This window comes from Methylorubrum sp. POS3 (assembly GCF_043352485.1).
Taxonomy (GTDB): Bacteria; Pseudomonadota; Alphaproteobacteria; order Rhizobiales; family Beijerinckiaceae; genus Methylobacterium; species Methylobacterium suomiense.
Genome location: NZ_JAPRBT010000001.1, coordinates 4559066 through 4616736, shown reverse-complemented (window position 1 = coordinate 4616736; position 57671 = coordinate 4559066). Strand labels below are relative to the sequence as shown.

44 protein-coding genes and 2 tRNA genes (2 of these 46 running past the window's edge) are annotated in these 57671 nt (G+C 66.5%); 23 read left to right on the top strand and 23 right to left on the bottom strand.

Features of this window, described 5'->3' with window-relative positions; translation table 11 throughout:
* Positions 1-177, top strand: the 3' portion of a protein-coding gene (locus OWC43_RS21400) for an alpha/beta hydrolase (RefSeq protein ID WP_393958236.1). It extends 1122 nt beyond the left edge of the window; 177 of the gene's 1299 nt are visible here — the last part of the coding sequence; the start codon falls outside the window, past its left edge; the stop codon is at positions 175-177.
* Between the two features lie 60 nt (positions 178-237).
* The gene (locus OWC43_RS21395; protein WP_393958235.1) at positions 238-651 is read left to right on the top strand and encodes a DUF1236 domain-containing protein; all 414 of its coding nucleotides are present in this window, start codon (positions 238-240) and stop codon (positions 649-651) included.
* Between the two features lie 115 nt (positions 652-766).
* Here OWC43_RS21395 and OWC43_RS21390 read toward each other — a convergent pair whose 3' ends face one another.
* From OWC43_RS21390 to OWC43_RS21350, 9 genes are all read right to left on the bottom strand, one after another.
* The gene (locus OWC43_RS21390; protein WP_393958234.1) at positions 767-3487 is read right to left on the bottom strand and encodes a PAS domain-containing protein; all 2721 of its coding nucleotides are present in this window, start codon (positions 3485-3487) and stop codon (positions 767-769) included.
* Between the two features lie 382 nt (positions 3488-3869).
* On the bottom strand, positions 3870-6311 hold the full coding sequence (locus OWC43_RS21385) for a PAS domain S-box protein (protein WP_393958233.1): 2442 nt from the start codon (positions 6309-6311) through the stop codon (positions 3870-3872).
* Positions 6312-6438: 127 nt separating this feature from the next.
* Complete coding sequence (locus tag OWC43_RS21380; RefSeq protein WP_393958232.1) at positions 6439-6822, bottom strand: response regulator; 384 nt, start codon at positions 6820-6822, stop codon at positions 6439-6441.
* Between the two features lie 44 nt (positions 6823-6866).
* Positions 6867-9134 carry a PAS domain S-box protein gene (locus tag OWC43_RS21375; protein ID WP_393958231.1) on the bottom strand — a complete coding sequence of 756 codons (2268 nt, stop codon included), beginning with the start codon at positions 9132-9134 and terminating at the stop codon, positions 6867-6869.
* 12 nt (positions 9135-9146) lie between these two features.
* Positions 9147-10445, bottom strand: a complete 1299-nt coding sequence (locus OWC43_RS21370; RefSeq protein WP_393958229.1) for a GAF domain-containing protein — start codon at positions 10443-10445, stop codon at positions 9147-9149.
* Entirely contained in the window at positions 10442-11251 is an 810-nt protein-coding gene (locus tag OWC43_RS21365; RefSeq protein ID WP_393958227.1) for a Crp/Fnr family transcriptional regulator, read from the bottom strand. Before OWC43_RS21365 ends, OWC43_RS21370 begins: the two co-directional genes overlap by 4 nt.
* Positions 11252-11416: 165 nt before the next feature.
* Positions 11417-12589 carry an ATP-binding protein gene (locus tag OWC43_RS21360; RefSeq protein WP_393958226.1) on the bottom strand — a complete coding sequence of 391 codons (1173 nt, stop codon included), beginning with the start codon at positions 12587-12589 and terminating at the stop codon, positions 11417-11419.
* 8 nt (positions 12590-12597) lie between these two features.
* Complete coding sequence (locus OWC43_RS21355) at positions 12598-13023, bottom strand: response regulator (protein ID WP_043759363.1); 426 nt, start codon at positions 13021-13023, stop codon at positions 12598-12600.
* Entirely contained in the window at positions 13007-14131 is a 1125-nt protein-coding gene (locus OWC43_RS21350) for an ATP-binding protein (protein WP_393958225.1), read from the bottom strand. Before OWC43_RS21350 ends, OWC43_RS21355 begins: the two co-directional genes overlap by 17 nt.
* Before the next feature lie 176 nt (positions 14132-14307).
* Here OWC43_RS21350 and OWC43_RS21345 point away from each other — a divergent pair, with 176 nt between their 5' ends.
* From OWC43_RS21345 to OWC43_RS21335, 3 genes are all read left to right on the top strand, one after another.
* Positions 14308-14517, top strand: coding sequence for a hypothetical protein (locus OWC43_RS21345; RefSeq protein WP_393958224.1), 210 nt, complete (start codon positions 14308-14310; stop codon positions 14515-14517).
* A 40-nt stretch (positions 14518-14557) separates the two neighbouring features.
* Positions 14558-15193: a glutathione S-transferase family protein gene (locus tag OWC43_RS21340; protein WP_393958222.1), complete on the top strand. Its 636-nt coding sequence runs from the start codon at positions 14558-14560 to the stop codon at positions 15191-15193.
* Between the two features lie 438 nt (positions 15194-15631).
* Positions 15632-16144 carry a hypothetical protein gene (locus OWC43_RS21335; protein WP_393958221.1) on the top strand — a complete coding sequence of 171 codons (513 nt, stop codon included), beginning with the start codon at positions 15632-15634 and terminating at the stop codon, positions 16142-16144.
* A gap of 749 nt (positions 16145-16893) precedes the next feature.
* On the opposite strand, the gene OWC43_RS21330 is transcribed toward OWC43_RS21335, so the two are convergent.
* From OWC43_RS21330 to OWC43_RS21320, 3 genes are all read right to left on the bottom strand, one after another.
* Positions 16894-17100 (bottom strand): hypothetical protein, encoded by a 207-nt coding sequence (locus OWC43_RS21330; RefSeq protein WP_393958219.1) that lies wholly within the window; start codon positions 17098-17100, stop codon positions 16894-16896.
* Positions 17101-17123: 23 nt separating this feature from the next.
* The gene (locus OWC43_RS21325) at positions 17124-18578 is read right to left on the bottom strand and encodes an exodeoxyribonuclease VII large subunit (protein ID WP_393958218.1); all 1455 of its coding nucleotides are present in this window, start codon (positions 18576-18578) and stop codon (positions 17124-17126) included.
* Between the two features lie 148 nt (positions 18579-18726).
* Positions 18727-19680 (bottom strand): hypothetical protein, encoded by a 954-nt coding sequence (locus OWC43_RS21320; protein WP_393958216.1) that lies wholly within the window; start codon positions 19678-19680, stop codon positions 18727-18729.
* A 1663-nt stretch (positions 19681-21343) separates the two neighbouring features.
* Here OWC43_RS21320 and OWC43_RS21315 point away from each other — a divergent pair.
* From OWC43_RS21315 to OWC43_RS21290, 6 genes are all read left to right on the top strand, one after another.
* Entirely contained in the window at positions 21344-23056 is a 1713-nt protein-coding gene (locus tag OWC43_RS21315) for a hypothetical protein (protein ID WP_393958215.1), read from the top strand.
* 2 nt (positions 23057-23058) lie between these two features.
* On the top strand, positions 23059-23523 hold the full coding sequence (locus OWC43_RS21310) for a DUF4011 domain-containing protein (RefSeq protein WP_393958214.1): 465 nt from the start codon (positions 23059-23061) through the stop codon (positions 23521-23523).
* Positions 23524-23721: 198 nt separating this feature from the next.
* Positions 23722-25599 carry an AAA family ATPase gene (locus OWC43_RS21305; RefSeq protein ID WP_393958213.1) on the top strand — a complete coding sequence of 626 codons (1878 nt, stop codon included), beginning with the start codon at positions 23722-23724 and terminating at the stop codon, positions 25597-25599.
* The gene (locus tag OWC43_RS21300; RefSeq protein WP_393958212.1) at positions 25599-26240 is read left to right on the top strand and encodes a 4Fe-4S single cluster domain-containing protein; all 642 of its coding nucleotides are present in this window, start codon (positions 25599-25601) and stop codon (positions 26238-26240) included. Before OWC43_RS21305 ends, OWC43_RS21300 begins: the two co-directional genes overlap by 1 nt.
* Positions 26237-32524: an AAA domain-containing protein gene (locus OWC43_RS21295; protein ID WP_393958211.1), complete on the top strand. Its 6288-nt coding sequence runs from the start codon at positions 26237-26239 to the stop codon at positions 32522-32524. Before OWC43_RS21300 ends, OWC43_RS21295 begins: the two co-directional genes overlap by 4 nt.
* Complete coding sequence (locus OWC43_RS21290) at positions 32521-33897, top strand: hypothetical protein (RefSeq protein WP_393958210.1); 1377 nt, start codon at positions 32521-32523, stop codon at positions 33895-33897. The genes OWC43_RS21295 and OWC43_RS21290 overlap by 4 nt, the downstream gene beginning before the upstream one ends.
* 198 nt (positions 33898-34095) lie before the next feature.
* On the opposite strand, the gene OWC43_RS21285 is transcribed toward OWC43_RS21290, so the two are convergent.
* From OWC43_RS21285 to OWC43_RS21275, 3 genes are all read right to left on the bottom strand, one after another.
* Positions 34096-35751, bottom strand: a complete 1656-nt coding sequence (locus OWC43_RS21285; RefSeq protein ID WP_393958209.1) for a DUF6538 domain-containing protein — start codon at positions 35749-35751, stop codon at positions 34096-34098.
* Positions 35752-35840: 89 nt separating this feature from the next.
* Positions 35841-35933, bottom strand: a tRNA-Ser gene (locus tag OWC43_RS21280).
* Between the two features lie 361 nt (positions 35934-36294).
* Positions 36295-37827, bottom strand: a complete 1533-nt coding sequence (locus OWC43_RS21275) for a class I adenylate-forming enzyme family protein (protein ID WP_393958208.1) — start codon at positions 37825-37827, stop codon at positions 36295-36297.
* Positions 37828-37926: 99 nt separating this feature from the next.
* On the opposite strand from OWC43_RS21275, the gene bla reads away from it, so the two are divergent.
* Positions 37927-38790: a class A beta-lactamase gene (gene bla, locus OWC43_RS21270; RefSeq protein ID WP_393958207.1), complete on the top strand. Its 864-nt coding sequence runs from the start codon at positions 37927-37929 to the stop codon at positions 38788-38790.
* Positions 38791-38797: 7 nt separating this feature from the next.
* On the opposite strand, the gene OWC43_RS21265 is transcribed toward bla, so the two are convergent.
* The 5 genes from OWC43_RS21265 to OWC43_RS21245 all read right to left on the bottom strand — a co-directional run bounded on the left by OWC43_RS21265 (position 38798) and on the right by OWC43_RS21245 (position 45556).
* Positions 38798-39343, bottom strand: a complete 546-nt coding sequence (locus tag OWC43_RS21265; RefSeq protein WP_393958206.1) for a GNAT family N-acetyltransferase — start codon at positions 39341-39343, stop codon at positions 38798-38800.
* A 71-nt stretch (positions 39344-39414) separates the two neighbouring features.
* Positions 39415-40509 carry a microcin C ABC transporter permease YejB gene (locus tag OWC43_RS21260; RefSeq protein ID WP_137828157.1) on the bottom strand — a complete coding sequence of 365 codons (1095 nt, stop codon included), beginning with the start codon at positions 40507-40509 and terminating at the stop codon, positions 39415-39417.
* A gap of 12 nt (positions 40510-40521) precedes the next feature.
* On the bottom strand, positions 40522-42396 hold the full coding sequence (locus tag OWC43_RS21255) for an extracellular solute-binding protein (RefSeq protein WP_393958205.1): 1875 nt from the start codon (positions 42394-42396) through the stop codon (positions 40522-40524).
* Positions 42393-44318, bottom strand: coding sequence for an extracellular solute-binding protein (locus tag OWC43_RS21250; protein WP_393958204.1), 1926 nt, complete (start codon positions 44316-44318; stop codon positions 42393-42395). The genes OWC43_RS21255 and OWC43_RS21250 overlap by 4 nt, the downstream gene beginning before the upstream one ends.
* A 362-nt stretch (positions 44319-44680) precedes the next feature.
* Positions 44681-45556 carry a cytochrome c family protein gene (locus OWC43_RS21245; protein ID WP_137828154.1) on the bottom strand — a complete coding sequence of 292 codons (876 nt, stop codon included), beginning with the start codon at positions 45554-45556 and terminating at the stop codon, positions 44681-44683.
* A gap of 302 nt (positions 45557-45858) precedes the next feature.
* Between OWC43_RS21245 and OWC43_RS21240 the strand changes: the two genes are divergently transcribed.
* Both OWC43_RS21240 and OWC43_RS21235 read left to right on the top strand, forming a co-directional pair.
* Complete coding sequence (locus OWC43_RS21240; protein ID WP_137828153.1) at positions 45859-46602, top strand: 3-deoxy-manno-octulosonate cytidylyltransferase; 744 nt, start codon at positions 45859-45861, stop codon at positions 46600-46602.
* Positions 46603-46615: 13 nt separating this feature from the next.
* Complete coding sequence (locus OWC43_RS21235; RefSeq protein WP_393958203.1) at positions 46616-47473, top strand: prephenate dehydratase; 858 nt, start codon at positions 46616-46618, stop codon at positions 47471-47473.
* A gap of 228 nt (positions 47474-47701) precedes the next feature.
* Here OWC43_RS21235 and OWC43_RS21230 read toward each other — a convergent pair whose 3' ends face one another.
* Positions 47702-47893: a hypothetical protein gene (locus tag OWC43_RS21230; protein WP_137828151.1), complete on the bottom strand. Its 192-nt coding sequence runs from the start codon at positions 47891-47893 to the stop codon at positions 47702-47704.
* Positions 47894-48096: 203 nt separating this feature from the next.
* Between OWC43_RS21230 and OWC43_RS21225 the strand changes: the two genes are divergently transcribed.
* Both OWC43_RS21225 and OWC43_RS21220 read left to right on the top strand, forming a co-directional pair.
* On the top strand, positions 48097-48360 hold the full coding sequence (locus OWC43_RS21225; protein WP_393958202.1) for a hypothetical protein: 264 nt from the start codon (positions 48097-48099) through the stop codon (positions 48358-48360).
* Between the two features lie 338 nt (positions 48361-48698).
* Complete coding sequence (locus OWC43_RS21220; RefSeq protein WP_393958201.1) at positions 48699-49073, top strand: hypothetical protein; 375 nt, start codon at positions 48699-48701, stop codon at positions 49071-49073.
* Between the two features lie 317 nt (positions 49074-49390).
* Here OWC43_RS21220 and OWC43_RS21215 read toward each other — a convergent pair.
* Positions 49391-49466 (bottom strand) — tRNA-Lys (locus OWC43_RS21215).
* A 185-nt stretch (positions 49467-49651) separates the two neighbouring features.
* On the opposite strand from OWC43_RS21215, the gene hemC reads away from it, so the two are divergent.
* Complete coding sequence (gene hemC, locus OWC43_RS21210; RefSeq protein WP_393958200.1) at positions 49652-50578, top strand: hydroxymethylbilane synthase; 927 nt, start codon at positions 49652-49654, stop codon at positions 50576-50578.
* Positions 50579-50831: 253 nt separating this feature from the next.
* Here the strand turns inward: hemC and OWC43_RS21205 are convergent, their stop codons facing one another.
* Complete coding sequence (locus OWC43_RS21205; protein WP_393958613.1) at positions 50832-51230, bottom strand: response regulator; 399 nt, start codon at positions 51228-51230, stop codon at positions 50832-50834.
* Positions 51231-51333: 103 nt separating this feature from the next.
* Between OWC43_RS21205 and OWC43_RS21200 the strand changes: the two genes are divergently transcribed.
* From OWC43_RS21200 to glmM, 6 genes are all read left to right on the top strand, one after another.
* Positions 51334-51660, top strand: coding sequence for an Hpt domain-containing protein (locus OWC43_RS21200; RefSeq protein WP_393958199.1), 327 nt, complete (start codon positions 51334-51336; stop codon positions 51658-51660).
* A gap of 230 nt (positions 51661-51890) precedes the next feature.
* Positions 51891-52418, top strand: coding sequence for a peptidoglycan-associated lipoprotein Pal (gene pal, locus OWC43_RS21195; RefSeq protein WP_393958197.1), 528 nt, complete (start codon positions 51891-51893; stop codon positions 52416-52418).
* 96 nt (positions 52419-52514) lie between these two features.
* Complete coding sequence (ybgF, locus tag OWC43_RS21190; RefSeq protein ID WP_137828145.1) at positions 52515-53522, top strand: tol-pal system protein YbgF; 1008 nt, start codon at positions 52515-52517, stop codon at positions 53520-53522.
* Positions 53519-54550: a tRNA lysidine(34) synthetase TilS gene (gene tilS, locus OWC43_RS21185; RefSeq protein ID WP_393958196.1), complete on the top strand. Its 1032-nt coding sequence runs from the start codon at positions 53519-53521 to the stop codon at positions 54548-54550. Before ybgF ends, tilS begins: the two co-directional genes overlap by 4 nt.
* A gap of 150 nt (positions 54551-54700) precedes the next feature.
* Positions 54701-56629 carry an ATP-dependent zinc metalloprotease FtsH gene (ftsH, locus tag OWC43_RS21180; protein ID WP_137828143.1) on the top strand — a complete coding sequence of 643 codons (1929 nt, stop codon included), beginning with the start codon at positions 54701-54703 and terminating at the stop codon, positions 56627-56629.
* Between the two features lie 177 nt (positions 56630-56806).
* Positions 56807-57671: the 5' portion of a phosphoglucosamine mutase gene (gene glmM / locus OWC43_RS21175; protein ID WP_137828142.1), read on the top strand. The gene runs 476 nt beyond the window's last position; 865 of the gene's 1341 nt are visible here — the first part of the coding sequence; its start codon is at positions 56807-56809; its stop codon lies beyond the right edge, outside the window.

The window sequence follows — 57671 nt, the reverse complement described above, 5'->3', positions numbered from 1 at the left end:
ACGGTCGCGACCGGTGCGGCCCTGGCTGTCGCAGCCCCGGTTGCGATCGTCGATCCTCAGACTCGCGAGACCTACGGCGAGCACCTGTCCAACGTCGGCTCCGGCCTGCGGGACACAGTCGGCTCGACGGTCGACCTGGCTGGCGTGCCCGTGCGGGCCATGACCGGCAGCCGTTGAACTGTCGGACCAGCATGCAACGACGACGCCGGGCCTACCGGCATCAGGGGGGAATGGGCGATGACAGGCAAAGTCCGACTGACTGTTGCGGCGGCCACATTGGCGTGGGCAACGACCGCTCAGGCCCAGGGGCTGGAACGTGGCGCGCAGGAGGGGGCGAACCGCGGCGAGATGATCGCCGGGCCGCTGGGCGCCGTCGTCGGCGGTGCGGTCGGGGCGGCGGTGGGCACCGCCAACGGCATCCTCGGCATCGACCGGCGTGAGCGCTTCCGCATCTACGCAACGGGCGAGCGCCGTCCGTCGTTCGCCTATCCGGGCACCCTGAAGGTTGGGACCGTCCTCCCCGAGGACGGGGTCGTCTACTACGACGTCCCTTCGGAGTTCGCCCTGTCGGGCTACAACTACACCATCGTGAACGACCACCCGGTGCTGGTCGACCCGCGCACCCGTCGGGTTGTCGAGGTCATCGACTAGGCGGGTCTGAATTCACGGCGATGGCCCGTGGGCGAACCAGGTCCGTCAAAAGGGTGGAGTCCGTTCCAGTCCACCGGCTCCTGCAGGTGTCGGTGGCACCCAGCGCGTAGGCACATCAGACCTCGGAGATGACGTCCTTGATGCGGGTGGCGAGCGTCTCCAGCACGAACGGCTTGGTCAGGACCTGCATGCCGGGTCGGAGATATCCGTTCCCCAGAACGGCGTTCTCGGCGTAGCCGGTGATGAACAGCACCTTCAGGTCGGGGCGCCGCTCACGGCCAGCGTCGGCCATCTGCCGCCCGTTCATCCCGCCCGGCAGGCCGACGTCGGTCACTAGGAGGTCGATGCGCACGTCTGACTGAAGTACCTTCAGCCCGGCGATGCTGTCGGCGGCCTCGATGGCGGTGTAGCCGAGATCCTCCAGCACCTCGGTGACCAGCATGCGCACGGAGGGCTCGTCGTCCACGATCAGCACCGTCTCGCCCTGGCCGGCCTGCTCCACTTCGGCAAGCCTGCGGGCCACCTCGTCCTCGTCGGCCTCGCCGTAGTGCCGCGGCAGGTACAGGCAGACCATCGTCCCCTCGCCGACCTCGGAGTAGATCCGCACCTGCCCGCCGGACTGCTTGGCGAAGCCGTAGACCATGGACAGGCCGAGACCAGTGCCCTCGCCGGTGGGCTTGGTCGTGAAGAACGGCTCGAACACCTTTCCGATCAGGTCCGGCGCCATGCCGGTGCCGGTGTCGGTCACGCAGACGCCGAGATACTGGCCGGGAGCGAGATCGTGCTGGCGGCCGCCGGCCTCGTCGATCCACCTGTTGGCGGTCTCGATGGTGATGCGACCGCCGTCTGGCATCGCGTCGCGGGCGTTGATGCACAGGTTGAGCAGCGCGTTCTCCAATTGCCCCGGGTCGATCAGCGCCGGCCACAGGTCCGCGAGGCCGACGACCTCAAGGTGGACGGCCGGGCCCACGGTGCGCCGGATCAGCTCCTCCATGTCGGTGACGAGGCGGTTCACGTTGGTGGGCTTCGGGTCGAGGGTCTGGCGGCGGGAGAAGGCGAGCAGGCGGTGGGTCAGGGCGGCAGCCCGCTTGGCCGCGCCCTGGGCGACGGTCATGTATCGGTCGAGGTCACCCATCCGCCCTTGGGACATCCGAGTCTGCATGAGTTCCAGCGAGCCTGAGATGCCCGCGAGCAGGTTGTTGAAGTCGTGCGCGAGGCCGCCGGTGAGTTGTCCGACCGCCTCCATCTTCTGCGACTGCCGCAGGGCCTCCTCCGTCTTTGCCAGCGCCTCGGCTTGCCGCTTGCTCTCGGTCACGTCGCGTACGGAAGAGTAGATCAGCCCGTCGCGCGGCACGGCGTTCCAAGACAGCCAGACGTAGCTGCCGTCTTTGCGGCGGTAGCGGTTCTCGAACGTGAGCTGCGCCTCCCCGCGCGACAGACCCTCCGCCGCCGCCACGGTCGCCTCGACGTCGTCGGGGTGGACAAAATCGAGGAACGGGCGCGCCTTCATCTCGGCATCGGTCCAGCCGAGCGTTTGCGGCCAGGCCGGGTTAAGGCCGACGAAGTAGCCTTCGAAATTGGCCACGCACAGCAGGTCGGACGAGGCCTGCCAGATCTGGTCGCGCTCGGCGGTCCGGGCGGCGACTTGGCGGGCGAGGTCGGCCTCGGTCTGCACCCGGACGGTCACGTCCTGCACGAAGATGTGGAAGCCGTCGACGCGAGCGTCGGCGTCCCGGCGCGGCAGGTATCGGATCTCGGCGACGCGGGGACGCCCGTCGCGGTGGGGCCAGTCCATCTCGAAGGTGACGGGTTCACCCGCGAGGGCCCGGTCGATGTACGGCCGACGTGCCGCGTAGGCGTCCGGCCCAAGCAGGTCCCGGACGTCCCGGCCGACAATCTCGCTGGCGGGGATAAAGAACCAGTCGACATAGGCCTCGTTGGCGAAGCGGTAGACGTGGTCCGCGCCGATGAAGGCGATGAGCACCGGAAGGGCGTCAGCGATCAGGCGCAACTCGCGCTCGCCGGCCTCGGCGCGCTGCTCGACATGGCGCCTCTCGGTGATGTCCGAGAAGAAGATTGCGACCCGGTGCGCGGAGGGTTCGCCGGTGCGCAGGGCCCTGACGTCGAACCAACGCCCGAACACGTCGGCGTAATGCTCGAAGTGGGCGGGCTCGCCGGTCAGCGCGACTTGGCCGTAGGTGTCGAACCAATGCCGCTCCAGGTCCGGCGCGAACTCGCTCACCCACCTGCCGGCGACGTCTGCTCCGGTCTGCGCGACGAAGGCGGGGTTGGCCTCGACGATGCGGTAGTCGATGGCGCGTTCGCCTTCGAACTTCATCTCGACGATGCAGAACCCGACCTCGATGCTCTCGAACAGGGTCCGGTAGCGCGCCTCGTTCTCGCGCAGAGCGACCTCCGCGCGTGTGCGCTCCGTGACGTCGTGGCCCTCGACGAAGATGCCCTCGACCCGCCCGTCCGGGCCGGCGACCGGTTGATAGACGAAGTCGAGGTAGCGCTCCGTGATCGCCCCTCCCGCGATGGGCTGGAGATCGAGCCTGGCACCCGTCGCCGTGTGAGGTCGGCCGGTGCGGAACACCTCGTCGAGCAAGTCGACGTAACCCTGGGCGGCAGCCTCCGGCAGTGCCTCCGCCACGGTACGGTCGGCCACGTCGCGACCGTCGACGATGCGTTGGTAGGCCGCGTTGGTCAGCGTGAAGCGGTGCTCGGGGCCGCTCAGGAGGGCGATGAAGCTCGGGGCCTGCTCGAACATCTGCGCGAGGGAAGCCGAATGCCCACGCAACCGGCGAACCTCGGCTTCCAGTTCATCGCGGGACATCGTTCCCGGGTCCGGTGTGGGTGCGTGCATGATGGCTCGATAGTTTCCGACCGCTTCGCCCGCGACGGGTCGGAAGACGCAAACTCAATGATGTGGTGGCACGGTCGGGAATGGCGGCCGACCGCAGCGGCGCGTGCAGTCAGAACGCGTTGATCGGACCGGGTGGCTGCGGTGCCGGCGGCTCCGTCGGCGGATCGCCCTCGGGCGGCGCCGGGTCCGGCGGCGGGTCGCCGATGGGTGGCAACGGCTCGTCCCCCGGGCGTGGCGTGTCCGATTGCATGACCTTGTCCCCTTGGCGCGTCCGGCTGGCGCCGAAAGATAACGCGCGCGGTCCCTGGCGGATGCGCACTCGCCCGACGCTTTCAACCGCGTGCATCACCCGTCAGCCGAACGTCAGTGCCAACCGCTCCCGCAGGGCCTTGCGCAGGGCCCGGCTGAGGTCGGCCACCGAATAGGGCTTGCCCAGCAGCGGGAAGCCGTCGGTGCCTTCGAAGGCCAGCACGTGGCTGTAGCCGGAGGTCAGAACGACCGGCAAATAGGGCCACCGCCGCCGGATCTCCCTGGCCAGGTCGACCCCGTTCATGCCGGGCATCACCACGTCGGAGAAGACCACCTCGAACCGCTGGCCTGAGGCTTCGATCTCCGCCAGGGCGGCCTGGGCGTCCTTCACCCAGACGGCCTGGTAACCGAGTTCGCCGAGCGCTTGCGTGGCGAAGGCGCCGACTTCGACGTTGTCCTCGACGACCAGGACCGGGGTGCCGTGGCCTTCGGGCAGTGGTCCAGGATCGTCACGCGCGGGTTCCCGAGCCGAGCCATCGGCGGAGCGGGGGAGAAACAGGGTGAAGGTGGTCCCGGCGCCGACCTCGCTATCGACCGCGACGTCGCCGCCTGACTGCTTGGCGAAGCCGAACACTTGGCTCAGGCCCAGCCCGGTGCCGTGGCCGACGCCCTTCGTCGTGAAGAACGGCTCGAAGATGCGTTCGAGCAAGTCAGGCTCGATGCCGCCACCAGTGTCGGAGACCGACACGGCCACGAAGTCGCCCGGCACTGCCGGGTGCGAGCGCAAGGTCGGGATGCGGTCGGCGCGCCTGACCGCGATGCGCAACCGACCCTCGCCCTGCATCGCGTCGCGGGCATTCACCACGAGGTTCACCAGTGCGGTGTCGAACTGGCTCGGGTCGGCATCGACGTGGCAGGGCAGCCGCGCGCCGTCCGCATCCTCGCCTGCATTGGTGTCGGTTTCGACGCGGATGCGCGCGCCGGTGAGCGTGCGCACCATGTCGGCGATGGCGGCCACCGAATGCGCGGCATCGAATACGGTCGGGCGCAGCGCCTGCCGTCGCGCAAACGCGAGCAACTGGCTGGTCAACTTGGCGGCACGGTCGACCGTGTCGGATATGGCGTCGACGTAACGGCTCCGGCGCTCCTCACTCAGGCTCGGTCGCTTCAGGAGGTCGGTGGAGGATTTGATGACGGTCAGCAGGTTGTTGAAATCGTGCGCGACGCCGCCTGTCAGCTGCCCGACCGCTTCCATTTTCTGCGATTGCCGCAACTGCTCCTCAAGGGCCCGACGCTCGGTCACGTCCCGGCCGGTTGCGTGGAAGCGGTCCCCCTGCGGGATGGCGTTCCACGAGATCCAGCGGTGGCCGCCGTCCGCCGTCCTGAAGCGGACGTCCAGGTCGGAGAGGGGCAGGCCGGCGCGCAGCATCTCGAAGGCGCGTGACGCGGCCTCCTGGTCGTCCGCATGCACGAGGCTGTCGATGCGCACCCCGACGAGGCTGCCGGCGGGCCAGCCGAGCGTCTCGGTCCAGGCCGGGCCGACGGCGCGGATACTCCCGTCGAGCCCACAGACGACGAGCAGGTCGCGGCTCGTCCGCCAGACCAAGTCGCGTTCGACCAGGTTGTCGCGGTCCCGGGCCTCCCGCCGCTCCTCGCCCTCCTGCCTGACGGTGGCGTCCTCGAACAGCACGGCGACCCGGTTCTGCGCCTGGCTGCCGATGCGCACCGCATGCACGTCGAACACGCGCCCCAGCCGGGACGCCGCGCCCCTGAACCGCGCGTCGCGTCCCGTGCGGGCGACCTCGCCGTAGGTGTCGAACCAGTGCCGCTCAAGCTCGGGTTCGAGCTCGCGCATCCATCGGCCCTCCGCGTTCGCGAGCCCTGACTGGCGCTCGAACGCGGCGTTGACCTCGACGAAGCGGTAGTCCTCGGCCCGGCCTTCCCCGTCGAACCTCAACTCGATGATGCAAAACCCGGCCTCGCCGTCCTCCAGCAGGCTGCGGAAGGAGGCGCCCCGCCGGACGGCGTTGCCCTCCTGCTCCCGGAAACGCGTGAGGTCGAGTTGGCTGCCGAAGAAGAACAGCAGCTCGCCGTGCGGGCCGAAGACCGGGCTGACGTAGAGCTCGTTGACGAAGGGGCTGCCGTCGCGCCGGTAGTTCAACAACTCCACGACCACGTCCCGCCGTGCCGCGATGGCATCCCGGATGCGGGCGACGTGGGCCGGGTCGGTCTCCGGACCCTGGAGGAAGCGGCAGTTACGTCCGATCAACTCCTCCGCCGCGTAGCCGGAGAGTTCCAGGAAGGCGCGGTTGGCGAAGACGATGGGGTTGTCGGGGAGGTTCGGGTCGGTGACGATCATCGCCATCCGCGTCTTGTCGGCGGCGGTGAACAGCAGATCGGGCCTGAGGGTCCCGACGCCGGCCTCGCTGGCGGTCGAAGGTGCGTGCGGTTCCTGACCGGCACGCAGGCGGGCGACCTCCGCCAGCAACTCGCTCTCGCGCCGGCGCAGCCGCTCGACCTCCCCCCGAAGATCCTCGATGCTCATGGCCTGGATCTCTAAAGGGCGTCCATGCGGGAACCAACGCCCTCGGGGGCGACGGGACGGAAATCGGATGCGGCCTTTGGTCGGGTCGAGGCCTCGTGCGGTTTGGCCGAACAGAAAATCAACGTCATCATCGGCGTTCGGTCCTCGCCGACACGGCCCGGTCGATGGCGGCGTGGAAGCGGCTTTCAATGAATGGGCGTTCGACGAAGGGGACGTGCCCGGGCAAGGCCTCTGGGCGAGGCGTCACTTGTGCCGACACGACAACGACGGCCACGTCTGACCGACGGCGGATGACCTCGCGTGCGAGCGCCAAGCCGTCCATCGTGCCCGGCATGCGCACGTCGGTGATCATCAGGGTGACCGTGCCGTCCAGACGTTCCAGCGCCTGGGCGGCGTTTCCGGCCTCGACCACGGCGTAGCCCTTCGCTTCGAGGAGGTCGCGGACCTCCAAGCGGAAGAGCATCTCGTCCTCGACCACCAAGGCCGTCTTCGCGTCCGGGGCATCCGTCATGGCGAGCGGCAACGGTCCGCGCGACCCTTCGTTGCGTCGCCCCGTCACACGACCGCCTGGAAATCGGCCAGCGCCGCCTCGACGACGCACGCCACACCCTCCGGGCGGTAGTCGAGGGCTAGGCTGGCGTTGACTTGTGCCGTCAGCCCACGCTCGATCAGCCGCGACCCGAATCCTTTTCGCGATGGCGGCACGACCGGTGGACCGCCAATTTCCATCCATGTGATGCGCAGCCGCGGCGCATCTTCCGGCCCAACCAGCGAGGCCGTCAACGCGACCCTGCCATGGGGTACGGACAGGGAGCCGTACTTGACCGCGTTGGTGGTCAACTCGTGCAGGGTCAGGGCGAGGGACAAGGCGGCCTTGCCGCCGATCGCGACGTCCGGTCCCTCGAACGCGACGCGCCGCCCCGCCGATTCCTGGACGCCGACACCCTCCCGGACCACTGCCGCCAGGGAGGCGCTCTCGGCGGCGCCGCCGAGGAGCACGTCGTGCGCCTTGCCGAGCGCGACCAGCCGGCTGCCCAGGACCTCGCGCGCCGCGTCCATGTCGGTGGCGCCGCGCAGGGTCGAGGCGGCGATGGCCTGCACCATCGCCAGCAGGTTCTTCATGCGGTGAGAAAGCTCCTGGTTGAGCAGGTCCTGCCGTTCCTCGGCCCGGCGGCGGGTGTCGATGTCGGACACGGCGACGACCGCGCCGACCACCGCGCCGGCCTCGTCGCGCATCGGCGCACCCGCAATCTCGATCCAGAGCCGGGTGCCGTCGCCACGCTGGTACTCGCAGCGCATCTCGGCGTGTTCCGTTCCCTCTCGGATGATGCGACTGAGCGGGTACTCGGCGGCCTCGACCGGCCGGCCGTTCTCATGGAAGGCGACCCATTCGCCGTAGCTGTCAGCGTTGGGCGACGGCAGGATGGGATGGCGGAGGATCTCCTCCAGCCGCCGGTTTCCGGCGACGATACGACCGGACGGCGCCTCCGCGAACAGTATGCCGACCGGTACCGTGTCGAGCACGGCCCTCAACGTCGCCTCGCTGGCTTGCAGGGCCTGGCGGGCGCGGTGCTGTTCCGTGAGGTCGCGCGTGACGGTGCCGTAGCCGAGCTTGCGCCCGTCAGCGTCGCGCACGGGAAAGAGGTTGTACAAGACCGGGACCGCCGCCCCGGTGACCACGTGGCGGAAGTGCAGTTCGCCTTCCCAGAAGCCGTCCCGCTCCACCGCCGGCAGCACCTCGTCGAGGACGCGCGCGCGCTCCTCCGGCACGAAGTAGTCTACGATGGGCATGGCCCTGGCCGTGGCGAGGTCGGGCAGGCCGATGAGGCGGCGCCCGGCCTCGTTGACGAAGTCGACGCTCCCGTCGGGGGCGGCCAGGCCGATGAAGTCCTGGCTCTGCTCGACCAGGGCGGCGAGGCGGCGTGTCTCGGCATCGGCCCGGCGCTGGTCCCCGACGTCGACCAGCACGGTCACCGCGGCCTGGATCGCGCCCTCGGCATCGCGCACAGGTCCGCTCGACACCTCCAGGAGGCGAACCTCGCCCGTCGCGGCGTTGCGGTAGCGCATCTCCTCGCCCCGCACCGTCTCGCCCTCCCGCAGGGCGCGGAGGGTCGGGTACTCGGCCGGCTCGTACCTTTGACCGTCCGGGTGCAGGGCGCCGTAGGAGACGTATCGGGCGTCGCCCTCCGTCCCGAGCCCATGGCCGAGGATCTCCTCGGCCTTGGCGTTCAGTGACGATGGCATGCCGGCCTCGGCCCCGGCGATGGAGATGCCGACGGGGGCCTGGCGGAAGATGGACTCCAGCAAGCCGCGCTCAAGCCCGAGGCGGCGCTCGCTCTCCCGCATGGCGTCCTCGGCCCGCTTGCGCTCGGTCAGGTCGAGCATCGCGCCAATCATTCGGCAGGCCCGGCCCTCGGCGTCGCGCATGACGTGGCTGCGGTCTAGAACGTTGGCGTAGGAGCCATCCGCGCGTCGGAAGCGGTACTCGTCCGTCCAGGTCGTACCGATGCCGTCGATGACCGCGTGGATCGACGCGTCGATGCGTGCGCGGTCATCGGGATGGATGTGCGCGATCCACCAGTCGCCGGTCGGGTCAACCGTCTCGGTTGCATGGCCATAGGCCTCGGTAAGGGCCTCGTTCCACAGGACGTGGTCGGTGGCGAGGTCCCAGTCCCAGATCGCGTCGTTCGTGGCCCGGGCCGCAAGCCTGTAGCGGTCCTGGCTTTCCTGGAGGCGTGCGGCGGCTTCCTTCTGCTCTGTCCGGTCGCGCAGGATCTTCACGAATCCGATGGCGGCCTCTGCCTCGTCGCGCAGGACCATCATCTCGCCATTGGCTCAGAAGCGCTCGCCGTCGCGGCGCAGGTGCCAGCGTTCGTCGACGCCGGTGCCAGTCTCCAAGGCCGACTGCATTTCCTTGGCCGGGATGCCGTCGCGCCGGTCCTCCGGAGTGAAAAAGGCGTCGGCGGTCTCGCCGCACATCTCCTCGGGACGCCAGCCGAGGATGCGGGTCGCGCCCGCGTTCCAGTCCGTGATCCGGCCGTCGAGGTCGAGCAGAATGATGGCATAGTCCTGCGCACTGTCGAACACGGCGCGGCGCCGGTACTCGGTCAGGGCTGCCGCTCGGTTGGCGGCGCGCTCGCCGGCCTCGGCAAGGCCGGAGGCGACGGAACCGGCGAGGACGCCGAGAACCTGTAGGTCCTCCTCCGCGAACGCGCCCAGGCGGCTCGATTGCAGCTTCAGGACACCGACCACGACCCCGCCGCGGCGAACGGGCACCAGCATGCACGAGCGCTGGCGAAGCCGCTCGGCCAGTTCAGGATCGACCCGGTCATCGCTCAGGACATCGGGGACGAGGAGCGGGACGCCTTCCCGGTAGCAGGCACCCGCGAGGCTTCCCCGGAGCGGGACGCGAAGGCCGAGATGCGGCGCGAGGCTCTCCGTGACGGCGCGGTAGACCAGGGTATCCCCCTCGCGGATCTCGACCGTGCCGGCCTCGGCGGCGGGGACGGCGCGCATCGCGCCGGCAAGCACGGCCCGGAAGCTCTCGTCGAGGTCGCCACCCGCCGCAGCGACGCCGGCCAGGGTCACGGCGACAGCCTCGCCCTGACGCCCGGCGCGGTCCCGGTCCGACCTGGAGCGGCGCAGCAGGAGCTGGTCCATGACCTGGCGGGCGAGCGCCTCCAGGTCCGCAACCTGTTCCGTGGAGAGGCCCCCCGGGCGCGGGACGTGGTCGATCACGCACAGGCTGCCGAGCACCTGCCCGTCGGGCGTGCGGAGGGGCGCGCCTGCGTAGAAGCGTAGGTTCGGCTCGCCGGTCACCAGCGGGTTGGCGCGGGTGCGCGCGTCGCGCGTGAGGTCGGGGATCTGCAGCACGCCGGGTTCGGACAGCACAAATTTGCACACCGAGCGGTCGAGGTCGGTCTCGCAGGGCGGGAAGCCGGCGCGGGCCTTGAACCACTGGCGGTCGCGGTCGACCAGGCTGACGAGTGCCACCGGCGCCGCGCAGAGGCGGCGAGCGAGATGGACGATGTCGTCGAACCCGCGCTCGGGCGGGGTGTCGAGGATGTCGAACGCGGCGAGCGCGGCCAGCCGCGCGTCCTCCTCGACGCGGACGGGACGCGTGACCTGGTTCACAGGCTTGCGTCCTTAACGAGAACGGACGGGGGCCGCAGCCGCTCGGGGTCGCCGACATCGACGGCGACGATGCGGCCGCCGGGCGCGTAGACGGCACCCATCACCTCCTCGAAGTGCCGCCGTACCGCGACGTGGCACTCGCACGAGCCGGCTTCCGCACGCGCCCGGTCCGGTAGGGTGATGCGTCCGTGGCCGATGGTGATCAGGCCGTCGCGCTGCATGCGCCCGAGAACCTCGGTGAGGTAGGCGCGACGCACCCCGAGCATGTCGGCCAGGAGTTCGTGGGTGACCGGCAATTCGGGCGTGCCGATCCGGTCCTGCAGGGTCAGGAGCCAGCGCAGGCATCGCCGCTCGATGGTGTGCGCGGCGTTGCAGGCGACCGATTGCAGGACCTGCGCCAGCAGGCAGTCGGCGTAGCGCACGAACAGGTCGCGGATGCCCTTCGAGGCCTGCTTGGCCTCCGACAGACGCGCGGCATCGATCCGGATGACCGGGCCGCCGACCTGGACGACCGCCTGTCCGAATGCCGGTAGGTAACCGTGGCTGACGACCCCGCCCATCGCGCCCTCGCGACCGACCGTGGCGGTCTCGACGGACTTCCCGTCCATGAGCGGCACCACCAAGGTGACGACGCAATGATGCGCGGGGAAGGTGACTTGATTGACGTCGTCGCCGGCACGGAACAACACGTCGCCGCGCCGGACCTCTCGGCGTTCGGCGTACGGTTCCAGGAGGGCGCGGTCGGCCGCGTCGAGGGCTTCGAGTAGCAGGTTGCCGTCGATGGCAGGCGAAGGTCGGATGTTCACGGGGATGGTCGCAGTGCTGGCCGTTGGGTTGTCCACTAGCGGACTTCCTGGCGCAAAGATGTCCGATACCTGACAAATGACGCCAAAGTCCTCCAGGGAGGCGCCGTTTTTCCCGAGCTGACGAAGGCTTCGTCACCTCCGAACGGTCAGGGTTGCCGGTTGAGGTCAGGAAGCCGACGCTGCGGAGGCGGGAACCTGTCTGGCCACGAGCGGTGCAGGCAGACGGAACCGGAAGGTCGTGCCCCGGTCGACGGCGCTCGTCACGGTCAGCACGGCGCCCTGTCGCTCGACGAGGTCGCGACACAGTAGCAGACCGAGCCCGCTTCCCCGCTCGCCCGCCGTGCCGTTCGTAGTAGTCCGCCTGTCCAGCCGGAACAGGTCGTCGACCTTGCCCGGCGGCATGCCGACCCCGGTATCCGTAACGGAGATCTCGACGCCGTCCCCATCCTGGCGGCCCGCGACGGAAATGGTCCCGCCGGGCAGCGTGAACTTGACGGCATTGCCGACAAGGTTGCGCAACACCGTGGTCAGCATGTCCCGCTGCGCACGGACGATGATCCCGCCGCAGGAAACCTCGATGGTCAGCCCCTTGTCCGAGGCGGCTTCCGCCGCGCCCCGCACCACCTCGTTGGTCACGGCTTCGAGGTCGACGTCGGTCAGGGTGACCGCCATCGTATCCATCTGCAGGCTCGCCCAGGAGAACAGGCTTTCCAGCAAGGCGTAGGCTTGCGTCGCCGCCTCGTGGATACCCTTCGCCCGACGCTCGATGGAGGCGGGCTCGCGCGCCGCGACAGCCTTCCCGAGAACCTCCGACAGGCCAAGGAGAGCCTGGAACGGGTTGCGCAGGTCGTGGGCGATGATCGAGAACAGCAGCGACTTCTGTCTGTTCAGCGTGTCGAGTTCGAGCGACTTCGCCTCCGCCTCGCGCCGCGCGGCGGCGAGCTCGTCCTGGAACGCCCGACGCGCCGCGGCGAAGCGTATCGCCCGGGCGAGGCCTGAGGGCGTGACCTCGGCCTTGTCGAGGTAGTCCAACGCGCCGGCTCGCATCAGCCGGGTCGCGAGCTCCGGGTCGGCCTCGCCGGTCAGCATCAGCACCGCCCGCGCCTCGCCCTCCGCCGCGAGCAACGTCTTGAGCAGAGCGAAGGTGTCGATGCCCGGCAGCCGGTAGTCGAGCAGCACGCAGTCGAAGGTCGCCTCGGAGGCGAGGCGCAGGCCTTCCTCGCCGCCGGACGCCTCGGTCAGGGTATGCTTGAGCCCCGACTTGGCGAGCGCCCGCCGGACGGCCGCACGGTCGACCGCATCGTCGTCGATCAGGAGGATGCGGGTCGGGTTCGTCACAGCGAAGACTATGCAGGAAACTCGACGACCTTCCAGTAGTGCTCCAGCAACGCCACCGCCTCCATGAAGGTGTTGGCCGGATCGCGCTTGACGATGTAGCCGGCCACGTTGTGCCCGTAGGCGCGCATCCGGTCCTCGTCCGCCTTCGACGTAGTGATCATGAACACCACCGCCGAGCGCAGGTCCTCGTCGGCGCGTACCGCCTCCAGGAACTCGATGCCGTTCATGCGCGGCATGTTCAGGTCGAGCAGGATCAGGTGCGGCTTCGGCAGCCGCTCACGTCCGTTCTCGCCACGCAGGATCTCAAGCGCCTCGATGCCGTCGCGGGCTACCGTGATCGGGTTGCCGATCTTGCTTTTCTTGAAGGCGCGCTTGAGCCCCTGGACGTCGACCTCGTCGTCGTCGACCAGCAGGATGTTAACCGTCGAGCCCATCCGCCTGTCCCTTCCGGCCGTCGCGCGGCCACGTGAAATGCACCGCCAGCCCGCGCCCGTCCGGCCCATCGGCGAGCCAGACCTTTCCGCCCTGGCGGTCGACCAGCTTGCGCACGATGGCGAGCCCCATGCCGCTGCCCTCGACCTCGTCGCGGGGCTTGAGCGTCTGGAACATGCCGAACACGCGCTCGCGGAACTGTTCGGGAATGCCGGGGCCGTCGTCTGTCACGACGAACTCGACCACGTCCCCTGCCGACCTCGCCTCGACCCGGATGTGTCCCTCGGCCGGCCGGTCGTGGTGCTTGATGGCGTTGCCGATCAGGTTCTGCAAGGCCTGGGTCAACGGGGCCCGTGCCGCCTGTAACGTCGGCAGGGAAGCATCCGCCGTTATGGCGAAGCCCTCTGGAGGGCTGACCAGCACGGCGAGTTCCTCGACGAGGGCCTTCGTGTCCACCGTGTCCATCGTCGCGTCGGCCCGCCCCGCCCGCGAGTAGGCGAGGAGGTCGTCAAGTAGGCTGTCGAGCCGCCGAACCCTACTCTTGAGGAGCTCCATGTTGGTCCGGACGTCGCCGGTCAGGGAGTCTTCCAGGTCCTCCTCGATCCACCCGACGAGGTTCTCGATGCCGCGCAGCGGCGCCTTCAGGTCGTGGGAGGCGACATAGGCGAACTGCTCCAGTTCCTCGTTCGAGCGGCGCAGGTCGATGGCGTGGCGCGCGAGCCGGCGCTCCATCCCCTTGCGCTCGGTGATGTCGGTGTTGGTCCCGAACCAGCGCAGGATGCGTCCGTCCGGCCCGCGATGGGGTTGGGCCAGCGACAGGAACCAGCGATACTCGCCGTCGGCGCCGCGGAGCGGGAATGTGTCCATCCACGGCTCGCCCGTCCGGAACGCCTCGCCGATGCGGTCCACCACGCGCTCGACGTGGTCGGGGTGGTGGACGTCGCGCCAGCCCCAGCCCCGCATCTGCTCGATGGTGGTTCCGGTATAGTCGTACCAGCGCCGGTTGTACCAGATGATGTCGCCGCTCGGCTCGGCGACCCAAGCCATCTGCGGCAGTGCGTCCGCGAGGGCGCGGAAGTCGTCCGTGGTCAGGTTCGCGGCACGCTCCACGCGCGGGTCTCCATGGCGATGGGCTCGGAATGCGGCCGGACCCGCATACCCCTTGTCGGCTTGCCCGTCACCGCACCCTGCAAGGGCCGCATCGCGGGACCGGTACGCCGGGAACCGGCATGCCGTCGGCAGATTGGCTTCCCGAGCCGGGGTTGCAACCGGCTGGGAGGAACGCGATGTCGACGGATACCGAGAAGCACAGGGCGCTGCTGGGTGCCCTCAGGGAGGCGCAGGGCAAGGGGGACGGCTCCTTCGAGCGGGCGGTGACGGAGGCCTTCGAGCACGTCTTCGAACATCTGGGACGCCTGAACGACCACGTCTCCCTGAGCGGTCCCGACGGTGGCGACCCGCACCTCAAGCCCGGCGAATCCCCCACCTTGCGATAGGGGCCGGGACCGACGGAAGCCGCGAGACGGAAGGGACCGCATGATCATGCTGTACACTTGGTCGACCCCGAACGGCCGCAAGATCCCGATCATGCTGGAGGAGTGCGGCCTGCCCTACACGGTGGTGCCGGTGAACATCGGCAAGGACGAGCAGTTCGCCCCCGACTTCCTGAAGGTCTCGCCCAACAACAAGATCCCGGCCATCGTCGACGACGAGGCCGAGGGCGGGCCGTTATCCGTGTTCGAGAGCGGCGCGATCCTCACCTACCTCGCTGAGAAGACCGGGCGCTTCCTCGCCCCCTCGGGGGCTTCCCGCTACAAGGCGCTGGAATGGCTGCACTGGCAGATGGGCGGCCTCGGGCCGATGCTGGGGCAACTCGGCTTCTTCGCGGTACGCTCCGACGAGAAGGCGCCGCTGGCCATCAAACGGTTCACTGACGAGGCCGACCGCCTGCTGAGCGTCATGGACCGGCGTCTAAGTGAGGGGCCGTACCTGGCGGGGGCGGACTACTCCATCGCCGACATCGCCTGCTATGCCTGGACCTTGGCGGCGACGTCCTTCTTGAAGGAGCCGCTCGCGGGTACGCTCGTCAACACCCCGAACGTGCATGCATGGCTGGCGCGGGTCGGCGAGCGGCCGGCCGTCATGCGCGGCATGGAGGTCCCCAAGACCTGAGCGCCGAAGCCCGTGTTGGCCCGAACGCCAGACAGGGGACCGTCCAACGGCGGAAACGTGTGCCGTCCTTTGCGTTGGCCCGGGCACGGGAGACATCAGGATGAGTGACGGCACCAAACCCGACGACCTGCCGCCGGTGGACGAGGGGACCGGCCTTCCGACGCCGCCAAGCCCGGGGCGGTTGCCGCCACCACACCTGCCGCCGCCCCCGGACGAACGAGGCCCACCTTCCGAAGCGGACGAAACGGGCGAAGGAGGATGACCGACCGCTCGCGGCGCAAGCGTGGGACGTATGCTGCGGCCGTTGCGGCGCGTCCATGCGTCCGACCGGTAGGCTCGTTCCCCCGTCGTCGGTGGCTGCCATGGATGGTGACAGGTCGTTCGGGAACCACTGGCGTTCTCGTGACCTGATCCCGTCCAACGAATTGGGAGCCCCGCATGCGCCTCGCCATCGCTACCATCGCCCTGTCGGGGATGACCTTCGTCGCCCATGCGGAAGCGCCAGCGGATGCCGTGGCCATCGGTCCCTGGAAGGTTGAGGCGGTCTCGAAAGGCCCGAAGTTCGAGCGATGCACGATGACCCGGACGACGGATGACGGGGTCGAGGTACGGTTCACCCGTGACGCGGACGGACTCGACCTGACGATGAGCTCGCCGAAGTGGAAGCTCGGGCGCGGGAAGAGCTATCCGGTCGAACTCGCCGCCGGGTCCTCGACGCTGCAGGCGGATGTGGCCGCCTCCGGCAATACGGTGTCGTTGCCGGTGAAGGACGAGAAGTTTCTGCGGTCGCTCAAGCTCGCGGATGGCCTGGACGTGAAGGGCGAGGGCGCGACCATTAAGGTGGCGCTGGATAAGAGCGCGGCCGCCCTCGACCGATTGGAGGCGTGTTACGCCAAGAACGGCTCGGCCACCGAGACCAACCCGTTTGTTGCGCCAAGCGGAAAGCCGTAGGGATTGACCGCCTCGGCATGGATCTGGGCCAAACTTCGCCTTCATAGCCAAAATCGCCGGGAAATGAAGGCAAGGGGCCGCTGATTGAACAGCGACCCCTTGTTTACTCTAGGTTTATCCGATGCGGAACTTTGATGTCCCGAAACTGATCATTGGATCGGCTATCAACAGCCTGCATCGGTTAGCACGGAGGGCAGCAGCAAGACGATGATGTTGGTGATCCAGATCGCCGGGTTCACGGCGAGGTCCGCGTCGCCGTTATGGGGGAGGTGTGCCTGTTGGAAGAACACCGCGTTTAATCAAGCCAGAGCTCAAAGATAGCGGGAAGCGTCCGCTTACCTGCAGCTCGTGCTCCTAAGCAGACCGGCCGCTTTCGGCCACTTTCGGTCATTCGGGGTAGATCAGACCTCCTGCAAGCGGACCTTCCAAAGGTCCGCAACGGGTCAAACTGAGGCATTCATTTGGAACGTGCCGAATGTTCGCATTCTCAGAGGCCCGTTCAAGAGTGGACAGGTAGTTCTCGGCTTGGCTCAGTCCGAACCCTCGCTGAGCAGGATCTACCCTAGCGGGCCTTCCCGCCGCGAATCGAGGTTTCGGTTCATAGGGCTGCCGTCCGATGTATCCGCACGGGGTTTGGTACCGTACCCATGCCTGTGTGGCATCGCATCCGAAGGGAACGGCTTCTTCGATTTTGATCACGGAAGCGTCACCGCGTGCGCTATTAGGCTCGTCGGTGGCGCCGCTCCCGACTACGCGCTGCGACGACGCAGGTCGGCGATGCGCGCGGTCAGCACGGTGCGCAGCTCCTGCACTTCCACGTAGGCGGCCTCCGCCTTCTCGAAGGCGCAGAGACCCTCGCGGCGGATCTCCTGCGTCAGCGCCTCGATGCGCCTCACCGCCGAGAGGAAGCTCGGCGTCTCGGGCGCTGCGGTCATGTCGGTACGGGTCGTGGTCATGCTGGGGTTCTCCTCGTGGTGGATCAGTGGGTGGTTGCGGAGAGGATGGCTGTGGTCCGGGGTTCGACGCAGGCAGGTACGACGCCGTCCGGGAAATGCAGCAGCAGGTCTGCCTCGGTGCGGGCCTGCTCTGCCGTGGTGACGACCTGGCCGGTCTCGGCTGCGATCACCAGCGTCATGGCTTCGCTTAGGAGATCCTCCTCCCCAGTCTCTTCGAGCATGGCAGCCTCGTTGAGCGAGGTGGCCCCGGCGGTACTGACAGCTGATACGGACTTCGCGCTGCCAGCGGTGGATGCGGCAAGGTTGGCGAGCAAGCTCTGCTCGACCGCTTGGCCGAGCTGACGCAGCCGCTCGCCGGCCAGATCGGCAAGATCGCGCATTGCCCGGTCGAAGGCGGTCCCGGCCCGGGCCAGGGCGATGCGGCCCGCCGTCTCCAACTCCGCCTCGATCGCGGCATCGAGCTCGGCCAGCGCCCGCTCGGCCCGGGCCCCGGTGCACTCGACGAGATGGCGCACAAGCATCGCCGCCGCCGTCGGGGTCGGCTCCGAGCGCCCCGCCACCGCGTCAAGCGCGGTGCGCGGCGTCCCGGCGTGGCCGAGGCCCGTGATGAGGTTCGGAACCTCAGGGTGCGCGGCGGCGTTCGCTGTCCCGAATGCGTTGAGAGGCCGGAATGCCTCGACCGGTCCGCCGCCCCGGCAGACCAGCGTCGCGGAGAGGCCGTGCTCCCGCTGCAGGTCCGCCACCCGGGCGAAGGATTCAGACAGAGAGCGCTCCGCCCCCGCCCCCTCGAAAATTGCCCAGATCCGGTGGATCCGGATCAGCCCGGCGTCTTCCAGCGGCTGCAGAACGTGCTCGACGTCGCGGCGCACCTCGCCGTGCTCGGAGACGACGAGGGCGATGTGACAGGGATCCTCCGGCTCGCTCCAGGTCTCGGGCCCGAAGCGCCGCCCCTCCAGGCGCAGCCGCTGCAGCGTGCGCTCGCGGTCGAGATCGGCCTCGAGCGGGACCTGACCGATGGAGAGCAAGCCCATGGCCTTGGCCTGGACGCCGGCCCCGCGGCCGAAGCGCTGGCGCAGGCTCGTGCGCAAGCTGAGCGTGACCGTACGGTTGATGAGCCCGGCAGGATCGAAATCCGGCCCATGCTCGGACCTGATCTGGGCGAGTTCGGCGGCATCGACCCGGGCTTTCAGCCGGGGCGGATCGTTGGTGAGGCGGGCCTCGGCCTCGCCGAGCAGGATGAGATAGCCGTCTTGCCCGTTCGGCTCGACGGTAAGCACGCTTGCGCGCACCGTGTGCTCGCCGCGCAGGCGCTGGCGCAGCCAACCGATCAGGTCGCGCAGCTCGCCGACAACCGCCGCCTCGGAGTGAACCGCATCGCCCGCATCGGGCAGGCTTCGGCGGGCGCCGTCAGGCAGTGAGGCCGGGCGCGGCGGTCGGGGCGGTGTGTCCGGCCCGTGGTGGAATCTGTGATGGCGCATTGGAGTGTCGGGATCCGTGTCGGAGTGAGGATGTCGCGAGCGCGCGGGCTCGCGTGCGGAGGGTCGAGGAGCAGCGTGAGACGAGGTGACTGAAGGGAGTGGATCCGGCCGCCTTGGTGCGGCCAGCCGGATCGGCAGTGGGACGGCGTCAGTCGAACAAAGGTCCCTGACGGGCGTGTCTCGGATCGGCGGGAGCGTCGGACGCCGATGCAGGCGTGGAGGCGGCCGGATCAGGACCGATCGTGCGGACGATCGCCGCGAGGCGGGCGTAGCCCCCGGTGCGGAGTTCGCCGCGCAGGATCTCGGTGAGATCGGCGACCAGTGCCTCGGCGGTGTCGCAGGCGCGGAAGGCCACGCCGTCGAGCAGCGTCGGCGCGCCGGCCCGGCGGAACAGCACCGGTACCGGTAGCACGGCGATGCGGCGCATCAGGCCCTCGTCCGAGAGCGCGCGGTGGGCGAAGCCGGGGCCCGGCTCGATCACGACCGCGTCGAGGGTGCCCCAATCGAACTGGTCGTAGGCCGCCCCGAAGGCCTCGTGCAGCGCAGCGACCGAGCCCGGCTCCTCGTAAGGAACGGGCAGCCGGATCAGCTCGAGCAGGCCCTGGTCGTACCAGCGAGCGAGCGTCGCCCCGAGCGGGTGGGGCGCGCCGTCATCCGGCTCGATCAGCACGACCCGCCTGAGCTTCTGCGGGACTGGAAAGCCGCGTTGGCGGTCCCACAGTCCATCCGCTTCCAGTGCCGCCCGCGCTGTCTGATCCTGCTCGCGCCAAGCCTGGAGGAAGGCGCCGCGCTCGAGCCCGAGCACCTGCCCGGTCAGGCCGAGCAGCGGATCGACCACGAGGGTGAGCAGCAGGGTGTGCTCGCCCACGAGGTGGTCTGGGTCGAGCAGGACGCCCGAGGCCGCCTCGATCTGGCGCAGGAAGGGGCCGGAGAGGACGGCGCTGAGCCGGCCTGGGCGATGCGGATCGAGCGGCTCGAGCGCGAGTAGCAGCCCGTCCCGGTGTCGGCGCGATTGCCGGACCTGGGCGCGGACCCACAGGCCGGTCGGGACAAGCGCGCAGGCGGGCTCGTTCGCGCCGAAGGGCGCGTCCTGATCTGTCATGGTTTGGGGACTTTCGTGATGCGGGGTCAGAGGATCGAAGGAGCCTCGCCGACCTCGGGCGGACGCTGTGCGAGCGCCGCCCTCCGTCATCCCGTCGTCAGGTCATTTCGGGGTTTCGAGCGAAGGTGCCTTCGCCAGACTTTCCCATTGCCGTTTTTGTCCTTGCTCGTTCCAATCTCCTAGCGAGTGCCACCCGCCCATCGTCCAACCTAAGATAATCGCGCGTCACCATCTACAGGCCGCCAGTGATCAAGTCGGCACGATCCAGCGCTACAGCTCCTGGGCTGTTGGCACGAACGGCAGGTCCCACCACGGTTGACCGGGAGCGGTCGGGTGGCATCAGGTTCGGGGCTGTCCCGCCGTCCCTAAGCAGGATCCGAAGCGGCAGCTTGATCCGGCGACCCTGCAAGGAAGAGCGAGCGAAGGCTTGCGCGACCTATCCCGTTGCCAGTGGACCCAAGCAGGGTCTCACGAACTCCCATGCGCAGGCATGGCGAGGGGCAGGACGATCCGAAACGGGGACGCCCGTTTGATCGACCAGGGAAGGCAGGGATAGGGACCGGAATCGGCTCGAAGGAGCCGTCAGTTTGTGAGCGCCCGTCAGGGTGCTAACAAACTGAGGAATTGAGCCATCGAGCTTGCGAGACCTGGATCGTCGGATCCAGGGTCCTTCTGGGTCTCTTCTGGGATCGTCCTTCTGGGTAGCTCCCGGCCCGTCCAGACCCTGGTTTGGGGGCCGGAAATGCCCGTCGGGTCGCCTCGATCGGGCAGTCCGAAGGGTCGGATTGGGGGCCTGAGGCACCGATTCCGACCTCGAGGGCCTCCAACGCCGGCCTTGGTCGTGTGTGGAGGTCGAGATCGGTCCTTTCGAGCATGTTCGCCCGCGGGGTGAGCGCGAATATTCGGGACCTCAAGCCGCCTTGCCGGGTCTCGGGCATGACGGGTTCGGATCAGAGGTGAGCCGCCTCAATCGCGACACGGGAGCGTGGCCATCGGAGTACCGCGATGAGGCCAATTTCCGGCGCGGCACGACGACGGATCTACCTACTCCAGGGGTTTGGATCCGTGCTCACACGGGGGCCCTATACACCGAGGCGGGATTTTCGTTTTAGCGAACGATATGAGCGGTATAGGCTGGATGCCAATTACCGTCGGTGAAAACATGCGCTGCGCGCCAGACTCTATGATGCCAAATATGCGAGACGTATATGGCGCACACAGGCGCACAGCGATGGTGCCAATTACCAACAGCCGATTTAGGCCTGATGGGTGATGGGTGGGCTGCCAAATAGGGGTTATGGCTTTTGGCGCAGACCGTGGGATGCAAGGCGGGATGTCATGGAATTGGCAGCCCCTGGTGGCCCACCGGCGGGGTGGGGCTACCAATATTGTCAGGATCGAATAGGCCACAGGCGATAGGGTGTTGCGGTGATCCGCCCCCCGCCAAGGGAGGCGATGCGCCGGACCTGGAGGAGCTGCGGGCGGTCCCTCATCCGGGGGTTGGGCTGCCAAATCCCGCCGCGAATATGCGCGGTCCGGGGCCTGCCGGGGCCTCTCCGGAGGGTGGCGGCTGGCTGCCATTTCGCGGTCGGCGAAAATTGACAGGCTTTCACCCGGACCCGTAGAATCTTGGCCGTAGGTCGAAGTGGGTTCGGAGTTGGCGATGCCGGCGGCGAGAGCGCGGGGGCACCGGGAGCGGTACCGCTATCATCACGGATGCGAGCGTCCGAAGGCGGCGCTGGCCCGGATCGATCGCGTGATCCTGTCCGAGGCGGACGAGCGCAAGCGGATCGCGGCGGAGCTTGAGGAGGCTCAGCGCCTCGCTCAGGAGGCTTTGGCGCGTCTGGAAGCGCGGACGCGCGAGGCGGCCGTCAGCAAGGCGCGCCTGGAGTTCATGCTCGATGACCGGGGTCACTACGTCGGGGATCGCCTTCCCGAGATGCTGAAGCGCTATCCGATGCCGCTGGAGGATCTTGCCAACGTTCCGGGTAAGCGGGGTCGGGGTCGGCCGCGCAAGGACGGCTCTCCGGCGCAGCCGCGCTCGGATGCGGAGCGTGCGGCGTCCGGCGAGCGCCGGTCTTCTGGCAAGCGGGCTGCCAATAAGCGCGGCCGCAGCGCAGCGTCCCGGCAGCGCGTGCCCTCGTCCGTCGCACCCGAGGCGACGTCGTCCGAGGCGATCGCGGGCGCGGCTTCTGAGGCGGTGGAGACTGGCCTGTCGGTCGTCAGCGCCGGGGATTCCGTCGCGGTCGCGCCGGCGAGCGAGATCGTGGTTCCCCTGGTGCCGGAGCCGGAGGTGGAGGTGCCTGCGGAGGCGGTGGTGGAACCGCCGCTCGCCGCGCCTGTCATCCTGCCCGCGCTGACGCGGGAGGTGGCCGACATCCTGGGCGACGTCGATCGGCCGGAGGAGGATGAGGTCGGCCTGACGGAGGTCGGCATGGTCACCGACAAGGTGCTCGACATCTTCTCCCCGGAGGTTCTGGCCGCGCGGGCGAAGCGGCGCGATCCCCGGCGGCTTCCGGCGGGCTACGATCCGACCTGGGCGGATGGCTGGGTCAAGGATCCGAACGTGCCGGTGCCGGAGATGCTGGCGGAGTTCATCACCTTCGGGACGGAGATCGACAAGCGTCCGGAGGACCTGACCGACGAGGAGGCGCGTCTGCTCGCGGGTCCGGCGATGTTCCCGAAGCCGGAGGGTTTCGACCCGTCGCAGTACCGGGATCGTCCGCCGCCGCGGTTCTTCACGCGGGAGCGGGATATGCCGGAGGACAGCTGGCGGGGCGAGGTGCGTCGGGCGGGCGGCTCGATGCAGCAGCTCGTCGCGAAGAACCGGATGTACATCGACCTCTTGGTCCGCGATCCCGAGCGTGTGCGGCGGCGGATGTGGCCGTATGCGGTGGCGCGTCGGAATCTGATCAAGAGCCTGATGGACGGGCTCGCGGTGGGTGAACTGAGCTTCGAGCCGGTCTCGATGGCGCAGTCCGACCTTGATCGCAGCGTCCGGTGGATCGTGTTTTGCGACGCGGATCACAACTGGCTTCTGGGGATGGCCAACGCGGATCTGGAGTTCTACCGGACCCGGATCCTGGACAAGCTGCCCTGGCCGGCGGGTCTATCGCGTCTGGAACTGCTGGAGCGGTTCGGGCAGGGTGGCGACCTGACGGGGCCTGTGAACCTGTCTTCTCAGGGTCGTCCACCGGAGTGGCTGCTCTCCGACGCACAGTGGGAGAATGTGCAGTCGCCGGAGCCGACCTTGAAGGACGGCACGGTTCTGCCGCTCCCCGAGATCGGGATCGAGATGGGTGACGACTTCGGCACCACGGACGACATGGCCGTGATCACCCGTGATCCGGACATCGATCCGAACGCGTGGGAGTGATCGTGGCGCGCTCCCTTGAGGAGCTGGCTGCGCCGCTGCGGGATGTGAGCCGGTGGAACCGGCTTCTCAACCTGCCGTCGGATCGGCGAAGCGGATATCTCAGCTTCGCCGCTCCGGCCCGCGCGGTTCGGGACGCCTTGTCCCGGGGCGGGAGGGTCGTCTTCAGCGAGGCTGTCCTGGCGCTGCGCGACGACTGGTCGAGCGCGGAGCCGGTGCCTCTGGGGGCCGACGAGGCGGGGAGGCGCATGGAGCGCCTTGTGGCGCTGGCTGGTGACATCGACGAGGAGACAAGCGTGAGCCCGCTGATGCTCGGCCTGGGGCTGCTGCTCTGGCACGACGAAGCGGCCGAGGCGCAGAGCAATGGACCAACCGCGATCACACCCGCAGAGCGGCAACGTCGGCGTGAAGCACGATTGCGGGAGGCGTCGGACATCCCGCCGGTGGGTGTGGACCAACGGTCGGTATAAACCCTGGGTTATGTAGGACTTCTAGGATGTGCGGCGCAGACTGCTCATGTTCCCGAAGGCAACGCTGGAGACACGATGCGTTTTACCCGAAGCTTGAGAATTGCCTGATCTGTTACAACACTGGATTTGACGGTTGTTGATGCATTCAGATACCCGTGAATATATTATCGGTACCTTGGCGTAGCAGAGCCGAAGAGCGTGACGAATCCGGTCTTAATTGTGCAAGTAGCAGAAAAGCCACGCTGGTTGCGTGACTTGCGGCGCTTTCTACCACTGAAGCCACAGTTCGTCGTATCCGGCAATGTACGGGATCATCAGCTGTTGGAAGTGACGCCGGGGGCGCCTGTCCCTGTCTCGCTCGCGGCGGCGCTACAGAGCGAACTGCGGGAAGCGGGCTTCGCCGTTGTGCTCTACTTCGACCCCGTAAACGGCTTTCGCCCTCTGCTGGCGCCGGGAGAGGAGCTCCAAACTGCCTTGAGCGCGATGGCGGCGCTGGGCCTGCAGCCGGATGCGCAGGGACATGCGCCCGCCGGGATCGAACTGCTCGCGACGACACTTGCGCGGATCGCGGCGAGATCCGGTGAGCCGATCGCTCTGCTGATCGACTTCGCGTCGAGACTGATCATTCGCAACGACGCCCTGAGTGCCGCAGAGCATCAAGCCTTCATGCAGGCGCTCGTCGTCTCCCACGTCACGCGCTCCCGGCCGATTGGAACGCCGCCGCGCCCATTTTTTAACTCCATTGTCTGGGTCGTCGAAAAGGAAGGCGATCTGCCGGATTGGTTTTTGATCGACAATCCCCGGATCAGGCACATCCCGGTCGGCAAACCCGACAATCTCGCACGCAGTGTTCTTGCGCGGGTCCTGCTGAGAAGCCTCGCTGGCCATGCCGATGCGCGCACGGACGAGAGGGAGTCCGCCGTAGGTGCCTTCGTCGATGGCACGGACGGAATGCTGCTGGTCGACATGTCAGCCATCGCGCAACTCGCCCGAAGCGAGGGCATTGGTCTTGCAGCGATCGGCGACGCTGTTCGGCGTTACAAGGTAGGTGTGAGCGATGATCCCTGGCGGCGGATCGATCGCACGAAGGTTCGAAACGGCACGGCGACGCTTCAAGCGCGCGTCAAAGGCCAGGACCATGCCGTCACGCACATGCTCGATATCGTCAAACGCGCGGTCACTGGAGTGGGAGCGCCCCGGCGCGGTAGCCGCCCTCGCGGCGTAGCCTTCCTCGCTGGCCCGACCGGTGTAGGCAAGACTGAACTAGCGAAGGCGCTCACGAGCCTGCTTTTCGGCGACGAGACGGCGTATATCCGCTTCGACATGTCCGAGTTCTCAGCAGAGCACTCCGATCAGCGCCTCATTGGGGCGCCACCGGGTTATGTCGGCTACGACGTTGGTGGCGAACTCACGAACGCGATCCGCGAAAGACCGTTCTCGGTTGTGCTTTTCGATGAAATCGAGAAGGCGCATCCGCGTATCCTCGACAAGTTCTTGCAGGTGCTGGACGACGGGGTGCTCACCAGCGGCCGCGGCGATCGGGTCTATTTCTCCGAGGCGTTCATCATCTTTACGTCGAACCTTGGCATCTATCGCCTGGAAGCCGATGGATCTCGTGTGGCAAACGTCACGGCCGAGGACACCTTCTTCGACGTTCAGTCGAAGGTGCGTGCGGAGATCGACCGGCATTTCAAGCTCGTTCTAAATCGCCCCGAGATCCTGAACAGGATCGGCGACAATGTTTTGGTCTTCGACTTCATCAGACCCGAAATCGCCGAATTGATTTTCGAAGGTCAAGTCGATGATGTGCTTCGCGGAATCGCTTCGGATCAGGGCATCGCTGTCACCATCACCGACGATGCCCGCTCTGCCCTGAGGCAGGCTTGCCTCTCCGATCTGTCCAATGGTGGTCGTGGCATTCGCAACAAGGTCGAAAGCGGGTTGATTAGCCCGCTTGCCCGGGCGCTGTTCGATCGCGATGCCGCCCCTGGAGACGCCTTCAGCGTCACCGCGCTTCATGTGCACCCCGAGGGCGGGACGGTCATTGAGCTCACCCGATCCGAGGTGCCGAGCTGATGACTGCCGTGGCGCTCTCCCGCATCCATTTTCCCGTAACGACGCTCGGCCCCGGTCAGCGAGTCGGCGTCTGGTTTCAGGGATGCTCGATCCGGTGCCCTGGCTGCGTGTCGATGGATACCTGGGCGGTCGGCAAGGGTATGACGACGGTTGCTGAGGTGCTGGATGCGCTCGCACCAGCTGTGTCGTTGGCCGATGGTCTAACGGTATCGGGCGGCGAACCGTTCGAGCAGCCCGAAGCGCTCACCACGCTCCTGCGCGGCTGGCACCGGCTCGGCGGCGGGAATGTCCTCGTCTATTCCGGGCGCGCCTTCGAGGACTTGAAGTCCGAGCTATCCAAACTCGGCGGCCTGATCGATGCCATCATTGCGGACCCGTTCGTGCGCGATGCCCCACAAACGCTCGCGCTTCGTGGCAGCGACAACCAACGTCTCGTGCCACTCACCGCGCGGGGCGTGGAGCTCTTCTCGTCCTATGAGGCCCCCTTGCCTGTCGGAGCGCGCGCGCTCGACGTGCTCTTCGACGATGACACCGGCGACGCGTTCCTGGTCGGCATTCCGCGACCGGGCGATATGGTGAAGCTTGCTGCGGCGCTGAAAGCCGCCGGTCATTCGGCGGCGACAACAGAGGACGTGCGGTGACCGATACGACCAGCGACCTTCCGGTGATCGTCCGCGTCTGCCCCTCTTGTCGCAGTGAGCGCCCTCCGTCGGAAATGACCTGCGGGAATTGCGACTACTACATCGGCGATGAAGAATTGCGCGCCGTTGGCAGTTCTCAGCAGCCTACGCCCATCGTCGCTCCCCCGCCCTCGGAACCGCGACCTGCCGAGCCGACGCCTCGCTGCGTCAACGGTCACCCGGTGGAGCCCGGGGACCAAATGTGCATGGTCTGCGGCGGCGAGATCGCGGAGAGCCATCCTGTCGATCCAGAACCTGCTCCGGAGCCTGATCGGCCCGCTGAGGAAGGAGACGCCCCCGCCTTCGAGGGTTTTCGAGATATCCGTCGAGCGGCGGCGGGGACCGCAACAGGTCCCTGGGATGTCTACGACGCCGTGCGGGAAGCCGATGGCCGTCCGGTCCGGATCGTCCACTACCACGCGGGGAGCGAGCCCGACCCTGCCGTACACGAGGCCCTGCGGCGCCTGCCCACCGACCACGTCCCGGAGCTTCTCGCGACAGGACGCATCGCCGGGCGTACCTTCGAGGCGGTCGAGCCCATGCCCAACGGCTCGCTCGCCGCCGCGGGATGGTTGGAGCCGGAAAGGCTGCGCACCGCAATCGATGAGCTTGGTCGGGCCCTGCAATCTTTCAGCGAAGCAGGCTTACGGCATCGCGACCTGCGGCCGGCGACCGTGCTTATCCGCGATCCCGAAAGCTTCGATCTCGTCGTCACGGGATGGGGCTCGGCACGGCTGTCGGACTTCGATCTGGAACAGGTCGCGCCGCTCGAATTGTCCCGCTACTCCGCCCCCGAGGCCATTGTTGGCGCGGTGAGCGCTGCGTCGGATTGGTGGTCGCTGGGGATGATCGTCCTGGAGCAGGCAACGCGTGGGGCGTGCTTCGCCGGGACCGAAGACCTCGCTTTCCGACTGCATGTCGTCACGCGCGGTATTTCATTGCCCGACACAATCGACGGTGAGATCAGGACGCTCCTTCGTGGATTGCTCGTCCGCGACCCGAACCGACGCTGGGGAGGCCGGGAGGTCAGCGCGTGGCTCAACGGGGCACCGCCTCCACTGCCCTTACCGGGCCAACCCGAACCCGACGAGCGAGCAGGGCCCGCTATTCGTTTTGCGGGTCGGAGTTTCACCGACCCGGCGACGTTCGCGCTCGCGGCGGCCGAAGCCGGCCATTGGGACGAAGCGGCGACGCTGACGGCCAATGGGACCACGGCGACGTGGCTGGCAGAGCGCAAGGAGGATGCGCGCATCCTCTCGCTGATTAGGAGTGCTTCGACGGCCGACGGCCTCGACGCGGATCTTCGGCACGCGATCGCCATGATGGCCATGAATCCGGCGCTGCCGTTGTCGGTCCGGGGCGAGATCGTCACCCCCGCCTGGCTGATGGCGCATCCAGAGCAGGGCTATGCCCTGGTGACCGGCGATGCGCCAAGACACCTAGAACGGCTCGGGCGCGAGGCATGGCTACCACGCCTCAAGGCCCGTGCGACCGCCGTCCGGGAGCGCGCTCAACGTCTCGAGGTCGAACTCGACGAAGATCGGGCTCGCGTCGCGCTGCTTGCAACATCGCGGGCCAATCTGGACGCCGAGCGTGAGGCGAGACGCGTCCTGTTTCCCGACACGGACCAAGCCGGCCTTGCCATGCTCGTCGAGCGGTCCCGGCTTAGCGACGAGGACGTGATCATCCTGATCAGCGCGGCTCTCCATCAGTTCGTGCCGATGGAGGCGCTGGTCGAAGCGACGCGAACGGCCGCTGCTTCGGCTGGCGTACCGACGGATGAGGCCGCACTGCGCACAACGCTTGCTGCCTCTCGGCGCGAGATCTTCACGGCGGTCGATGCTCGCATCGCCAATTTCGCCCGCTGCGGCAATCCCGCGATCGACGAGTGGGCCGATGCTTATCGCGTCGAACGCAGGATGCCGCTGGCGCGGGCGGCGACCCTGCTGGCGGTGTCCGAAGACCAATGGAAGGAGCCCCCGCGGCAGCAATATGTTGCCAAACTGATGGACGTCTTCGAGAAGCGGCTCTCCGCCACGGTGGGCCGTGGTCCACTCGTCCGCTTCGTGCTGGGCAAGACCACGCCCAGGCTCGACCTGATGGAACTCGGATCAGGCTCGCGCTCGGCCGAGGCGTTGCTAAACCAGATCCTGGCTCGGGGAGAAGCCGCGACGCCGATCGATCCCGACGCTCTGACAGCGGATCAAAATATCGGATACCGCCTTCGTCACCTCGTCAATTACGCCCAGACCTTCGTTCGCGATACCGGCATCGACGGACGGTATCTTGGCTTCCCGATACTGCACGCCCGCGACATGCGTCCCGGACGGGCCAACACCAAACCGCGCATCGCGCCTATTCTGCTATGGCCGGTGTCGATCGATCTGCCGAGCGGCGCGGGTCAAACGGCAAGTCTGGCCTTCGACCGTGGGCGTGAGGAGGTGCGGCTCAATCCAGCGCTCGAAGGGCTCCTCGGCAAAGAGGCCTTCGCGCAATGGCGTTCGGCAGCCGAAGACCTCTTGAAGCGGCCCGCTCTGCGGCTTGGCGAGGCAATGGATGGGTTTGGCCATCTCGCTGAACCACAGGGACACGCCCTTGCCCGCTTGCCGGGCAAGGATGCGGTGCCTGCAGTACCCATGGCGTTGTGTCCGTCGGCGGTGCTGTTCAACGCCGAGTTTGCCGGTCAATCGCTCGTCGAGGATCTCCGCCAGCTGCGCGCCCAGCCTGTAGCCGGGACGGCCCTGGATCCCGCTCTCAGGGTCTCCGGCACGCCCGCAGCTCCTCAACCGGAGCCCGTGCCAGAACGTGACCGCTTCGGCACGGCGGAAGGCGACCCATCGCAGGACGCGGCGGTTCTCGCATCGCGACTGGCGCCAGGCCTCCTCGTCGAGGGACCGCCCGGAACCGGCAAGAGCCAGACGATCGTCAACATCCTGGCCGACGTCATCGGGCGCGGTGAGACCGCTCTGGTCGTCTGCCAGAAGCAGGCGGCGCTCAAGGTGGTGCAAAAGCGGATGGACGCGGAGGGGCTCGGAGAGCGCCTTTTCATGGTCAACGATATCAACCGCGACCGCGAGGGCATCTTCCGTGCGCTGCGCGATCAGGTTGCGGCCCTCGGTGCCGGCGATGTCGAAGCGTTTGCCGCCCTGCGGAAGCAGCGGGATGCCAAGGCGGCACGCATCGAGGTCGTTGAGAAGGATCTCGACCGCGGACACGAGACCCTCCACGTCGTGGATGACGCGGCGGGCCTGACCTACCGCCAGATGTTGGGCGAGCTTCTCGCGATCGAAGAAGACGGTCTCGCGATCGATGCTCCTCAACTGCGCCGTATGCTGGCGAACGTCGGAGCCGACGCCGTGGCGCGTCTCGAAGAGGAATGTGGGCCCCACGCATCCCTATGGCTCGCGTCGGCCTACGAGGGCAGCGCCCTGGCAGCGTTGAAGCCGTTCCCGGTCGATCACGCGACGGTCACGGAATTCCAGGCGGCCCTCGCCAACTTCGGTGCGGCGGAGGAAGCCCGCGAAGCCCTGCTCGCCGACTTGCCTCCTTCCTTCGAGATCGAGGATCCCACTCCCCATCGAGCTTGGCTCGAGACTGGGGCTCGACATTTGGCGGCCATGACCGACGAACGCCGTGAGCGGCTTCGTGCGTGGTTTCCGCTTTTCAAGAGCGAGACGGGAAACGAGACGCCCGGCAACCGCATCGCCCGCGATCTCGCGGCGTTGGCCTCCGACTTGCAGAATGCAGCGCCGGCCCAAGCAGAAGGCAAGCTGTTCAAGCCGGTGGCCGCGCTCTCCGATCAGGACTTGCAGGTCCGATCTGCCGAGGCGCGAGAGGCGTCGGCTCCGGTTGGGTTCTTCGGCAGGTTGAGTCCGCGTCGGCGACGCCTCAGGAAGTCCTGCCGCGATTACTTGATCGGTCTTGAACAGGCGGGCGACGAATCCGGCCTCTCGGCTCTCGCGGCGGCGACGGCGCGGGAAGGCATAGTCAGGCCGCTGCGCAAGCGCCTCGACAGCCTGCGCTCGACCCTCGGGCTGGCGCCAGCCTCGACACCGGCACCGCTGCAGTCCTTGCTGGACGAGACAACAGCCATCGAATCGTCCCTGAGAGAAGCTGCGAAGGATTCCAAGGCGGCCTTGTCCTGCCCGCGACGCGCGGACGCCGAGCACGTGATCGAGTCCGCTTCCGGTTCGGCCCTTCATGCTCTGGCAATCGGCTACCAGTCCGCCTTCCGACGCCACGCCGCCCGCGAGGCGAGCCTCAAGGCCCTGGAGCCGTTGGCAGAGTCGTTCAGTGACGAACTGACAACACGCTGTGTCGATGCCATCCGCCGGGGCGGCTCCATGCCGCAAACGGTGCAAGCGATCATGGCGGCTCTGCCAACGCTGTCGGCCTTCCAACGCTTCCGGGCGCAGGCGGCGTCGCTCGACGCGGAAAGCCTCGCCGCGTTTTCCGCTCTGCGGTCGCACGTGGATGTGTTGAATCGCGCCCCGGCTGGAGCACTCGACGAAGTGGTGCGGGCAACCTTTCGGCGCGAGGCTTTGCTCGGTTGGAAAACCTGCATCGAGACGGAGCATCCAGAACTCTCGGTCGACATGGCCGAGACGGCGCGCAAGGTCGCCAACTTGGCGCGGCTCGACGCGGAGATGCGGGATCTGAACCGAAAGGTGCTGGCTCACGGCATCGATCCGGCTTCGATCGGCCGCCAGGCGGACTGGAATGTCGTCACGGCTCTACGGGGTCCGCGCCCGATGAGCCTTCGGGGCGCCTTCGAGAGGGGTGAAGCCCTCGGACTCATGCGCCTGCGGCCGGTTTGGCTCATGGGGCCCGATGTGGCGAGTCGCCTGCTTCCTCTGAGGCCCGGCATTTTCGACCTCGTGATTTTTGACGAGGCGTCACAAATCCCCGTCGAGCAGGCCGTGCCTGCCCTCTTCCGCGGGCGACGGGTCGTCGTCGCTGGCGACGAGAAGCAGATGCCACCGAGCGCCTTCTTCTCTGGAAGAGCGGAGGAGGAGGAGGACGACGAGATCGACGAGCAGCCCGATGAAGCGGCCACCGAGGCCGAACGCTCGGCGCTCGAAGATGCCTGGAACAAGAAAGACGTCACCGCGTGCCCGGATCTCCTGCAGCTCGCGCGAGGATGCCTGCCGGCCACCACATTGCAGATCCACTACAGATCGATCTACCGCGAGCTCATCGGCTTCTCGAACGGTGCCTTCTACGGCAACCGCCTCAGCGTTCCCGCCCGGCACCCCGACGAGGAGATCCGTCGCGGCAAGCCGATCGAGGTACTCCGGGTCGACGGCGTCTATGACGCGCAGACGAACCCGGAGGAGGCGGACCGCTTGGTCGAGCTCTTGGCTGAAGTTTGGTCAGCTCCCTTTGCGGAGAGGCCGAGCATCGGCATCGTGACCTTCAACAAGAAGCAGGCCGACCTCGTCACCGACAAGATCGAGGAGCGCGCCGGGGCGGACCCGACTTTCCTCGCCGCGCTGAAGGCCGAACGCGAACGGAATCAAGGCGGCGAAGACATGGGCTTCTTCGTCAAGAACGTCGAGAACGTCCAAGGCGACGAGCGCGATTGGATCGTCTTCAGCACCACGTTCGGCCGTGACCGCCGGGGGGCCTTCCGCCGGTTCTTCGGCGTCCTCGGCCAGACGGGTGGCGAGCGACGGCTCAACGTCGCAGTCACGCGCGCCCGGGAGAAGATCGTCGTCGTGACCTCGATGCCGTTCAGCGAAATTTCGGACTGGCACGCAGCCGGACGCGTGCCGCACAAGCCCCGCGACTTTCTTCAAGCCTATCTCGATTACGCGGCGAAGATGGCATCTGGAGACGTCGCCGCCGCGCGGGTGCTCCAAACGCGCCTCGCGCCGGGCCAGGGCAAGATCAAGATCGGCACTATCCAGCACGACGGATTGGCTCAGGCCGTCGGGCGATACATCCGCGAACTCGGCTACGAGCCGGTGCCGTCCGCGGACGAAACCGACGTCTTCGGCTTGGACTATGCGATCGTCGATCCACGGACGGGCCTTTTCGGCCTCGGAATCGAATGCGACTCTCCGCGCCACCGTCTCCTCCAAAAGGCGAGAGCCCGCGAAGTCTGGCGGCCCAAGGTGCTAGGCCGCGCAGTGCCGCGCACGCACCGCGTCTCATCGAGTGCGTGGTATAGCCGGCCGGAAGTTGAGCGAGCTCGGCTTCGGGAGGCTCTTGCGACAGCCATCGTGAGGGAGGCGGCGGAATGAGCGGTCCCAAGGTCGTCAGAGTCGTGACCCGAGAGGAATTGGAAGCGACCTGCCAGCGTTGGCTTTTACTCGTAGGCGAGGCCGCCGCCGATCTGCTCCGCAACGCAGCTCGCTTCGGACTGGCAAGCTCCGCCCTTGAGACGCAGCTGGCGACGCGACGGGCTGCCCTCGAAGCATTGCTTCGCTCGGAACAATGGGTCGATCTCCAGAAGGACGCAGCCCAAGCGATCGAACATTTCCGCTTCGAAGGCGAACGCCTGAGAAGCGAAGCGGTCGCCGCCGAAGCGGCCCAACGCTCGCGGCAGCGGCGAACGCTCGATGCGGCCCGTTCGATCGCAGCCTCTTTGGCAAAGGCCGGGCAACCGGTGCCGGTAGCCCTCACCGCTGCAATCGAGGGCGCGATGACGGCCACAGGCACTGACTTGGATGTCATGCAGCGTACCGTGGAGGCCAGCATCGCCACGCTGGTACAAGGCCAGCCGAAGACGCAATCGTCAGGGCAGAGTGAACTCGCAGCCCGGCTCAATGCCGGCGGTCCTATCCCGGCTTTCGCTCAATGGCTCGAGCAGAATGCGCGACCTGACCCTCAGGCGGAACGGCTCGACGGGTTGCTCTCGGAGTTAAGCACGTGTGCGACACTTGTCGACATCACCGATCTGACTGCACGGGCACTCTCGATTTCCGCCGAGCCTTCAGCGGACCGACGTGCCCTCCTGACGGACTCGCTCGTTCTTGAGGCTGCACGGCGCCTGCGAGACGAACGCGCCATCGAAGCTGCCACCGCTAAAGCAATGCAAGTCCGCGCTCAGTTGGCTGCCCTATCCTCCGAAAGGGGGCATGCATGCAGCGTTCAACTCGATGCTGCGATCACCGACAGAAATGTCGCGGAGCTGCGGGCGCGCATCACTGACGGGGAGACGCTGCTCGAGGAAAGGCGTCGCCAGGCCTCTGCTGTAGCGCGGCGGCGGGCTGTGCTCGGGGGGCTGGCATCGCTCGGCTACGAGGTTCGGGAGGGAATGGAAGCAGCTTGGGCGAAGGAGGGGCGCATTGTCGTACGCCGCCCCGGCACTGACGATTACGGTGTCGAACTCGCGGCTCCCGCCGATGCATCACGCATGCAGGCCCGGTTAGTCGGTTCAGACCAGCCGTCCAGTCCGCGAAATGCCATGCGCGATAAAGATCAGGAAACGATCTGGTGCGGGCAATTCGACAAGCTTCGTTCAGTCCTGGCGGATCGTGGCGGCCATGTCGAGATTGAACGTGCGCTTCCCGCAGGCGAGCAAGCCGTCAAGACGATTAGTCTTCCAAGCTCATCGCCATCGGCCGAGGCCGAAATTACAAGACTGCAAACCCGCGCTTTGCCCCGAAGCTGATGTGTATGCCGATCGCTACTTCGGCGTATCACGCCCATGCCGCGCGGCCGACCCGACCCTTGAAACTGCCGTGTCGGGCCGAGCATGACTTGGCATTGGCGGCCGCCGCCCAGGCCTGCCTCGTACCCTTCAGACCAGAGCGACCAAAAAGTTAGAATACATAAGCTTGGTAATCGCGCGCATGTAAATAGCCTGACCCTAAATATTGGGCGGGCTTTTGATTTCCCTAATCTCCTTTGCGACAACGCTGATAAAGCGCTCTTCTCCATATCGATCGCTGATATGATTGTTGGATTGGCCTACGATTGCGTTTCTGATTTCGGTATCGACTCGCGCATTGCGGCACAAAGTAATAAATCGATGCCGAAATGAGTGGGAAGATGCGAGATCATCATCGTTGATCCGCAGATCGTTTCTCAACCATCTACTGAGGACCTTGGTAGCATTCCCGCCCCGGCTGCCATAGCGATCCGGTGTAATTTCTCGAAATAGCGGTCCTTCTGGCTGCGCAGCGACAAAATCAAGAAAACCTTCCGCAACAAGAGCGGGATGAAGAGGGACTTTGCGGTTTGCGTTCTTCGTCTTGACGCGCTTGATCCCCTTCTTGGGGTCGATCGCAATCTTGTTTTTAGAACGTGCAGGGGCACCCTTGATAAAAATGTAAGGTATTTTTTCTTGTTGAAGAACGTCTGATTTTTCAAGCTGACAAATTTCCGAGACCCTCGCCCCGGTGAAATGCGCGAGCCATGGCACCCATCGGCGATACCCTTCCTTGTGCCTTGCTTCGCGCAGGATCTTCGTAGCTTCCTCGTCCGTGTACCCCCGTCGATCGGATGTCGGTCGGCCGCCTCGCGCGGAGTAAGAGCGGATACTCGAGATGAAATTCGACCGAAGGTGTCCATTGTCGAACCCCCAGCGGATGATCGCCTTCGTCGCATTGAGGTAGTTGGCGACCGTCTCTTCGCTCTTGTTCTCGAGGAGGGCCAGCTTCCACAGGGAGGCATCCGCGGTCGTGGCGTCGCTCAGGGTGCGCCCTCGCGTCTCGAGAAATTCTTCGAGGCTCTTGAGCTTGCGGAGAAAGCCTTCTGCGGTCTTTGCGGTCGGCTTTTCCGACTTCTCCCACATTCCGTGAAGGTCGACACTGGTCAGGGCACTCGATGGGGGTAGCGGAGGGGCTTCCGCCGGCGGCAGGGCCTGCACTTCAGGTGTCGGCGCGACGGTTCCAGCCTGACGTTCTTTGATGACCGTGATGGCGTCGAGCCATGCATCGTTGAAGGCATGGTTGATCCGTCGGTCGGCCGCCGAGCCGTAACGGAAATAGACTCCCGCTTGCCGCAATGTGACGAGGGCATCGTCGTCGAAGTGGATCTCGCTGAAATCGCCGCGTGCGATCATGTCTCGCGCGAGCGCTTCGTCCTCGTCGAGCCTGCGGTTGAGGGCGGCGTGCGCCTCGGGCGTCATCGCGCGGTCGCCGCGTCGGAGTGTCTCGTCCGCCCTGAGTTTTCGACTGCGGAATACCGAAGCGAGGTGGCGCACCATCGCCTCGTCGACGTCGCCTACGAACGAGACGGCAGACGAACGAGAACAATTTTCGGCGATCTGCAAAATCGTTTCGGCTTCTGCGTCCAGGGCGATCGCCAGTCGGCGCGCCTCCTCCTCATCGCTCGTCCGAAGGCTCACCCAGAACTCGCGCGACGCGCGCGTGCCCCGCAAGCTGATGGCGGCATCGCGGCGAAAGACGACCGGTCCGGCGCTTTTGAGGATTTCCTGCAACGCCGGCCGGAGGTGTGAAGGCACGGTACGACGGAAGTAGAAGGTCCGTCCGCGGCGGATGAGGCCCACCATCTGTCTCATGGCTTCGTAGCACTCCTTCGTAGCAGGAGCGGTCTCAGAAGCCCACGGAATCAAAAAGATTCCGTTATTGCAGATGGTTAGGGGGTTAGTGGCGGAGACGGAGGGATTCGAACCCTCGATACCCTTATTAGGGGTATGCTCATTTAGCAAACGAGTGCCTTCAGCCTCTCGGCCACGTCTCCGGCGCACCGGCTCTAGAAGCTCCGGGGCGGCGGGTCAAGCCGGTCCGCGCGCCTTCGCCAAGGGGTCACGGCGGGCGATCCGTAACGCGCGAATGCGCGTGCTCGGCACGGCTGAGAAGATCGGACTGGTGGCCCTTCCCCATCACGGGGCGGGGGCGCTCCAGGCCATCGGGGTCGCGGACGATCCGCGCTGCGCTGGCGCTTCTCGAACCTTCGAAAATCGCGAACCAGCGCAGTTTCTCGGGAGGACTCTGCCCGCGCCCATCTCAACCCGAAGGAATCCCGTCGGACCCGATGCGGATCGTCCCGCATCGGGTCCTATCGAGACATGGACTCGTGTGTCGATCGCCGGAGGGCGGCGTCAGCCTTGCGTCTCCGCCAGCCGCTTGCGCTGAACCTTGCCGTTGGCGGTGCGCGGCAGCGAATCGAGGAAGCGGATCGCGCGGGGGCATTTGTACCCGGCCAAGCGTTCGGAGCACCATGCCAGCAACCCGTCCGCATCGGGCTCGGCGCCGGGACGCGGGACGACGAAAGCCGCGATCACCCGCACATCGGCCCGCACGGCCAGTTCCGCCACACCGACCTCGGCCACGTCAGGATGAGCCGCCAGCACGCTCTCAACTTCCACCGGAGAGACCCGGTAGCCCATGGCGTTCATGAGGTCGTCGTTGCGGCCGTGGAACCAGAGGTAGCCATCCGCATCGAGGCTGGCGAGGTCGCCGCCTGCGAACCACGCGCCGCGCATCACAGCCGCCTCTTCCTCGGGTCGCTGCCAATATCCGAGCATCAGGCCGGGCTCGGAGCGGTGGACCGCCAGCAAGCCCGTCTCGCCGGGGGGCAGGGGTTCGGGCGGTCCATCGACCGGCAGGATCGCCACGCATCGGCCGGGCTGGGGGCGGCCGGGTGAGCCGGGTCGGACGGCAATGGTCGGCCCGCTCGACACGTAGGTCGAGACCTCGCTCATTCCGAGCGCTTCGTAGAGCGGGATGCCGGTGCGGTCGGTCCATTCGGCCAGGAGATCGGGGCTCAGCGCCTCGCCCGCCGTGACCCCGTGGCGAAGCCGCGCGAGGTCGTAGGCGGCGAGGTCCGAATATTTGAGGATCTGGCGGTAGACGCTCGGGACGGCGGCGAAAATCGTCGCGCCGTGCATTTCGATCAGGCGTGGCCAAGCTCCTCGGTCGCGCGGGCCGTTATAGAGAACCGCCGTGGCGCCGCAGGCCCACGGATCGGTGATGCCGACGCCGAGCGTGTAGGTCCAATTCATCGTGCCGGCATGGAGCATCACGTCGGACTCGGTCAGACCGAGCCAATGGGCATGCATCGGCCGTCGGCCCCAAATGGCCCGATGCGCGTGAAGCACGCCTTTCGGACGGCTGGTGGTGCCGGAGGTGTAGACCAACGTCGCCGGATCGTCGGCGCCGGTATCGGCGTAATCAGCGAGCGGCGGGCCCGCCTTCATCGCGGTGACGGCATCCGCGTCGAGCCAGAGCCGTCCGTCGTCCGACGGGGGCTTCGCGAAGCCTTCGCCGACGACGATCGCCGCCACGCCGGCATTGTCCATCAGGAAGGCGGCCTCGTCCGGCGTCAGCTGGGGGGAGGAGGGCAGCGCCACGAGGCCGGCAGCCAGGGCGCCGAAATAGACCAGCACGTAATCCGTCTCGTTGCCCATGCGGATCATCACCCGGTCGCCCGGCTTCAGGCCGCAACCGAGAAGGCCCGCTGCAATGCCGCGCACGGCACGGTCGGCCTGTCCGAAGGTCAGGCGGCTCACCGCTCCGCTCTCTCCGGCCATCACCAGTGCCGTCTTGTCGCCGCTTTGCCGCGCATTCTCCGCGAGACAATGACGGGCCGCATTGAAGCGAGGCGGTGGAAGGCGGTCGTCGGGTATCGGCACGGCGGCGTCCGGTCGTCTCGATGCGTCATCCGGTGTCCGCCGCCGTTCGAGGCCCGTCAAGAAGGGGGGGCGGCTCCGGGACCGGCAGGAAGGAGCCGCATGTTCACGCGTCGCCAAACCACTATGGCCGGATTGGCCGCTCTGATTGTGTCCGACCGCGTGGGACCGGCACGGGCCGCATCGTTCGAGGATGCCCTCGCCGAAATCGAGGTGCGGAGCGGTGGACGGCTCGGCGTCGCGGTCCTCGACACCGGCTCCGGCGAATTGACCGGACGCCGGATCGACGAGCGCTTTCCCCTCTGCAGCACGTTCAAGGCGCTGGCCGCGGCCGCCGTTCTCGCGCGGGTCGACGCGCAAGAGGAGCGTCTGGATCGCCGCGTGGTGTTCGGGCGTGAGGCACTGGTGCCGTATTCTCCGGTCACCGAGCCCCGCATCGGCGGATCCGGCATGAGTCTCGCGGAATTGTGCGAGGCCGCCGTGATCCGCAGCGACAACACGGCGGGCAATCTCCTGCTTCAGGCGATCGGCGGCCCGGCGGGACTGACCGCGCAACTCCGCGCGTTCGGGGATGAAGTGACGCGGCTCGACCGAACCGAGCCGACGCTCAACGAGGCCGTGCCGGGGGATCCGCGGGATACGACGAGCCCGGGGGCGATGGCGCGCACCCTCGCGGGGCTGACCCTCGGCTCCACCCTGACGCAGCCCTCCCGCGACCGGCTGACGGCTTGGCTTCTCGACAATCGCACCGGCGGTAAGCGGCTGAGGGCCGGGCTGCCGTCGGGCTGGCGGATCGGCGAGAAGACCGGAACGGGCGAGTATGGGACGACGAACGATGTCGGCGTCATCTGGCCGCCGGACGGCGCCGCGCAGGTCGTCGCCGTTTACCTGACCGCCACGGATCGGCCGCTCTCCGAGCGCGAGGACGCCATCGCCGCCGTGGCACGGGCGGTGGTCGCCGATTAGGTTCGGTTCAGTCGAGGGTCCGTTGCGACCCGGCACCGTCGAGCTGACGCGTCTGCCGGATCGGACGGATGCCCCCCGAGAGGACTGAAGCCGCACCGTCCACGAGCTCGAGCCAGAGGAATCGGGCCGGATCGACCGGTCCCGGCAACACGAGCCGCCCCGGGGGGACCGGCGCGAAGCCGAAGCGGCGGTAATAGGGAGCGTCGCCCACCAGCACGACGACGCGATGACCGGAGGCGCGGGCGGCGTCCAGGCTCGCTCGCATCAGCGCGGTTCCGATTCCGCGATCCGAGAAGCTCGGATCTACGGTGAGCGGCCCGAGGACGAGGAGGCGCCCCCCTTCGGCCTCCGCCGGGCCGACGCGGACCGAACCGACGAGATAGGTGCCGACCAGAGCCGTCAAACAGAGCTCGGCGAGGGGAGCCGTGCCTTCGCGCAGGCGATAGGCGGTGCGGGCGAAGCGTCCCGGTCCGAAGGCGCGGGCGTGCAGTCGCTCGATGGCCGGCCCGTCCTCGGGTTGTTCGCGGCGGATGACGAGGGGGAGGGCGGTCAAGGCGGGCGTCATCCGGGAGCGGGGACGACGGCCGATAGCAGTCCCGTCCGCAGCCGGCAAACTGTGCGCGATCACGCCGCCTTGGCGGAGAAATCGATCCGGGGATCGATCCACGTATAGATCAAATCAGACACCAGATTCACCGCGAGGCCCAGCAGCGAGAAGATGTACAATGTCGCGAACACCACCGGGTAATCGCGGCCGACGATGGAGGTGAAGGACAGCAGCCCGAGCCCGTCGAGGGAAAAGATTGTTTCGATGAGGAGCGAGCCGGTGAAGAAGGCGGTGATGAAGGCGCCGGGGAAGCCCGCGATCACGATCAGCATCGCGTTCCGGAAGACGTGACCGTAGAGTACGCCGCGCTGAGTCAGGCCCTTCATCCGCGCCGTCAGAACGTATTGCTTGCGGATCTCGTCGAGGAACGAGTTCTTCGTCAGCAAGGTCGAGGTCGCGAAGGCGCCGAGCACCAGGGCAGCGAGCGGCAGGGCCAAGTGCCACGCGTAATCGACCGCCTTCCCCCACAGCGAGAGGGACTCGAAGTTCTCGGAGGTCAGGCCGCGGATCGGAAAGATCTGCACGAACGAGCCGCCGGCGAACAGGATGATCAGCAGGATGCCGAACAGGAAGCTCGGGATCGCGTATCCGATGATGACGACGGCGGAGGTCCAGACGTCGAAGCGCGAGCCGTCGGAGACCGCCTTGCGAATGCCGAGCGGGATCGAGATCGCGTAGGAGATCAACGTCATCCACAAACCCAGCGAGATTGAGACCGGCAGCTTCTCCTTGATGAGCTGCAGCACGCTCACATCGCGGAAATAGCTTCGGCCGAAATCGAACCGGGCGTAGTCCCACAACATCTTGGCGAAGCGTTCCGGTGCCGGCTTGTCGAAGCCGAACTGGGCCTCGAGCTTCTTGATGAAGGCCGGGTCCAGACCCTGCGCGCCGCGATACTTGGCGTTCTCCGAGCCGCTGCGGCTGACGCCGCCGAGATCGCCCTGTCCGCCGGTGACACGGTTGAGCGAACCCTCCTGCTGGCCCTGAAGCTGCGCGAGCACGCGCTCCACGGGGCCGCCGGGGGCGAACTGGATGATCGCGAAGGTGATCAGCATGATTCCGAAAATCGTCGGGACCATGAGGGCGAGGCGCCGCAGGATGTAGCCGAGCATCGGGGTCGAACCTCAATCCCGGCCGATCTGCCGAGCTTTCTGGGCGTCGTACCACCAGAGATCGGGCGTGCCGAGACCGTACGCCGGCGGGGTCGCCGGATGGCCGAACACGTCCCAGGTCGCCAGCCGGTAGCTCGGCGCGTACCACATCGGAATCCAGTAGCGGCCGGCGCGCAGCACCCGGTCCAGCGCGCGACAGGCCGCTTCGAGTTCGGCACGGGAGGCCGCCGTGACGGCCTTCTCGACCAGGGCGTCCACCACCGGACTGCTGATGCCGGCGATGTTGTTGGTGCCCGGTATCGCGGCGGCGGACGATCCGAAGCTCGTGCGCAGTTCCGGGCCCGGCGTCGCCCCCTGCGAGGCGTTGCGAACCACGATATCGAAATCGAAATCGCGCACCCGCAGCTGATACTGCGAAGCATCGACGATGCGCTGGCTGGCCCGAATCCCGAGACGTGCCAGATTGCGGATGAAGGGCTGGGTCCGGGCCTCCCAGATCGGGTCGTTGTCGAGGAACTCGAACGCGATCGGTGCGCCGCTCGGCAGCTTGAAGACGCTGCCGTCGCGGGTGCAGCCGGCTTCCTTGAGCAGCGCGTTGGCGCGGCTGAGCAGAGCCCGGTCCTGACCCGATCCGTCGGTCGAGGGTGGTACCCAGGCATCGCCGAACACCTCGGCCGGCAGATGCTGAGGATGGGCATCGCGCAGGGGTTCGAGCAGAGCGAGCTCATCGGGCCCGGGCTTCCCCGTCGCCTTGAGATCGGATCGTTCGAAGAACGATTCGGTCCGCACGTAGGTGTCGTACATCTGGTTGCGGTTGGTCCAAGCGAAGTCGAAGCAGAGTCCGATTGCTTCGCGCACCCGCGGATCCTTGAAGACGTCGCGGCGGGTATTGAACCACCAGCCCTGGATGCTGGCCGGCGCATTGTTCGGGAGGGTCACCCGCTTGACGCGACCCTCGCGGGCAGCCGGAAAATCGTAACCGTTCGCCCAGATCGAAGATGTGAATTCCTCGCGGTAGGTGAAGGCCCCGCTCTTGAACGCCTCGAATGCCGCTTGCCGATCGCGGAAATACTCGTAGCGGAGCGCGGCGAAATTGTTTCGCCCGACATTCACGGCAAGCTCGGCGGCCCAGTAATCCGGCACGCGCTCCAACTCGATGAACCGACCGACATCCATCCGCCCAACGCGGTAGGGCCCGGAGCCGAGGGGCGCTTCGAGCGTCGAGGCCTCGAAATCCCGGCCCTTCCACCATGTCTCCGAGAAGATCGGCAGGCCGGCCACGGTCTGGGGAAGGTCGCGGGCATATCCCGGCTTGTAACGGACGAGCACGACATCGTCGGCTTCGGATGTCGCGTCTTCGAGATCGAGGAGCTCCTGCGCGATGGCCGGGTGCCCCTTGTCGCGCAGGACCTTCAGAGAAAATGCGACATCGCGGGCGGTGAGCTTCGAACCATCGTGGAAGTGAGCCTGCGGCCGGAGACGGAAACGCTGGCTCAGGCCATCTTCGCTCGTCTCGACGGTGCGGGCGATCAAACCGTAAAGCGCGTCCGGCTCGTCCAGGGCGCGCACCATCAGGCTGTCGAAGGTGAAGTTCAAACCCGCCGCGCCGTTGCCGCGGAAGACGTAGGGATTGAGGGTATCGAAGGTGTCGAAGGCCTGATTGCCGAAGGTCTGGACGAGCTGCGTCGAGAAGCGCCCGCCGCGGGGTGCCATCGGATTCACGTAGTCGAAATTCGTGAAATCGGAGCCGTATTTCAGCTCACCGAAGCTCGACAATCCGTGGCGAGGGCCGGTCGGCGCGGCGTGAGCGAAGCGGGGCAGGGCTGCCGAGGTGGCCAGAACCCCGGCACCGAGGATGATGCCGCGGCGATTCAGGGCGCCGCTCAACGCGGCGCTCCGGTCTTGGCGGCCAGCGCCTCGTCGTACCACCACGTCGTCGGGAAGCCGGACGATCCGTATTTCGGCAGGACCGCCGGCCGGCCAAAACGGTTCCAGCGGATCGTGCGCGTCACCGGCGACGACCATTGCGGCACGACGTAATTGCGGGACAGCAGCGCCCGGTCGAGCGCGCGGGTCGCCGCCACGAGGGTTTCGCGGTCGCTGGCGAAGATCAGCTTCTCGATGAGCGCGTCGATCCCCGCATCCTTGATCCCGGCGATGTTGCGTGAGCCCGGCTTGTCGGCCGAGGCCGACCCCCAATACTCGCGCTGTTCGTTGCCCGGCGAGAGCGATTCCGGCCAGTTCGACGTGGTGATATCGAAGTCGAAGGCGCGCAGCCGATTCTGGTACTGCGCCTGATCGATCACGCGCACGCTCGATTGAATGCCGATGAGTTTCAGCTGCGCCGCGAACGGTAGAATGACGCGCTCGAAGACATTCTGGAATTCTAGAAACTCGACCGTCAGGGGCTCGCCGGTGGCCTTCGAGACCATCTGTCCGCCCTTCAATTCGTAGCCCGCCTCCTTGAGGAGACCGACCGCTTGGCGCAGGTTTGCCCGCACGGCGTCCGGCGTGTCGTTGACCGGGTTCCGGTAGGGCTCGGTGAAGACCCGCGGGAGCAGCTTGTCCTTCACGCTGTCGAGGATGGCCCGCTCGATTCCCTCCGGCAGGCCGGACGCCGCCAGTTCGGAGCCGTAGAAATACGAATCGATGCGGCTGTACTGCCCGTAGAACAGCTGCCGGTTCATCTCCTCGAAATTCATCGCGAGATTGAAGGCACGCCGCACGCGCTCATCCTTGAACTTGTCGCGGCGCAGGTTGAACACGAAGGCTTGCATGATGCCGGTGCCGCGGCCGGGAAACTCTTCCTTGACGAGGCGGCCATCCTTCACGGCGGGGAAATCGTCGTACTGCGTGGCCCAGTTCCGGGCGATATTCTCGGAGCGGAAGTCGTAGAGATCGCCTTTCAACGCTTCCAGAAGAACCGATCCATCACGAAAATATTCGAAGCGGACGGTGCCGAAATTGTTGCGCCCGCGATTGACCGGTAGATCCTTGCCCCAATAATCGGCGACCCGCTCGTAGATCGCGTAGCGGCCGGCATCGATCTTGGCCAAGCGATAGGGGCCGGAGCCGAGCGGGATTTCCAATGTCGTCTCGGTCGGATTGCGCGCTTTGCCGCTCGCATCCGTCCCTGTCCACCAATGCTTCGGCAGAACCTGCATCTGGCCCAGCACCTGCGGCAGTTCGCGGTTGCCGGCCTCTGTGAACCGGAACGTGACCTCACGTTCGCCCGTGGCCTCGGCCTTGCCGACGCTGTGGTAGTAAGCGGCGTAGAAGGGGCTGTTGGCCTTGAGCGTGTCGAAGGACCAGATCACATCCTCGACGGTCAGAGGTTTGCCGTCGTGCCACCGAGCGTCCGCGCGCAGACGATAGGCGACCGACATGCCATCGGGGGCGATGCGCACCGCTTCGGCCAATTGGCCGTAGGAGGAGAAGGGCTCGTCGCCCGAATCTTCCATGAGCGTGTCGTAAATCTGGGTGATCCCGCCTTCCAGATCCCCCTTCAATCCGTTGACGATCATGTTGAGATTGTCGAATCCGCCCTGGGATCCGAGGCGGACCAGTCCACCGATCGGAGCCTTCGGGTCGGCGTATTCGAAATGGGCGAAGTCCGGACCGTATTTCGGTTCGCCGAGCAGGGTCAGCGCGTGGCGCCAAGTTCCCGACGCTTTGCCGGATGCGTCCTGAGCCGACGCCCGCGCCGCCGATTCTGCGGGCTCCTGAGCCGAGGCTGGGGATCGCAATCCGAGGACGGCGAGCGCACCGGCGAGGAAGCTTCGGCGAGCAATCACGGCGTGTTCCGTCACGTTGGCGCTCTCTCCCGGTCTCTCAGGAATAACGAGAATTTCTGGCCGTTGTTCTAGGACGGCGGGCTGTTCACGCCAAGCGGTCCCGTCCGCGCAGGCGCGTTCGGCGACGAATGGGAATTGGCCTTGCCTCACCGGCATGCGCTCAAACGGGGAGGCGCAGGCTTGAATTTCTCCGTGTTGTGCGATGCGGGCTTCGGCCTCTGACTAGGCCATTCACAGGGTGCGGTCCCGCCTCCGGCATCATGGCAGGAGCTCAATGCGGAGCGGATCCATCCCGGTCCCGTCGTTGGCCGTGATCGCGCGACAAAAAAGGCCGGACCTTTCGATCCGGCCTTCCGTCACGTCCGTGTGCGATGAAATCAGGGCTTGGGCGCCTCGGCCGGCTTGTCCGTCGCGGGCGGCGTCGCCGGCGCGGTCGGCTGCTGCTGCGCGTCGGTGCCGCCCGACGGCTTGGCGATGTCCGGCTGCGACGGGGCGACCTCGTTCTGCTGCGGCTGCTTCTCGGGCGCCGGCACCGTCCGGGCAGTGTCCTTGCCGTCCCCCTGATTGCCCTGGGGCGCGTTGGTCTCGGGCTTCTTGCTCTTGTCCCCGGTGGCGCTTTCAGGTGCCTTGGTCTCGGCAGGCTTCGTCTCGGCAGGCTTGGCGTCGCTCTTGTTCTCGGCAGCCTTCTCAGCCGGCTTGGCCTCTTCCTTCTTCTCGGCGGCCGGGAGGGGCTTCGGGCTGTCGGACAGCGTGCGCAGGTACGCGACGACGTTGGCCCGCTCGGCCGGTGAGCCGATCCCGGCGAAGGCCATCTTCGTGCCCTTCACGTAGCCCTTCGGATTCTCGAGGAAATGGTCGAGATCGTCGTAGGTCCAGGTGCCGCCCTTCTCCTTCAGGGCGGCGGAATACTCGAAGCCGGGTTCATGCGCCTTCTGTCGCTCCACCACGTCCCACAGATGCGGGCCGACCTTGTTCGGGCCGCCCTTCTCGAAGCTGTGGCAGGCCTGGCAGGCCTTGGTGCCGGCCTTGCCCTTCTCGGCATCGGCGCTGGCAAGGCGAACGGCAATCGGCTCGGCCTTCGGTGCGGCGGCCGATGCGGAAGCGGCCTTCGGCTCGGGCTCCGGCAGCGGGTAGCCCGCATTGCCGGCCGGCTTCGGGTGATAGATCAGCTCCGCAACGAAACCCGACCCGACCGCGAACAACAGGGCACCGAGAACCGCGCCGGCGACCTTGTTCAGCTCGAAGGAATCCATGCTCGACAGCTCCGGCGCGCGGGAAGAGAGCCCGGCGGATGGGGGCCCGACGGGCAAGACGCCGGACTTTGGAAGACTTCGAGGGTGATTAGCCGTTCGGGGCCGATCTTGACAATGGGCCGCGTACGCTGCGCGCTGTCGCATAGGGCGTTCTGAAACGGATTTCGGTGGGCGATCGGCGTCGGCGCCCTGTCATGACAAGCCGCGCGGCCCCTGTTAGAGGCTGCCGACGAGAGCCGGCGGGCTCCGGTGCCCGGTGCGGGGGCCCGAAGACCCGGCCGGACAGCCTCATCCGGTTCATCATGTCCGATCCGCTGATCCTGATTCCGGCGCGCCTCGCCGCGACACGCCTTCCGAACAAGCCGCTCGCCGACATCGCCGGAGAGCCCATGATCGTCCATGTCTGGCGTCGGGCGATCGAGTCCGGTGTCGGGCCGGTGGTGGTCGCCACCGACGCTCCCGAGGTCGTCGAGGCAATCGAGTCCCGCGGCGGACTGGCCGTGACGACCCGGGCCGACCACCCATCCGGGTCGGACCGTCTCGCCGAGGCGCTGGAGATCGTCGATCCCGACGGCAATCACGATGTGGTCGTCAACGTGCAGGGCGATCTTCCGACGATCGATCCCGGTATCATCGCCGCCGCGGTGACCCCGCTCGCCGATCCGCAGGTCGACATCGCGACCCTCGCGGCCCTGATCGAGCGGGATGGGGAGGCGGACGATCCCAACGTGGTGAAGATCATCGGCCACCATGTCGCCCCGAACCGCTTGAGGGCGCTCGCCTTCACCCGTGCCCGCGCCCCGTGGGGAAACGGCCCGCTCTTCCACCATATCGGCCTCTACGCCTATCGGCGGAAGGCGCTGCAACGGTTCGTGAGCCTGCCGCAGGGCGAACTCGAGCAACGGGAGAAGCTGGAGCAGCTGCGCGCCCTCGAGGCAGGGATGCGCATCGACGCCATGGTCGTCACCGACCTGCCCCTGGGTGTCGACACCCCCGCCGATCTCGAACGCGCCCGGGCGCTGCTGTCCGCTCGACGCCTGAACTGAAGCTCGGACCGCCATGACCGATCGCACCATCGCCTATCAGGGCGAACCCGGGGCCAACTCGCACATCATCTGCGCCCAGGCTTATCCAGGTTGGCGCTACCTCGCCTGCCCGACCTTCGAAGACGCCTTCGCGGCGGTGAACGAGGGGAATGCCGCGTTGGCGATGATTCCGATCGAGAATTCGATCGCGGGGCGCGTGGCTGACATTCACCACCTGATCCCGACTTCGCGGCTGCACATCGTGGCCGAACATTTTCTGCCGATCCACTTCCAGCTGATGGTCCTGCCGGGCGCGTCCAGCGACGAGCTGAAGAGCGTGCACAGCCACATCCACGCCCTCGGCCAGTGCCGCCGCATCATCCGTCGCCTCGGTCTGAAGGCGGTGGTGGCGGGTGACACTGCGGGGGCGGCCCGTGAGGTGGCGGAAGCCCGCGACCCGAGCCGCGCGGCGCTGGCCCCCGCTCTGGCGGCGGAGGTCTACGGTCTTGATATCGTGGAGCGCGACGTCGAGGACGAAGCGCACAACACGACGCGTTTCGTGGTGTTCGCTCCGGAGCCCGTAATGCCGGAGCCCGGCGGCGATCCCACGGTGACGAGCTTCATCTTCCGGGTGCGCAACATTCCGGCTGCCCTCTACAAGGCGCTCGGGGGGTTCGCGACCAACGGCGTCAACATGTCGAAGCTCGAGAGCTACATGGTCGAGGGCCAGTTCACCGCGACCCAATTCTACGCGGAGGTCGACGGACATCCCGAGGACGACGGCCTGCGCCGCGCGCTCGAGGAATTGCGCTACTTCTCCCGCGAGGTTCGGATCGTCGGCACGTATCCGGCTCATCCCTTCCGGGAAACGACCCGGCAGGCGGCAGAATAACGGAGACGATGAGGGATCTCTGATCGGACCGGATCCGGGCCTGGCTTGCCGCACGTTCCGTCGCCGCGCCGATAGCTTATAGGGCGATCGCGAGCGCACTCATCTTGCCTAACAACCCACGTCGCCGCGAAGCCACAGATTGGGCATCCCGGGTACGCGTCAGCGCCTCGAGATGCGGCCAAAATTCCTAAAAGGCCAAATCGTACTCAGCCGCCTGTATCAGCCGGATCAAACAGCGTCGTCGGCGGAATCGCCATCCAGGATCGTTTCCAGATCACCCATCAGCGCATCGAGCTGGTCGGACGTTGCGCGGATCTTGAACTTCGTCCCATCCTGCGCCTCGACGGCGATTTCGATGTGATCGTCCACCTGCGCAGCGAGCGCCTGCTTGAGCGCGTAAGTGGTCACGTCCTTGGCCATGAAAATCCTCTCAAAGCTGTCCTGCGCCAATCGGCGGGGTGGGAAGCGGCGAGGGGCGTCCGTGTTCCACGCCCGATCGGGACGACGCGTCGCAGCCATTCAGCCCTCCACGGTCGAGGCAGAAAACGAGCAGGTTCTCCCCGGACCCGTTTCGCTTGGCCGGAAGTTGTCTCGGCGCGAGGGTTGTTCCGGGGGAGGCATCCATGATGCTGCGACACGTGATGCTGGGCGCATTGCTCGGTGGCATCGCAACCGCCAGCGATGCGGCAGCGCAGGGAATGATGCTGACGCAACCGCGCGAATCCGCTCCCCAAACCCAATCGATAGATGTTGCGCCGAAACGGCCTTGGGCCCTAACGGCTCACGAGGCGGCCCCAAAAGCCACCGGGCAACTGCCGAACCAGGCAACCGGACCGAAGCGCGAGCGCGTCGTTCGGGACATTTGCATCGGATGCGACGCGCCCTGACGATCGCTCGAAGGGGTCGGTTGGCGCCAGGACCTTAAACAGTTGAAATACGTTCCAGGCCATTAAATTGCTTGGCCAAAACCCGGATTCTTCTTCTCCGGTTGTCTTTTGGATAATCCTCCAAGCCGCTGAAGGGCTTCCAATTCAGCGACCGCCGACACGGCGGCGTAGGCGATAGCTGTACCAAAGTGCGTCGTGCATCCGCTGGGGCAAGACAACGCTCAACGTTTGAAGCCTTCGCGCGAAAGCGATAGCGGTTGTCCTACCTATGATGGAATCGTAGTCGGCTATGGACTGCATCGAACACCGATGTGTGATCGCCCACGCTCAGGAACGATGTGGTTATTTACATTTTGTACAACTATGTTGCGCACCATCTTAGCATTGTCTGGCTGACTGGTAGCTCGATCGGCTACACGTCAAATACGGATGCATGTATTACTTATGAAACTCTGAAAGGAGGTATTTCAATGTACGGACAATGCCTTCACAGTGCCAAGCTGCTGTTTGCCGCCGCCGATGCGACATGGCGGTGTGAAGCTCAGAAATCCCTCGGACCCAATTCGAGCGACTTCAAATCCATCGCCTCGCTGAAAGTCCGCGGAGACTCTGGTACGCTGCTCCGCACAGCTTTTGACGCGCGCGAGCGAGCTTATGCTATCTTACACCAAGCCATCAACGCATCTTCAATCGGAGAAAATGAACAATATTAATCGAATTATTTTGGGTTGACAAAAATATACCGGCTATTTCAGGTAATACTTTTGAGCAGGGGGCGTTAGTCCGCCTGGGTGCTTTCTTTCGGCGATCTCGAACGGCCGGATAATTTTTAGCGTGCCGATTAAAGATTGCGCCGCAACCGCATTCGGTCATCAACGCTACGGCATAAGTCGGCGGCGGTAGATCCGGACTCTCAATCTCATTCCGTCGCATCGCTCAACGTCGCTGCTTCGTACGAAGCGGCGGAGCATTCCGACTGATCTCGGTCGACACTCTCGATGAAAATGTAGGAGATAATCTGCGATGTATTTGGTGGGCGCACTAGGGTTCGAACCTAGGACCCGCTGATTAAGAGTCAGCTGCTCTACCAACTGAGCTATGCGCCCTTCGGTCTCGTCTTCGAGGCCGTGCCGCGGAGCCACCAATCCCCTGCGGTGACGGGCAATTAGCAACGCTCGGGCGGGCTGTCCACCCCATCGTCGAAAATTTTGCCGGGACGATCGAAACGGGCCAGCCGCTGGACCGGGCGCGCCGCGTGACGGAGGGCGCAGTCTCGGCTACAGCGCGAGGCATGAGCGCGCGCCCTTTGCGAATCGGAACCCGCGGCAGCCCCATGGCGCTGGCGCAAACCGGCATGGTCCGTGACCGGATCGTCGCGGCCAATCCCGGGCTTGAGACCGAGATCGTCGTCGTCTCGACCGTAGCCGACCGTATCCTGGATCGGCCCCTCTCTGAGATCGGCGGTAAGGGACTGTTCACGAAGGAACTGGAGCAGGCGCTGTTCGCCGACGCGATCGATGTCGCGGTCCATTCCATGAAGGATGTCGAGACCTGGCTGCCCGACGGGTTGGCCATCGCCTGCATCCTCGAGCGTGACGATCCCCGCGACGCTTTTCTCACCGCGGGCACGGCCACCGGCTTCGCCGATTTGCCTGCGGGTTCTCGGGTCGGCACCTCGTCGCTGCGACGGGGCGCGCAGGTTCTGATGCACCGGCCGGACCTGCGGATCGTGCCGCTCCGCGGCAACGCCAATACGCGCATGCGCAAGCTGGAGGCCGGCGAGTGCGATGCGACGTTACTGGCGCTGGCCGGCCTCCAGCGCCTCGGCATGGAGAATGTCGCCCGCTGCGTCCTGTCCGTCGAGGAAATGCTGCCCGCAGTGGCCCAGGGCGCCCTGGGTATCGAGTGCCGAGCGGGGGACGACGATATCCGTGCTCTGCTCGCCCCGATCGCTTGTGCCGCCACCACGACGGCGCTCAAGGCCGAGCGCGGATTGCTTGCCGAACTCGACGGGTCTTGCCGGACCCCCATCGCGGCACTCGCTCAACTCGACGGTGACCGGATCAGACTCGACGGACTGCTGTTTCTGCCGGACGGCTCGCAGCATTGGGCCGTTCACCGGGAGGGCACCGTCACCGATGCCGAGGCCATCGGACGGGATGCAGGCGCCGAACTGAAGCGGGCTGCCGGTGACGTGTACTTCGCTCACCTCAAGTGAGCGACATGCGTAGGACGTTTTGCGTTGGCACGGCCGACGGTCCGAAGCACGTTGATTGGGTCAATCGCGACCGTTCTGCTACGCACATGCCTACGGGCATGCGTATTGAGTAAAACTCACGAGGCTTTGCGGATCTTCTTCGGCTGCGGCGATCCGATCACCGACGGCTGCCAATGTGTCTGTCGGCCCAATGCGCCAAATGCTCGGTGCCTGCTTGCTAGGTAGCGCTCGATGGCAATTCGGGCGCCTCGCTTCAGCCCACCGCGCGCAATGTTTGGTGTTGGGGATCCGTGCCCGCCATCATGCGAGCCAGTCCGAGGATCTCGCGGATCTGGAACGGTTTCCGGACATAGATGCTGCCCGTCACGGAACGGCGCTCCGATGGCGGTGACGTGGAAGCATAGACGACCGGTCGCTGCGGGTGTCGCTCGCGATAGGCTGCGGCCACCGTCCAGCCGTCGATGAGACCGGGCAGGTTGATATCCGTGAACAACCAATCGATCGCGGTCCGGCCATCGCGCAGCATCGTCAGCGCCGCCTCGCCGCTCGACGCCGTGAGCACGGCGATGCCTTCCTGCTCGCACAACTGCGTGAGCATTTCGAGCAGAAGGTAATTGTCCTCGACAATGAGGACCGTCGGACGTGAAACCATGGCCTTGTCCCGGTGGCGCACGTCCACCATCACATCGGCTTTCGGTTAAGGTTCCCTTGAGGAGACCCCGTCACGCCGCAGATACGCTAGGCAGGAGAGCGTAATGCCCACCCCCGAGTTCGACGCCGATGCCATGGCCGACCTGGAGGACCTCTTTGGGCGTCCGCGGCTGCTCGAACTGCTGGGCGCCTTGGATCAAGAGATCGTCAACCGACTTGTGCCCCCGTCCGATGATCGTGAGCAGCTCGCGCGCGACGCCCATATTTTGGTCTCATCGAGTGGCGCCCTCGCGTTCTCGACCCTGTCTCACTCCTGTGCACGCCTGGAACAAGCTTGCTTGCGGCAGGTGGAGGTTGATGCGGCCCTGAGCGACGCGCTGAATGATGCGGCGCGAGCGCGATCGGCGATTGCTGCCTTACGGACCAGCTGAGTCGTCGAGCGTTGCTGCAGAGCAACACCTGTCCGTGAAGACAGTTCGCTCATGATCCCGTCCTAGGCGCGCCGCAAAGTTGGACGATGGCGAGCGTGTGCCGCCGCACCGGATCGTGCCAAGGCGAAGGCTAGGACGCCCTCAGCGTCAAGGACGCTTAACCATCAGCGGCTAAATCGGTCGCCAGTGGACATAACCGGCGCGCCATCGACGTGCCGAGGAGAACGACGATGCCGACACCCGCGCGTATCCGTGGGCTTTCCCTCACCCTTGCACTCTGCGCTGCCATCAGCCTCGGCGCCTGCTCCAAGGACCAGAATCTCGCCGACGCATCGGGTTTCGGCGCGAACGGTGCGGCTGGTGGTATGGGCGGCGGTGCGGGACGACCCGGAAGCGCGCAGGATTTCGTGGTCAATATCGGCGACCGGGTGTTCTTCGAGTCCGACTCGACTGATCTGACACCGACGGCCACCGCGACCCTGGACAAGCAAGCTGCTTGGTTGCAGCGCTACCCGCGCTACTCCTTCCTGATCGAGGGCCATGCCGACGAGCGCGGCACCCGCGAGTACAACTTCTCCCTCGGTGCCCGACGCGGGCAGGCGGTCCAGGATTACCTCGCCTCCCGCGGCATCGCCGCGAACCGGATGCGAATGGTGTCCTACGGCAAGGAACGCCCGGTCGCGGTGTGCAACGACATCTCATGCTGGTCGCAGAACCGTCGCGCCGTGACCGTCCTCGACGGTGGCGCCGGTTCCTGAGGCCCGCTCGCGGAAGATCCCGGTTTTGCGGCCGGCCGGGCCTTCTGCTAACGCGAGGAACGGCCGCGAACGAATGGACGATCGGTGCCAGCCGCTATGCTCCGCCGCCTTCTCCTTACCGTCGGGATCGCTCTCGCCTGCTGCGCACCTGCGGGCGCGCAGGATGCGTCCGAGCTGATCGTCCGCCTGAATCGGCTGGAGAATGTCTCCCGCCAGATGTCGGGCCAGATCGAGACGTTGCAATACGAAAATCGTCAGCTGAAAGAGCAGCTGCGCAAGTTCCAGGAGGATGTCGAGTTCCGCTTCCAGGACGGGAAGGGAAGCGCCCCCGCCGCACCGCGTCGGGCGCCCGCGCCGCCTCCCGCGGCCTCGCCGGCCCCCTCGGGCGCACCCTACGGCGTTAATCCGGGCGAGGGTAAGCCGGCCAAGCGGGGCGATGCATTCGACCCGGCGCAGAATCCGAATGCACCCGGTGCGCCGAAACAATTCGGGACCACGCAGCCCTCGCTGCCGCTGCCCACTGGTGCCATCGCCGAGGCGGAGGCACCGATGCGCCGCGCGGGTGTGGACGAGGGCGATGCCGGCGAGCCCGGCGACACCGATCTGCCGCCCCCCGGCCTCGGAGGTCCGGTCGATATCGCGCCGCCCCAACCCCGCGCTGTGGTCGCGACGGCCGAGCCGCAGGGATCGGCCAGTATCGCTGCCACGGGCAGTGGCGACGCCCAGGCGGATTTCGAGACTGCCTACGCGCTCATCCGCGAACGGCAATATGAGCAGGCCGAAATGAGCCTGCGCCAGTTCATCCAGTCGCATCCGCGCAATAGCTTGGTGCCGAAGGCGACCTACTGGCTCGGTGAGAGCTACCTGCAGCGCAATCGCTCCCGCGAAGCCGCCGAGCAGTTTCTGAAAGTCTCGACCGACTACGCCAATTCCCCGGTCGCTCCTGAGGCAATGATGAAGCTCGGAGCCTCGCTCCATGCCCTCGGTGCCAAGGCGCAGGCCTGCGCGACCCTCGCGGAAGTCGAGCGCAAATTTCCGAGCGCGGGCGCCACGGTGCGCCAGGGCGTCGAGCGGGAGCTGAAGCGCGCCCGCTGCGCGGCTTGAGCCGAGCGGCAACAGGCTCCTCGATCGACGAGCGCATCGCCCGCGCGCTCACACCGATCCTCGACGCAGCCACGGCCCCCCTGCTGCTGGCCGTATCTGGGGGTCCGGATTCGACGGCCCTCATGCACGCGGCTGCCAGGTACGGATCGCCGGCAAGCCTGTCCGTCGCCACCGTCGATCATGGATTGCGCGCGGGCTCGACGGCGGAAGCCAGATCGGTCGGGGAACGGGCCGCCGCGCTCGGGTTGCGGCATGCCGTGCTGACCTGGGAAGCGCCCCGGCGCGACGGGCAGATCCAGGCCGAAGCGCGGGCCGCACGCTATCGCCTGTTGTCGGCGCATGCCGAGCGGGTCGGCGCCGAGATCCTCCTCACGGCCCATACACTCGACGATCAAGCCGAGACCGTCCTGATGCGTCTTATCGCCGGCAGTGGGCCCGCAGGCCTCGCGGGGATGCGCGCGGAACGTCGGCTCACGCCAAACTTGCGGCTTTCTCGCCCGTTTCTCTCGATCGAGAAGGCCGACCTCGTCTCTTACTGTAAGGCCCATTCGCTGAGCTTCGTCAGCGATCCATCCAATGGGGATGAGCGCTTCGCCCGCGCCCGGCTACGGCGGCTGATGCCGGCTCTGGAGGGGGAGGGGCTCACGGCATCGAGGCTGGCGCGGCTTGCGCATCGCGTCGCGCGCGACGATGCGGCTCTCGCGGCGACCGCCGCTGGTCTGTTCAAAGAAGTGACCCGCGAGAGTGAGGGGGAGGGGGTCGTTGTCGATGGCCGCCGCCTGGCCGGCGAAGCGGATGCGCTTGTCCTCCGTGTCATCGATACCGCTCTCGAAGCCGTTGCCTCCCAGCTCGAGGGGGAGCGGGTACCGAGACGGCTGGAGCGGCTGGAGAGCCTCGTCCTCGACGCGATTCTGCCCGCGTTGGCCCGAGGCGACACGATCCGACGGACCCTGAGGGGCGTGATTGTCAGCGTCGGTTCCTCGGGACGCATTCGCCTCACGCCCGCCGCGCCGCGTCGGATGCGGTGAACCGCGGCGATAATCCTGTGGGGCGACCTCGCCGCAGGGCGCTTCGATTTACTTGGCAAGGGGAGGAGCGCCGCCTACATTGGCTCCGAGCGCGTGGAGCATGCCCCGGCAGCCGCGGGAAGTCGCCCGCACGCCTCTCAGGACCGAGAGATGAACCCGAATTTCCGCAATTTCGCCCTGTGGGTCGTCATCTTCCTGCTGGTGCTTGCCCTTGTGACCCTGTTCCAGAACCCGGGTCATCGCGGCGGCGGCAGCGAGATCGCCTACAGCCAACTCCTGAATGATGCCGATTCCGGCAAGATCCAGTCCGTCGTGATCGCCGGTCAGGATGTCAGCGGCACCTATGTGGGCGGCGGCAATTTCACGAGCTACATCCCGAACGATCCGAGCCTCGTCTCGAAGCTTCAGAGCAAGGGCGTGTCGATCACCGCCCGCCCGCCGTCCGACAACACCCCGTGGTTCATCCAACTGCTGGTGAGCTGGCTGCCGATCCTGGTCTTCATCGGCGCCTGGATCTTCCTGAGCCGGCAGATGCAGTCCGGAGCGGGCCGCGCCATGGGCTTCGGCAAGTCGAAGGCGAAGCTCCTCAACGAGGCTCACGGACGGGTATCCTTCGAGGACGTCGCTGGCGTCGAGGAGGCCAAGGAGGATCTGCAGGAGATCGTCGAGTTCCTGCGCGATCCCCAGAAATTCCAGCGTCTCGGCGGACGCATCCCCCGCGGCGTTCTGCTGGTCGGCCCGCCCGGCACCGGTAAGACGCTGATCGCTCGCGCGGTCGCGGGTGAGGCCAACGTTCCGTTCTTCACGATCTCCGGTTCGGACTTCGTCGAGATGTTCGTCGGCGTCGGCGCGAGCCGTGTCCGTGACATGTTCGAGCAGGCCAAGAAGAACGCGCCCTGCATCATCTTCATCGACGAAATCGACGCGGTCGGTCGTCATCGCGGCGCGGGCCTGGGCGGCGGCAACGACGAGCGCGAGCAGACGCTCAACCAGCTGCTCGTCGAGATGGACGGCTTCGAGGCCAACGAAGGCGTCATCATCATCGCCGCGACCAACCGGCCCGACGTTCTCGATCCTGCCCTGCTGCGTCCCGGCCGCTTCGATCGTCAGATCATGGTGCCGAACCCGGACGTCACCGGCCGCGAGCGCATCCTGCGCGTCCACGTCCGGAAGGTTCCGCTGGCTCCCGACGTCGATCTCAAGACCATCGCTCGCGGCACCCCCGGTTTCTCCGGCGCGGACCTGATGAACCTCGTCAACGAATCGGCCCTGCTCGCGGCGCGTCGTGGCAAGCGCATCGTTACGATGCACGAATTCGAGGACGCCAAGGACAAGGTGATGATGGGTGCTGAACGGCGCACCCTGGTCATGACCGAGGACGAGAAGCGGCTGACCGCCTATCACGAGAGCGGCCACGCCATCGTCGCCCTCAACGTTCCGGCGACCGATCCGGTGCACAAGGCCACCATCATTCCCCGTGGTCGTGCCCTCGGAATGGTCATGCAGCTGCCCGAGCGCGACAAGCTGTCGATGTCGTTCGAGCAGATGACCTCCCGCCTCGCAATTATGATGGGCGGTCGCATCGCCGAGGAAATGACCTTCGGGAAGGACAAGGTGACCTCCGGCGCTCAGTCGGACATCGAGCAGGCGACCCGCCTTGCCAAGATGATGGTCACCCGCTGGGGCTTCTCGCCTGAACTCGGAACAGTGGCCTACGGCGACAACAACGACGAGGTGTTTCTGGGGATGTCGATGGGCCGTCAGCAGACGGTGTCCGAAGCGACGGCTCAGAAGATCGATGCCGAGGTGCGCCGACTGGTCGAGGCTGGACTCGAGGAGGCTCGTCGCATCCTCGCCGATCGCGCCGATGACCTCGAAGCGCTGGCCCAGGGACTGCTCGAATACGAGACTTTGTCCGGCGATGAGATTCGCAAGCTGCTCCAGGGTGAGCCGCCCGTGCGCGATTCCGGCGACGTGCCGCCGACGCCCGCCCGCGGTTCGCCGGTGCCGTCGACGGGTCGCGGGCGGCCTCGGGGCAGTGATGGCGGATTGGAGCCGTCCCCCCAGCCTCAGGGCTGACGCGGTCTCCCACGGCAACTTCTAATCAGGGCCCGCTCCGGCGGGCCCTTTTTTGTGCAACAGTGACGGGTGCCGTGTCAGATGCGGCGCGGCGGTTCACCATCGATTCGCCACGCTTCATCACCAGCCGTGTACCGCTTTATCGTATAGGGACCTGGGCAACCGGGAGCGACGGACTTGCGCAAGTACTTTGGAACCGACGGCGTCCGCGGACGCGCCAACGGCGTGATCACCCCGGAGCTCGCCCTGAAGGTGGGGCAAGCGGCCGGCGTCGTGTTCCAGCGGGGTGATCACCGCCATCGCGTGGTGATTGGCAAGGACACCCGTCTCTCGGGCTACATGATCGAGACGGCCCTGGTCGCCGGATTTACATCCGTCGGCATGGATGTGCTGCTGCTCGGCCCGATGCCGACTCCGGCGGTCGCAATGCTCACCCGTTCCATGCGCGCCGATCTCGGCGTCATGATCTCGGCCTCGCACAACCCGTTCGAGGATAACGGCATCAAGTTGTTCGGTCCCGACGGGTTCAAGCTCAATGACGAGCTTGAGCTCGAGATCGAGGGGCTTCTCGACGGCGATCTCCGCAAGAAGCTGGCCGGTTCACGTGATCTCGGACGCGCTAAGCGCATCGAGAGCGTGCATGCGCGCTACATCGAGTTCGCTAAGCGCACGCTTCCGCGTCACGTCACGCTCGAAGGCCTGCGCGTCGTCGTCGATTGCGCCAACGGCGCCGCCTACCGCGTCGCCCCTGAAACGTTGTGGGAGCTCGGCGCCGAGGTCATCTCCATCGGTGTCGAACCGGACGGTTTCAACATCAACCACGATGTCGGCTCGACCGCCCCGGACGCGCTCATCAGCAAGGTCCGTGAGCTTCGCGCCGATGTCGGCATCGCCCTCGACGGCGACGCCGATCGGGTGCTGATCGTCGATGAGAAGGGGCAGAAGGTTGACGGGGATCAACTGATGGCGGTGGTCGCTCGCTCCTGGAAGGAGGACGAGCGTCTCACCCAGCCTGGCTTGGTCGCGACCATCATGTCGAATC

Coding starts and splice junctions, on each gene's coding strand:
- OWC43_RS21300 (WP_393958212.1), top strand. CDS start 25,599: ATGACTGCCGTGGCGCTCTCCCGCATCCATTTTCCCGTAACGACGCTC.
- OWC43_RS21325 (WP_393958218.1), bottom strand. CDS start 18,578: ATGCGCCATCACAGATTCCACCACGGGCCGGACACACCGCCCCGACCG.
- OWC43_RS21320 (WP_393958216.1), bottom strand. CDS start 19,680: ATGACAGATCAGGACGCGCCCTTCGGCGCGAACGAGCCCGCCTGCGCG.
- OWC43_RS21240 (WP_137828153.1), top strand. CDS start 45,859: ATGTCCGATCCGCTGATCCTGATTCCGGCGCGCCTCGCCGCGACACGC.
- OWC43_RS21285 (WP_393958209.1), bottom strand. CDS start 35,751: ATGAGACAGATGGTGGGCCTCATCCGCCGCGGACGGACCTTCTACTTC.
- OWC43_RS21375 (WP_393958231.1), bottom strand. CDS start 9,134: ATGATGGTCCTGCGCGACGAGGCAGAGGCCGCCATCGGATTCGTGAAG.
- hemC (WP_393958200.1), top strand. CDS start 49,652: ATGAGCGCGCGCCCTTTGCGAATCGGAACCCGCGGCAGCCCCATGGCG.
- OWC43_RS21205 (WP_393958613.1), bottom strand. CDS start 51,230: ATGGTTTCACGTCCGACGGTCCTCATTGTCGAGGACAATTACCTTCTG.
- OWC43_RS21340 (WP_393958222.1), top strand. CDS start 14,558: ATGATCATGCTGTACACTTGGTCGACCCCGAACGGCCGCAAGATCCCG.
- OWC43_RS21385 (WP_393958233.1), bottom strand. CDS start 6,311: ATGAGCATCGAGGATCTTCGGGGGGAGGTCGAGCGGCTGCGCCGGCGC.
- OWC43_RS21390 (WP_393958234.1), bottom strand. CDS start 3,487: ATGTCCCGCGATGAACTGGAAGCCGAGGTTCGCCGGTTGCGTGGGCAT.
- OWC43_RS21335 (WP_393958221.1), top strand. CDS start 15,632: ATGCGCCTCGCCATCGCTACCATCGCCCTGTCGGGGATGACCTTCGTC.
- OWC43_RS21380 (WP_393958232.1), bottom strand. CDS start 6,822: ATGACGGATGCCCCGGACGCGAAGACGGCCTTGGTGGTCGAGGACGAG.
- OWC43_RS21345 (WP_393958224.1), top strand. CDS start 14,308: ATGTCGACGGATACCGAGAAGCACAGGGCGCTGCTGGGTGCCCTCAGG.
- OWC43_RS21225 (WP_393958202.1), top strand. CDS start 48,097: ATGATGCTGCGACACGTGATGCTGGGCGCATTGCTCGGTGGCATCGCA.
- OWC43_RS21245 (WP_137828154.1), bottom strand. CDS start 45,556: ATGGATTCCTTCGAGCTGAACAAGGTCGCCGGCGCGGTTCTCGGTGCC.
- OWC43_RS21200 (WP_393958199.1), top strand. CDS start 51,334: ATGCCCACCCCCGAGTTCGACGCCGATGCCATGGCCGACCTGGAGGAC.
- OWC43_RS21355 (WP_043759363.1), bottom strand. CDS start 13,023: ATGGGCTCGACGGTTAACATCCTGCTGGTCGACGACGACGAGGTCGAC.
- OWC43_RS21395 (WP_393958235.1), top strand. CDS start 238: ATGACAGGCAAAGTCCGACTGACTGTTGCGGCGGCCACATTGGCGTGG.
- OWC43_RS21315 (WP_393958215.1), top strand. CDS start 21,344: ATGCCGGCGGCGAGAGCGCGGGGGCACCGGGAGCGGTACCGCTATCAT.
- OWC43_RS21330 (WP_393958219.1), bottom strand. CDS start 17,100: ATGACCACGACCCGTACCGACATGACCGCAGCGCCCGAGACGCCGAGC.
- bla (WP_393958207.1), top strand. CDS start 37,927: ATGTTCACGCGTCGCCAAACCACTATGGCCGGATTGGCCGCTCTGATT.
- OWC43_RS21290 (WP_393958210.1), top strand. CDS start 32,521: ATGAGCGGTCCCAAGGTCGTCAGAGTCGTGACCCGAGAGGAATTGGAA.
- OWC43_RS21230 (WP_137828151.1), bottom strand. CDS start 47,893: ATGGCCAAGGACGTGACCACTTACGCGCTCAAGCAGGCGCTCGCTGCG.
- pal (WP_393958197.1), top strand. CDS start 51,891: ATGCCGACACCCGCGCGTATCCGTGGGCTTTCCCTCACCCTTGCACTC.
- OWC43_RS21235 (WP_393958203.1), top strand. CDS start 46,616: ATGACCGATCGCACCATCGCCTATCAGGGCGAACCCGGGGCCAACTCG.
- ybgF (WP_137828145.1), top strand. CDS start 52,515: ATGCTCCGCCGCCTTCTCCTTACCGTCGGGATCGCTCTCGCCTGCTGC.
- ftsH (WP_137828143.1), top strand. CDS start 54,701: ATGAACCCGAATTTCCGCAATTTCGCCCTGTGGGTCGTCATCTTCCTG.
- OWC43_RS21260 (WP_137828157.1), bottom strand. CDS start 40,509: ATGCTCGGCTACATCCTGCGGCGCCTCGCCCTCATGGTCCCGACGATT.